The 57,671-nt window shown below is 32.9% G+C and carries 67 protein-coding genes and 4 pseudogenes (1 of these 71 running past the window's edge); 6 read left to right on the plus strand and 65 right to left on the minus strand.

Annotated elements, in window-relative coordinates; all coding sequences use genetic code 11:
• Nucleotides 1-472: 472 nt before the first annotated feature.
• The 7 genes from SBL15_RS08510 to SBL15_RS08540 form a co-directional block, all read right to left on the minus strand.
• Nucleotides 473-1,540: a P-loop NTPase gene (locus tag SBL15_RS08510; RefSeq protein ID WP_317955756.1), complete on the minus strand. Its 1,068-nt coding sequence runs from the start codon at nt 1,538-1,540 to the stop codon at nt 473-475.
• Nucleotides 1,541-1,684: 144 nt separating this feature from the next.
• A complete protein-coding gene (locus tag SBL15_RS08515; protein ID WP_053016683.1) occupies nt 1,685-3,136 on the minus strand; it encodes an MDR family MFS transporter in 1,452 nt (483 codons plus the stop codon).
• A 75-nt stretch (nt 3,137-3,211) separates the two neighbouring features.
• Nucleotides 3,212-3,679, minus strand: a complete 468-nt coding sequence (locus SBL15_RS08520) for a SepA family multidrug efflux transporter (RefSeq protein ID WP_016931351.1) — start codon at nt 3,677-3,679, stop codon at nt 3,212-3,214.
• Nucleotides 3,680-3,803: 124 nt separating this feature from the next.
• Nucleotides 3,804-5,132 (minus strand): multidrug efflux MFS transporter SdrM, encoded by a 1,329-nt coding sequence (gene sdrM, locus SBL15_RS08525; RefSeq protein WP_107612329.1) that lies wholly within the window; start codon nt 5,130-5,132, stop codon nt 3,804-3,806.
• A 138-nt stretch (nt 5,133-5,270) separates the two neighbouring features.
• Nucleotides 5,271-5,954, minus strand: coding sequence for a PAQR family membrane homeostasis protein TrhA (gene trhA / locus SBL15_RS08530; protein ID WP_053019130.1), 684 nt, complete (start codon nt 5,952-5,954; stop codon nt 5,271-5,273).
• 16 nt (nt 5,955-5,970) lie between these two features.
• Complete coding sequence (locus SBL15_RS08535) at nt 5,971-7,158, minus strand: UTP--glucose-1-phosphate uridylyltransferase (RefSeq protein ID WP_107613840.1); 1,188 nt, start codon at nt 7,156-7,158, stop codon at nt 5,971-5,973.
• A gap of 55 nt (nt 7,159-7,213) precedes the next feature.
• On the minus strand, nt 7,214-7,732 hold the full coding sequence (locus tag SBL15_RS08540) for a metal-dependent hydrolase (RefSeq protein WP_107612327.1): 519 nt from the start codon (nt 7,730-7,732) through the stop codon (nt 7,214-7,216).
• A 176-nt stretch (nt 7,733-7,908) separates the two neighbouring features.
• Between SBL15_RS08540 and SBL15_RS08545 the strand changes: the two genes are divergently transcribed.
• On the plus strand, nt 7,909-8,169 hold the full coding sequence (locus SBL15_RS08545) for a hypothetical protein (RefSeq protein WP_011275180.1): 261 nt from the start codon (nt 7,909-7,911) through the stop codon (nt 8,167-8,169).
• Between the two features lie 153 nt (nt 8,170-8,322).
• Entirely contained in the window at nt 8,323-8,637 is a 315-nt protein-coding gene (locus SBL15_RS08550; RefSeq protein ID WP_037536087.1) for a heme oxygenase, read from the plus strand.
• A gap of 75 nt (nt 8,638-8,712) precedes the next feature.
• On the opposite strand, the gene SBL15_RS08555 is transcribed toward SBL15_RS08550, so the two are convergent.
• The 7 genes from SBL15_RS08555 to SBL15_RS08585 all read right to left on the minus strand — a co-directional run bounded on the left by SBL15_RS08555 (nt 8,713) and on the right by SBL15_RS08585 (nt 17,544).
• Nucleotides 8,713-10,029, minus strand: coding sequence for a YjiH family protein (locus SBL15_RS08555; RefSeq protein WP_202112048.1), 1,317 nt, complete (start codon nt 10,027-10,029; stop codon nt 8,713-8,715).
• Between the two features lie 269 nt (nt 10,030-10,298).
• On the minus strand, nt 10,299-11,264 hold the full coding sequence (locus SBL15_RS08560; protein WP_053016679.1) for a FecCD family ABC transporter permease: 966 nt from the start codon (nt 11,262-11,264) through the stop codon (nt 10,299-10,301).
• Nucleotides 11,261-12,292 (minus strand): FecCD family ABC transporter permease, encoded by a 1,032-nt coding sequence (locus SBL15_RS08565; RefSeq protein WP_107613800.1) that lies wholly within the window; start codon nt 12,290-12,292, stop codon nt 11,261-11,263. Before SBL15_RS08565 ends, SBL15_RS08560 begins: the two co-directional genes overlap by 4 nt.
• Before the next feature lie 11 nt (nt 12,293-12,303).
• On the minus strand, nt 12,304-13,302 hold the full coding sequence (locus tag SBL15_RS08570) for an ABC transporter substrate-binding protein (protein ID WP_053022053.1): 999 nt from the start codon (nt 13,300-13,302) through the stop codon (nt 12,304-12,306).
• Nucleotides 13,303-13,542: 240 nt separating this feature from the next.
• Nucleotides 13,543-14,610, minus strand: a complete 1,068-nt coding sequence (locus tag SBL15_RS08575; protein WP_053022052.1) for an alanine/ornithine racemase family PLP-dependent enzyme — start codon at nt 14,608-14,610, stop codon at nt 13,543-13,545.
• Nucleotides 14,611-16,371 (minus strand): IucA/IucC family protein, encoded by a 1,761-nt coding sequence (locus tag SBL15_RS08580; RefSeq protein ID WP_107612324.1) that lies wholly within the window; start codon nt 16,369-16,371, stop codon nt 14,611-14,613.
• Between the two features lie 3 nt (nt 16,372-16,374).
• The gene (locus SBL15_RS08585; RefSeq protein ID WP_107612323.1) at nt 16,375-17,544 is read right to left on the minus strand and encodes an MFS transporter; all 1,170 of its coding nucleotides are present in this window, start codon (nt 17,542-17,544) and stop codon (nt 16,375-16,377) included.
• 114 nt (nt 17,545-17,658) lie between these two features.
• Here SBL15_RS08585 and SBL15_RS08590 point away from each other — a divergent pair, with 114 nt between their 5' ends.
• Nucleotides 17,659-19,608 (plus strand): IucA/IucC family protein, encoded by a 1,950-nt coding sequence (locus SBL15_RS08590; RefSeq protein ID WP_317955760.1) that lies wholly within the window; start codon nt 17,659-17,661, stop codon nt 19,606-19,608.
• 78 nt (nt 19,609-19,686) lie between these two features.
• Here the strand turns inward: SBL15_RS08590 and SBL15_RS08595 are convergent, their stop codons facing one another.
• The 5 genes from SBL15_RS08595 to SBL15_RS08615 all read right to left on the minus strand — a co-directional run bounded on the left by SBL15_RS08595 (nt 19,687) and on the right by SBL15_RS08615 (nt 23,923).
• A complete protein-coding gene (locus SBL15_RS08595) occupies nt 19,687-20,217 on the minus strand; it encodes an Asp23/Gls24 family envelope stress response protein (RefSeq protein ID WP_053022048.1) in 531 nt (176 codons plus the stop codon).
• A gap of 60 nt (nt 20,218-20,277) precedes the next feature.
• Nucleotides 20,278-20,517 carry a DUF2273 domain-containing protein gene (locus SBL15_RS08600; protein ID WP_011275167.1) on the minus strand — a complete coding sequence of 80 codons (240 nt, stop codon included), beginning with the start codon at nt 20,515-20,517 and terminating at the stop codon, nt 20,278-20,280.
• 12 nt (nt 20,518-20,529) lie between these two features.
• Complete coding sequence (amaP, locus tag SBL15_RS08605) at nt 20,530-21,066, minus strand: alkaline shock response membrane anchor protein AmaP (protein WP_037536063.1); 537 nt, start codon at nt 21,064-21,066, stop codon at nt 20,530-20,532.
• A gap of 176 nt (nt 21,067-21,242) precedes the next feature.
• Nucleotides 21,243-22,793: a BCCT family transporter gene (locus SBL15_RS08610; protein WP_317955762.1), complete on the minus strand. Its 1,551-nt coding sequence runs from the start codon at nt 22,791-22,793 to the stop codon at nt 21,243-21,245.
• A gap of 119 nt (nt 22,794-22,912) precedes the next feature.
• Nucleotides 22,913-23,923 carry a zinc-binding alcohol dehydrogenase family protein gene (locus tag SBL15_RS08615; protein ID WP_317955764.1) on the minus strand — a complete coding sequence of 337 codons (1,011 nt, stop codon included), beginning with the start codon at nt 23,921-23,923 and terminating at the stop codon, nt 22,913-22,915.
• A gap of 143 nt (nt 23,924-24,066) precedes the next feature.
• Here SBL15_RS08615 and SBL15_RS08620 point away from each other — a divergent pair, with 143 nt between their 5' ends.
• Complete coding sequence (locus tag SBL15_RS08620; RefSeq protein ID WP_107612319.1) at nt 24,067-25,068, plus strand: LLM class flavin-dependent oxidoreductase; 1,002 nt, start codon at nt 24,067-24,069, stop codon at nt 25,066-25,068.
• Nucleotides 25,069-25,107: 39 nt separating this feature from the next.
• Here the strand turns inward: SBL15_RS08620 and SBL15_RS08625 are convergent.
• The 9 genes and pseudogenes from SBL15_RS08625 to SBL15_RS08665 all read right to left on the minus strand — a co-directional run bounded on the left by SBL15_RS08625 (nt 25,108) and on the right by SBL15_RS08665 (nt 33,612).
• Nucleotides 25,108-25,958 (minus strand): annotated as a pseudogene (locus SBL15_RS08625) (alpha/beta hydrolase).
• A 242-nt stretch (nt 25,959-26,200) separates the two neighbouring features.
• A pseudogene (lacG, locus tag SBL15_RS08630) lies at nt 26,201-27,613 on the minus strand (6-phospho-beta-galactosidase).
• 15 nt (nt 27,614-27,628) lie between these two features.
• Nucleotides 27,629-29,381 (minus strand): annotated as a pseudogene (locus tag SBL15_RS08635) (lactose-specific PTS transporter subunit EIIC).
• Nucleotides 29,382-29,386: 5 nt separating this feature from the next.
• Nucleotides 29,387-29,701 (minus strand): PTS lactose/cellobiose transporter subunit IIA, encoded by a 315-nt coding sequence (locus tag SBL15_RS08640; protein ID WP_037536047.1) that lies wholly within the window; start codon nt 29,699-29,701, stop codon nt 29,387-29,389.
• Between the two features lie 19 nt (nt 29,702-29,720).
• Nucleotides 29,721-30,698 carry a tagatose-bisphosphate aldolase gene (lacD, locus tag SBL15_RS08645; protein ID WP_107611810.1) on the minus strand — a complete coding sequence of 326 codons (978 nt, stop codon included), beginning with the start codon at nt 30,696-30,698 and terminating at the stop codon, nt 29,721-29,723.
• Between the two features lie 3 nt (nt 30,699-30,701).
• Nucleotides 30,702-31,634, minus strand: a pseudogene (locus tag SBL15_RS08650) (tagatose-6-phosphate kinase).
• A gap of 12 nt (nt 31,635-31,646) precedes the next feature.
• On the minus strand, nt 31,647-32,162 hold the full coding sequence (gene lacB, locus SBL15_RS08655) for a galactose-6-phosphate isomerase subunit LacB (protein ID WP_317955766.1): 516 nt from the start codon (nt 32,160-32,162) through the stop codon (nt 31,647-31,649).
• Between the two features lie 16 nt (nt 32,163-32,178).
• Nucleotides 32,179-32,607: a galactose-6-phosphate isomerase subunit LacA gene (gene lacA / locus SBL15_RS08660; RefSeq protein ID WP_037536038.1), complete on the minus strand. Its 429-nt coding sequence runs from the start codon at nt 32,605-32,607 to the stop codon at nt 32,179-32,181.
• A gap of 249 nt (nt 32,608-32,856) precedes the next feature.
• Nucleotides 32,857-33,612, minus strand: coding sequence for a DeoR/GlpR family DNA-binding transcription regulator (locus SBL15_RS08665; protein ID WP_317955769.1), 756 nt, complete (start codon nt 33,610-33,612; stop codon nt 32,857-32,859).
• Between the two features lie 269 nt (nt 33,613-33,881).
• Here SBL15_RS08665 and SBL15_RS08670 point away from each other — a divergent pair, with 269 nt between their 5' ends.
• Nucleotides 33,882-34,613: an NAD-dependent protein deacylase gene (locus tag SBL15_RS08670; RefSeq protein ID WP_317955771.1), complete on the plus strand. Its 732-nt coding sequence runs from the start codon at nt 33,882-33,884 to the stop codon at nt 34,611-34,613.
• A gap of 168 nt (nt 34,614-34,781) precedes the next feature.
• Here the strand turns inward: SBL15_RS08670 and rpsI are convergent, their stop codons facing one another.
• From rpsI to rpsJ, 35 genes are all read right to left on the minus strand, one after another.
• Nucleotides 34,782-35,174, minus strand: a complete 393-nt coding sequence (gene rpsI / locus SBL15_RS08675) for a 30S ribosomal protein S9 (RefSeq protein ID WP_011275150.1) — start codon at nt 35,172-35,174, stop codon at nt 34,782-34,784.
• Between the two features lie 19 nt (nt 35,175-35,193).
• Nucleotides 35,194-35,631, minus strand: a complete 438-nt coding sequence (gene rplM, locus SBL15_RS08680; protein ID WP_011275149.1) for a 50S ribosomal protein L13 — start codon at nt 35,629-35,631, stop codon at nt 35,194-35,196.
• A gap of 252 nt (nt 35,632-35,883) precedes the next feature.
• Entirely contained in the window at nt 35,884-36,687 is an 804-nt protein-coding gene (gene truA / locus SBL15_RS08685; protein WP_107611813.1) for a tRNA pseudouridine(38-40) synthase TruA, read from the minus strand.
• 4 nt (nt 36,688-36,691) lie between these two features.
• A complete protein-coding gene (locus SBL15_RS08690; RefSeq protein ID WP_317955773.1) occupies nt 36,692-37,498 on the minus strand; it encodes an energy-coupling factor transporter transmembrane component T in 807 nt (268 codons plus the stop codon).
• Entirely contained in the window at nt 37,488-38,351 is an 864-nt protein-coding gene (locus tag SBL15_RS08695) for an energy-coupling factor transporter ATPase (RefSeq protein WP_107611814.1), read from the minus strand. The genes SBL15_RS08690 and SBL15_RS08695 overlap by 11 nt, the downstream gene beginning before the upstream one ends.
• Nucleotides 38,348-39,160 carry an energy-coupling factor transporter ATPase gene (locus SBL15_RS08700; protein WP_053032319.1) on the minus strand — a complete coding sequence of 271 codons (813 nt, stop codon included), beginning with the start codon at nt 39,158-39,160 and terminating at the stop codon, nt 38,348-38,350. The genes SBL15_RS08695 and SBL15_RS08700 overlap by 4 nt, the downstream gene beginning before the upstream one ends.
• Nucleotides 39,161-39,605: 445 nt before the next feature.
• On the minus strand, nt 39,606-39,977 hold the full coding sequence (gene rplQ / locus SBL15_RS08705) for a 50S ribosomal protein L17 (RefSeq protein WP_011275144.1): 372 nt from the start codon (nt 39,975-39,977) through the stop codon (nt 39,606-39,608).
• A 21-nt stretch (nt 39,978-39,998) separates the two neighbouring features.
• Nucleotides 39,999-40,943 carry a DNA-directed RNA polymerase subunit alpha gene (locus SBL15_RS08710; RefSeq protein ID WP_317955778.1) on the minus strand — a complete coding sequence of 315 codons (945 nt, stop codon included), beginning with the start codon at nt 40,941-40,943 and terminating at the stop codon, nt 39,999-40,001.
• Between the two features lie 83 nt (nt 40,944-41,026).
• Nucleotides 41,027-41,416, minus strand: a complete 390-nt coding sequence (gene rpsK / locus SBL15_RS08715) for a 30S ribosomal protein S11 (protein WP_000101625.1) — start codon at nt 41,414-41,416, stop codon at nt 41,027-41,029.
• A gap of 22 nt (nt 41,417-41,438) precedes the next feature.
• Nucleotides 41,439-41,804: a 30S ribosomal protein S13 gene (rpsM, locus tag SBL15_RS08720; protein WP_011275142.1), complete on the minus strand. Its 366-nt coding sequence runs from the start codon at nt 41,802-41,804 to the stop codon at nt 41,439-41,441.
• 22 nt (nt 41,805-41,826) lie between these two features.
• The gene (gene rpmJ / locus SBL15_RS08725) at nt 41,827-41,940 is read right to left on the minus strand and encodes a 50S ribosomal protein L36 (RefSeq protein WP_001829709.1); all 114 of its coding nucleotides are present in this window, start codon (nt 41,938-41,940) and stop codon (nt 41,827-41,829) included.
• Between the two features lie 31 nt (nt 41,941-41,971).
• Nucleotides 41,972-42,190 (minus strand): translation initiation factor IF-1, encoded by a 219-nt coding sequence (gene infA, locus SBL15_RS08730; RefSeq protein ID WP_001829792.1) that lies wholly within the window; start codon nt 42,188-42,190, stop codon nt 41,972-41,974.
• 198 nt (nt 42,191-42,388) lie between these two features.
• Nucleotides 42,389-43,039 carry an adenylate kinase gene (locus SBL15_RS08735; protein ID WP_037536020.1) on the minus strand — a complete coding sequence of 217 codons (651 nt, stop codon included), beginning with the start codon at nt 43,037-43,039 and terminating at the stop codon, nt 42,389-42,391.
• Between the two features lie 18 nt (nt 43,040-43,057).
• Nucleotides 43,058-44,350: a preprotein translocase subunit SecY gene (gene secY, locus SBL15_RS08740; RefSeq protein WP_011275140.1), complete on the minus strand. Its 1,293-nt coding sequence runs from the start codon at nt 44,348-44,350 to the stop codon at nt 43,058-43,060.
• Complete coding sequence (gene rplO, locus SBL15_RS08745) at nt 44,350-44,790, minus strand: 50S ribosomal protein L15 (RefSeq protein WP_107613245.1); 441 nt, start codon at nt 44,788-44,790, stop codon at nt 44,350-44,352. The genes secY and rplO overlap by 1 nt, the downstream gene beginning before the upstream one ends.
• Nucleotides 44,791-44,809: 19 nt before the next feature.
• Nucleotides 44,810-44,989 (minus strand): 50S ribosomal protein L30, encoded by a 180-nt coding sequence (gene rpmD / locus SBL15_RS08750; protein ID WP_011275138.1) that lies wholly within the window; start codon nt 44,987-44,989, stop codon nt 44,810-44,812.
• 16 nt (nt 44,990-45,005) lie between these two features.
• A complete protein-coding gene (gene rpsE / locus SBL15_RS08755; RefSeq protein WP_011275137.1) occupies nt 45,006-45,506 on the minus strand; it encodes a 30S ribosomal protein S5 in 501 nt (166 codons plus the stop codon).
• A gap of 20 nt (nt 45,507-45,526) precedes the next feature.
• Nucleotides 45,527-45,889: a 50S ribosomal protein L18 gene (gene rplR, locus SBL15_RS08760; RefSeq protein WP_011275136.1), complete on the minus strand. Its 363-nt coding sequence runs from the start codon at nt 45,887-45,889 to the stop codon at nt 45,527-45,529.
• A gap of 31 nt (nt 45,890-45,920) precedes the next feature.
• Nucleotides 45,921-46,457 (minus strand): 50S ribosomal protein L6, encoded by a 537-nt coding sequence (gene rplF / locus SBL15_RS08765; RefSeq protein ID WP_011275135.1) that lies wholly within the window; start codon nt 46,455-46,457, stop codon nt 45,921-45,923.
• 24 nt (nt 46,458-46,481) lie between these two features.
• Nucleotides 46,482-46,880, minus strand: coding sequence for a 30S ribosomal protein S8 (rpsH, locus tag SBL15_RS08770; RefSeq protein WP_011275134.1), 399 nt, complete (start codon nt 46,878-46,880; stop codon nt 46,482-46,484).
• Between the two features lie 31 nt (nt 46,881-46,911).
• Nucleotides 46,912-47,097, minus strand: coding sequence for a type Z 30S ribosomal protein S14 (locus SBL15_RS08775; RefSeq protein ID WP_001140799.1), 186 nt, complete (start codon nt 47,095-47,097; stop codon nt 46,912-46,914).
• A gap of 22 nt (nt 47,098-47,119) precedes the next feature.
• Entirely contained in the window at nt 47,120-47,659 is a 540-nt protein-coding gene (gene rplE, locus SBL15_RS08780; RefSeq protein ID WP_011275133.1) for a 50S ribosomal protein L5, read from the minus strand.
• 25 nt (nt 47,660-47,684) lie between these two features.
• Nucleotides 47,685-48,002 carry a 50S ribosomal protein L24 gene (gene rplX, locus SBL15_RS08785; protein ID WP_033079619.1) on the minus strand — a complete coding sequence of 106 codons (318 nt, stop codon included), beginning with the start codon at nt 48,000-48,002 and terminating at the stop codon, nt 47,685-47,687.
• Between the two features lie 35 nt (nt 48,003-48,037).
• Nucleotides 48,038-48,406 (minus strand): 50S ribosomal protein L14, encoded by a 369-nt coding sequence (rplN, locus tag SBL15_RS08790; RefSeq protein ID WP_002466492.1) that lies wholly within the window; start codon nt 48,404-48,406, stop codon nt 48,038-48,040.
• A gap of 31 nt (nt 48,407-48,437) precedes the next feature.
• On the minus strand, nt 48,438-48,701 hold the full coding sequence (gene rpsQ / locus SBL15_RS08795; RefSeq protein ID WP_011275131.1) for a 30S ribosomal protein S17: 264 nt from the start codon (nt 48,699-48,701) through the stop codon (nt 48,438-48,440).
• A 26-nt stretch (nt 48,702-48,727) separates the two neighbouring features.
• Nucleotides 48,728-48,937, minus strand: a complete 210-nt coding sequence (gene rpmC, locus SBL15_RS08800; RefSeq protein ID WP_011275130.1) for a 50S ribosomal protein L29 — start codon at nt 48,935-48,937, stop codon at nt 48,728-48,730.
• Nucleotides 48,927-49,361 carry a 50S ribosomal protein L16 gene (gene rplP, locus SBL15_RS08805; RefSeq protein WP_002432945.1) on the minus strand — a complete coding sequence of 145 codons (435 nt, stop codon included), beginning with the start codon at nt 49,359-49,361 and terminating at the stop codon, nt 48,927-48,929. The genes rpmC and rplP overlap by 11 nt, the downstream gene beginning before the upstream one ends.
• Nucleotides 49,362-49,363: 2 nt before the next feature.
• Entirely contained in the window at nt 49,364-50,017 is a 654-nt protein-coding gene (gene rpsC / locus SBL15_RS08810; protein ID WP_011275129.1) for a 30S ribosomal protein S3, read from the minus strand.
• A gap of 23 nt (nt 50,018-50,040) precedes the next feature.
• Nucleotides 50,041-50,394, minus strand: a complete 354-nt coding sequence (rplV, locus tag SBL15_RS08815; protein ID WP_001829734.1) for a 50S ribosomal protein L22 — start codon at nt 50,392-50,394, stop codon at nt 50,041-50,043.
• Nucleotides 50,395-50,421: 27 nt separating this feature from the next.
• Nucleotides 50,422-50,700: a 30S ribosomal protein S19 gene (gene rpsS, locus SBL15_RS08820; protein WP_001829710.1), complete on the minus strand. Its 279-nt coding sequence runs from the start codon at nt 50,698-50,700 to the stop codon at nt 50,422-50,424.
• A gap of 64 nt (nt 50,701-50,764) precedes the next feature.
• On the minus strand, nt 50,765-51,598 hold the full coding sequence (gene rplB, locus SBL15_RS08825; RefSeq protein WP_011275128.1) for a 50S ribosomal protein L2: 834 nt from the start codon (nt 51,596-51,598) through the stop codon (nt 50,765-50,767).
• Nucleotides 51,599-51,637: 39 nt separating this feature from the next.
• Nucleotides 51,638-51,913: a 50S ribosomal protein L23 gene (gene rplW, locus SBL15_RS08830; protein ID WP_011275127.1), complete on the minus strand. Its 276-nt coding sequence runs from the start codon at nt 51,911-51,913 to the stop codon at nt 51,638-51,640.
• Complete coding sequence (gene rplD, locus SBL15_RS08835) at nt 51,913-52,536, minus strand: 50S ribosomal protein L4 (protein WP_011275126.1); 624 nt, start codon at nt 52,534-52,536, stop codon at nt 51,913-51,915. The genes rplW and rplD overlap by 1 nt, the downstream gene beginning before the upstream one ends.
• A 26-nt stretch (nt 52,537-52,562) precedes the next feature.
• Nucleotides 52,563-53,225: a 50S ribosomal protein L3 gene (gene rplC / locus SBL15_RS08840; protein ID WP_037536010.1), complete on the minus strand. Its 663-nt coding sequence runs from the start codon at nt 53,223-53,225 to the stop codon at nt 52,563-52,565.
• 27 nt (nt 53,226-53,252) lie between these two features.
• Nucleotides 53,253-53,561 (minus strand): 30S ribosomal protein S10, encoded by a 309-nt coding sequence (gene rpsJ / locus SBL15_RS08845; RefSeq protein WP_015900978.1) that lies wholly within the window; start codon nt 53,559-53,561, stop codon nt 53,253-53,255.
• 377 nt (nt 53,562-53,938) lie between these two features.
• Here rpsJ and SBL15_RS08850 point away from each other — a divergent pair, with 377 nt between their 5' ends.
• Nucleotides 53,939-54,334 (plus strand): hypothetical protein, encoded by a 396-nt coding sequence (locus SBL15_RS08850; protein ID WP_037536006.1) that lies wholly within the window; start codon nt 53,939-53,941, stop codon nt 54,332-54,334.
• Nucleotides 54,335-54,377: 43 nt separating this feature from the next.
• Here SBL15_RS08850 and SBL15_RS08855 read toward each other — a convergent pair whose 3' ends face one another.
• Entirely contained in the window at nt 54,378-55,712 is a 1,335-nt protein-coding gene (locus tag SBL15_RS08855) for an NCS2 family permease (RefSeq protein WP_016931146.1), read from the minus strand.
• A 113-nt stretch (nt 55,713-55,825) separates the two neighbouring features.
• Nucleotides 55,826-57,671, minus strand: partial view of a DNA topoisomerase III gene (locus SBL15_RS08860; protein ID WP_107614074.1) — the 3' portion only. Its footprint extends 290 nt past the window's final position; only the last 1,846 of its 2,136 coding nucleotides appear in the window; its start codon lies off the right edge, out of view; it ends in the stop codon at nt 55,826-55,828.

Here is a 57,671-nt window from a genome sequence, read left to right on the forward strand (position 1 = left end):
GATCAAACTCTCCATAAAAATTTATGATGTTTGATTAGCTCATAATACTAAATAGTGTTTGTAACATTTAAGTTACTGTTTTGGAATTAACGTTGACATATTGTCATTCAGTTTTCAATGTTCATTTTTTAAAATCAACTTCTTAATTATATAACTTTCATTTAAAAAAGTCAATAACTTTTGTTGATTACTTTTAATATTTTAAGTCATCTTAATTTGTTTTGCAATGGTAACTTTTACACCATCGAAACAAACTTTATAAAGAATTAACATTCCGTTTTTGACGACTTTTATATAATATCAAGATAAAAGTATTACGTCAACACTTTTTTGAACTAAATTATAAATTATTTATTATTCAAATGGATATGTTACTCACAAGAAATTATTCTATCAGATTCAAGATATTTTGCAATAGAAAAAACGCATGAAATTTAAAATTCCATGCGTCAATTTTACACTAAATCTATCTTTATTTTTTAATTGTAGATGCAATCACTTTTTGAGCGATAGATGTGTAGATTTTTCCTAAACGATCATCTGCTTGATAAATAGAGGGTGAGAAATCTTTAGGATTCCAAGTAGGTTGTTCTAATGGTAGTTCTCCTAATAACTGAGTATTTAATTCATCTGCTAGTTTACGTCCTCCGCCTTTACCAAAGATATATTCTTTATTACCTGTTTCTTTACTTTCGAAATAACTCATATTTTCGATAACACCGAGAATAGAGTGCTCGGTATGTTTTGCCATTGCCCCTGCTCTAGCCGCAACAAATGCTGCAGTAGGATGCGGTGTCGTTACAATTATCTCTTTACTACTTGGTAGCATTGAATGTACATCTAAAGCTACATCACCTGTTCCTGGAGGTAAGTCTAATAGTAAGTAATCAAGTTCTCCCCATTTCACTTCTACAAAGAAATTGGTTAACATTTTCCCTAACATAGGGCCACGCCATATTACTGGTGCATTCTCTTCTACGAAAAAGGCCATTGATATAACTTTCACTCCATGACGTTCTACTGGAATAATCTCTTTTCCTTGAACTCCTGGTTTCTCATCAATACCCATCATATCTGGAACACTAAAACCATAAATATCCGCATCAACTAAACCAACACGTTTACCTTCGCGGGCTAATGCTACTGCTAAATTTACTGCTACTGTAGATTTACCTACACCGCCTTTTCCTGAAGCAATCGCTATAAATTCTACAGGGTTGTCTTTAGATAAAAGCCCCTCAATGGTCTTAGGTTGTTCTTCTTTCTTACCAGTATATTGCTCAACCGTTTCGGCAGGTAATTCTTCAAATCTTATGCCAACAGTATTAGCACCATTATCTTTAAGTGCTTTAACTATTGCCATTTGTAAATCTAATTGCGGTTGTCCGCCTAATTGTGCCATTGCCACTTTGACACTAACATGCTCTATTTCTTCTTTAATAGTTACTTCTACAATACCGTCTGTCTCTTTAAGTGGTACATCTATAATTGGATCTTTTAATGCTCCAACTATTTCTTTCACTTGATCTACCGTTAACAATGAAAATCCCCCTTAGTATTCTTTATACCTCTATAATATCAAATATTAATATGTATTGACTTTCTAAATTAGTATATATTTTTTAAATGTATAAAAAAAGAAGTTAGCTCACTATCTGTTCGCTAACTTCTATCAATATGAGAATTACATATCCCGTGTATTTGTTGAATTTTTATTATAGTGTCTTTCCTCTTTGATGAATAAAGAGAAAATAAAACCAATAATTACAAGACCAGTTACTATTGCAAACGATAAATCTACACCAGCTGCAACACTCTGTCTTTGTAATATTTCATGGTTCGAACTTGCTGATGAACCAGTGCTTAGTATTTTTGCACCAATACTCATGAAAGTGACCATTAAAGCTGTTCCTAGAGAGCCGGCCATAACACGACCGAAGTTCATGATGGCAGTACCATGTGATATATCTTCATTTCTAAGTGCATTGATGCCTGCAGTATTGATAGGCATCATTAGTAGTGAAACTGCAAACATTCTTATAGCATAAACAACAACTAACATAGTGTATGATGAATCATATTTCAAGAAACTTAGAGATGCCGTTGTTGCGATAAGAATAATGAAACCAATTAAAATTAAAAGTCTAGGCCCATACTTATCATATATTTTACCTGTATAAACAGACATTATACCGTTTAAAATGGCTCCGGGCATAATGACCAATCCAGACATAAATGCGCTCAACCCAAGTCCATTTTGAACAAATAAAGGAATTAAGAGGGCTGGACCTACCATTGACATCATTACAATCATTGAAGTTATAGTACTGAAAGTGAATATTTTGCTTTTAAAAACTCTGAGGTTTAACAAAGGATTAGTGATACTTAACTGTCTTCTAATAAATGTGATAACTATTAGAATACCAATAATGGCCGAGATTATAACAATTGGATTAGTGAACCCCAAATTACCTGCGCTACTGAACGCATAAAGCATTAATCCGAATCCTAACGTTGAATAAACAACTGATCTTTTATCTAACGCTGTCTTTTTAGTCTCGTTATAACTAGATAGCGTGATAGCACCAAATATATATCCTACGAGCGCAATGCCTACAACTATAATGAAAGGCACTCTCCAACTTGTATTATCAATAATTAACCCTGAAAACGTAGGACCTATTGCTGGAGCAAATTGTATGACCAAACCAGCCAATCCCATTGCAAATCCACGTTTTTCTTTTGAAAATAAAGTAAACAATGTGAACTGCATGAGTGGCATAATAATTCCGGCACCAATAGCTTGAATCACTCTGGCAAACATTAGGACACCAAAGCTAGGTGCAATGGCAGCTATAATTGAACCAACTAAGAAAATTCCCATTGAAACTAAATATAATGGTTTTGTTTTTATTCGATCCATCAGATAAGCAGTTAAAGGAATCATCGTCCCATTTACAAGCATAAAGCCTGTTACTAACCATTGAGCAGTATTTTCAGATGTATTTAATTCTCTCATAATGTGTGGCAAAGCCGTATTTAGTAAAGTTTGATTTAAAATAGCGATAAATGCACTTAATAGCATTACCGCTACGATAAGGTTCCGTTTTTTTGTGGATACTTCTATATTCGCCATATAAAAACTCCTTTTATTTCATACATATTTTTATATTCAATCAAACTTTAGTATGCCAAGCAAACTAAATGCTTGCTATTTCTTATTATTAAGGTTCTCACTATCTGGATAAAATATAATTTTAAATATATATAACAATCCTATGATGACTGAAATAACCCAAAAATCAATCTCGATATAAACATAATGTATGTGAATAATAAAATAGAAGAGTATCGTAGTAACAACATATGAAATCAAGTGGTACAAACTGCCATTAAAATATGGATTATTGGGCAATTGTTTTCTAAAATAATCCATTAAATGTTCAATGGCAAATAAAATGAAGTAACCAAAAACAATATAGCTACCATAATAAACTAAATTATCTACTAAATTTTTATTATAGGTAAAATAACCTAGCTTAAAAAAAATTAGAATTCGACTTAATCCAAATAAACCAAATCCTAAAAACATTAAAAAAATAGCACCTGAAATGATAAAGATAGTGAGGACAAGTAAAGTTGATAAAATATTTTTATAATTATTTTTAAAAAACTTCATCTTTCTGTCCTCCTTTTTATACACGGTAATTTTATCATTAATAAATCACGATATAAAATTTAAAGTACGTTAGTCTAAAACTTTATTATTCTCCAATTATATTACATTTGAGTGATTAAACACTCTATACATCGGATCTATAAAGCGTTGACCACATAATAATAAGAAGAATAGCGACTAATGAAACTGCAAATAATATATTGTAAAAATGCCCATCCATGATTCCAACTGACATAGCATAGAAATATCCCATTACAGTTGAACCTATTGATGAACCTAAATTTTTAGTTAATGCATAGAAAGACATCATTTTTTTCATATGTCTAGGATCTGTTTCTTCTTGAACGATGACACTGTCCTTTGTATAAACAAATCCAAAACTTAACCCAGCAAGAATTACTGTTGCTGCTATTAATAATGGTAATTTGAGACCAAACATGAGTATGATACTGCTAATCAATAATAATGTAAAAGCACTAATATATAATGCTTTTCGAGTTAAGTTCTCTTCTACCTTTGCTAAGTTAAAATTTAAAACTAACCAAGCTACTGATAGTGGGAATATTACCAAACCACTTTGAAGTGGTGAAAGATGTAAGTGATCTTGTAAGTAGATTGGAATGTATAAATTGTATCCCATTAAAGACATAGCTATTAATAAATCCGTTACAAACACTAGTGAAACTGAACGATTAAACTCTGAAATTGGGATAAATGGATTTTTTATTTTGCTCTCAAATTTAAATAAAATAAAGATAAAAATGAAAGCTAACATCAATGAAATAATATTTAATACTATTGATGACTTATTCAATAAACCAAACATAAATAATCCTATAAATATGTAAAAGAAAGAAAGTCCTTTAACATCGAAGCTTGAGGATTTAACTTCTGCTTCTTCTGGAAAATGAAAAGTAATAAATGCAAGTATAATTGCAATAACTGCTATTGGAATGTTTATAAAAAATAACCAATGCCATGTTGCAAACTCTAAAATTGCCCCACCTAATAATGGTCCAATAATACTTGAAATTCCCCAGACACTTCCTACTATTCCCATAATTTTGTATCTAAATGGTATTTCAAATGCTAATTTTGGAACAATTTGAGTCAGCGACATCATAACTCCTGCTCCCAATCCTTGAACGATTCTAGAGATAATAAGCATTATAAATGTGCCACTCATTCCTGACATTAAACTACCAATACCAAATAAAAACACGCCTACCATCGCAATATATAATATTTTAAATCTTGTTAATAATTCACCAACAATAGGATTCGCAACTACAAGCGCTATGAAATAAACAGTAAATACTAATGATATAGATGCACCAGCGTTTAAATCAGTTCTTATAGTGGGCATCGCTAATGAGATAATTGAGCTTTCTATTGCAGCCATAAACATAGTTAAAACTAAAGTTACGACGATACCTATTGATTTAAAGTTCATGAACATTATTCCTCCTAAATAAATTTCAGATTCTTTAATAGGATAATCAACATTTTATTTTACATGCAATAGAATGATTACTTTTAATAAAAAATAAGACTGATGACCGATAAAATCATCAACCTTATTTTGAATTCTCTATATAAAATAAAGTATTGCTATTAAATGAAACATTGAAGCGATTACGATAAAAATATGCCAAATCATATGAAAGTATGGACGGTTTTTTTGGGCATAAAACCAAGCACCAATAGTGTAAGATAAGCCTCCTAGTACAATGAATAAGATAAATAACCAAGATGTACGCATAATGATAATAGGTAGAAAAATAATACCAACCCATCCCATTACTAAATAGACAATCAAACTTAATTTAGGATTCACATTAACAGAAATGGACTTATACAAAATTCCCCAAATTGTAGTACCCCAAAGTAATATGAATACAAACCAACCAATCCATCCTCCTACGACAGTTAATAAAACTGGCGTATAAGTTCCTGAAATAGCAACATAAATCATACTATGATCAATAATTCTTAAAATATATTTGTGAGCAGTATTATTTTTCATTGCATGATATATAGTTGAAGAGATAAACATCATAAAAATACTAATTACAAATATAGAAATACTAACTGAGCTTAACGTTCCATGTGCTATATAACTATGAACTGCAGCATATGGTAGTAAAAAAAGTGTAAGTAACGCAGCTACACCATGTGAAACTGAGTTACCAATTTCTTCACCGAAAGATAGAGGAATGATGTCTTTAAATGATTCGACAACAGTACCTTTTACATTCTTAGTTGAGTTAGACATCTGGCTCCACCACCTTTTAAATTAAATTCAAACGTTCTAAATCTGATGTAGCAGTTTCAACACTATCTTTGCCTTCTTTATTTTTAAGTGGAGAAAATTCATCTTCTCTATTAACTTGCAACGTTACAAAACTTGTTGCATATCTAAAAATATCAAAATAAAACAATTCAAATTTCAATGTTGGTTTTTCAACAACTCCAAAATCTTCATCTAATTGCTTTAATTTTTTCACTGCTAAGTGATATGGTAAATCATTATTTACTGCTTGTTTAATAAATGCAACTTTAAAGGCATGAATTCCAATGTTTGCATTATCAAACGTATTAGCGACCGCTTCATCCAATTCAGAATACTCAAGAACCGTGTCCTTACTATTTTGATTTACTAATCGTCCGACACTTTCACCATCCCTAGGTTGAATTGATTTAGAAGTTACGTCGCAATCGTTTACCACTGTAAACCCAGCAAATAATGGATCTAATACTTTAACTAATACGTTATCAATGTTATTTAAGAAAATAAATTTCACACCATCAGATGCCATTTTATCCAAGTAACCATTTTTTTCTAATGATTTAAATACACCACCATTTCCGTTTGGCGTCTCCATTATATATCCCTGTTCATTAAGTACCAATTGCCCAGTTTCACTTAATGCGACCATGTTTTCTTGTTTAAAGAAATGTACATTATCAGGGTTATAACCAAAATAATCATGTTGTTCAAAGTACGATAACGTTTCTTCATGATTGATATCACTAGTCATGATATACCAATTGATTAAATGACCAGTTTCCTTTTTAAGTTTAAGTAATTGTCGTGCTTGTAATTCAAACAAACTAACTCCTTTTATTTCAAATGAACCTTTAGGGCCTTTATAACCTAAACGCGTACCTTGACCACCGGCCATTAATAAAACTGCAAATTCACCGTTTCGTATTGCTTCTATTCCTTTTTGTTCATATTTAGCACTTTCTTGATTAGTCAATTCAGTCTTGCGTAGATATTTTACTTCTGAAACAGATGACACATCAGAAATTGATTGACGGTTAACATATAAATCTTGAAATAATTGTTGAATACTTTCTAAATCTAATTCATTCACTTTCGATTCTAATTTTTCTTTTTCATTGCTGCTCATTAACTTTTCATATTCACTCAAATGTTCTTGATTATATTTCTTTAATTGATTTTGATCTAACATTTTAACTCTCCTTGTGATTAATTCAATATGTATTCATACTCTCATTATTTGATAGTTACCCTAAAATGGACTGACTTATATATTTTAATAAATGACTAATAGAAGTTTGAAATAATATGTATAATGCGCCAATACTTAATGCAGTAGCCAGTGATACATCGACTAAGCCACCAGTTTTAAAGGTAAACGGGAACTTAATAGTAAAAGGAATAGGATAAAGTAACTTTACTCCCCTTGGCGTTAACATATCTAGTATAACATGAGAGGCCATACCACCGATAATAGAAACCAAATAGTAAGTAGGAGTTTGAATCAAATTAAGGAGAAATACAATGATACCTATAAATAATAAGGAGTGAGTGAATGTCCTATGACCGAATAACAGCCTTATAATTAAACTAAGCAATTTTAATTTTCTACCAATTTTACTTCCAGTGTGACAAATGTCTGGTAATAAACTTGAAACTACAGATAAACATATTACTGTAACAGTTGAGAACAAATCTGTTTGAAAGTGTTCGGTTGTTAATGCACCTACTAGTAATCCAGCAGATACGTGAGTTTTGCCTGTCATAAACCTTCTCCTTTATAGAGAACATTTTAACATAAACCACTCTAAAATACGAACATATTTTCGGTGTTAACTAAATAGTGTATCACAAAATTTAAAAAGTATATCATTAATACTTGAAAACGATTACACACTGATATATGATATAGACATAAATAACATAAAGGATGTGTTCTTTAATGGCAATGACTGTTAAGAAAGATAATAATGAAGTTAGAATTCAATGGAGAGTAGCTGATATCAAAATCCCTACTAGTGAAATTAAAAATATTTCACAAGACCAAGAAATTCATGCCGTTCCAGATTTAGATTCTAAAAATATTTCACGTATTGGTTCTACCTTTGGTAAAACTAATAGAGTGATTATTGATACAGATGATCATGAATACATTATTTATACGCATAACGACCAAAAGGTTTATAACGAATTAACTAAGTAATAACAATATACATTTTTCATTCGCAAAGTTATAAAAAAACTGTCAACTTCCGCTATGTAGTTGACAGTTTTTTAATCTAAAATAATAAATACTGTATTACTTTTTATTTTTCTTAATATTAATTAAACTACACTTAGATAAGGAGGTTAAATTATGTTTGTTGTTACAAATAGAATTACCGTAAAAAAAGGATTTGCAGAAAAAATGGCGCCAAGATTCACTAAAGGTGGAAAAATTGAAGCATTGCAAGGTTTTCATAAAATTGAAGTTTGGAAAGTGGCACGAGATCATGAAAGTGAAGACATGTACGTAAATACATGGTGGGAGACTGAAAAAGACTTTGAAGCTTGGACTAAAAGCGATGCATTTAAAGAAGCACATCAAAACAGAGACAAAACATCGTCTGAATCTTCACCGGTGATTAGCAGTGAAATTGTTAAAGCTACGGTATTATCTACATTAAATTAAAAAAAGGCAATGAAGTATACATAGGAATTGTTTATTTCAACATTTCTAACCTATGACTTCATTGCCTTTACTATTTTATAATAATAAATGAGCCATTAACGCTATAATTGGTAAAGTGATTGCAGTTCTAATTAGGAAAATCATAAATAATTTACCTAAACTTACTGGTATTTTAGAACCTAATATTACACCACCAACTTCTGATAAATATATTAATTGAGAAATACTTAAAGCACCAATTACAAATCTTGTAATCTCACTGTGCGCATCAGCAATTAATATAGATGGTAAGAACATATCTGCAAAACCAATCAATAATGTTTCAGAGGCTTTAGCCGCTTCTGGTATTTGCAATAATTCAAGTATTGGAATAAAAGGTTGACCAATAATTGAAAATACCGGCGTATAATTAGCTATCATAGTCGCAAGCGTTCCGATGCTCATAACGACTGGAAGGATAACAAACCACATATCTATTACAGTTTTTAAACCGGATTTCCAAAACTCTTTAAACCCTGGTGCTTTCAAACCAACAATAGTCGCCTCTTCAAAACCATATCCCAGTGCCGTTTTACCTTCAGGTAGTTTTTCTAATCTAGTATTCTCAGAAACTTCTTTAGTAAATTCATCAGGTATTTTGTTTAATGGCCAAATACGTGGCATGATCATTGCAGCAACAAAACATGAAATAATTACAGTTAAATAAAACGCAAAAAATTTATGTTGTAATCCCACAGTTTCTGCAATAACGATAGCAAAAGTAATAGAAACGACACTGAACGTAGTAGAAATCACTATGGATTCCCTTCTAGAGTAAATGCCTCTTTCATACTGACGACTTGTTATTAGGACACCTACAGTTCCATCACCAATAAACGATGCTAAATTATCTACTGTAGAGCGCCCTGGCAATGTGAATAATGGTCTCATAATTGGTCTAAATAAGGGGCCTAAAAATTCTAATAAACCATATTCCATTAAAAAAGGTAAGAATAGTGCAGCAAATAAAAATACTGCAACCAATGTAGGTAAAAGATCATAAAACACTAAACCACCAGTATCCTCTGAATAAATAACCTTTGAACCAAGTTTAAAATAGGTCATCCATACAAAGACGACGGCTAATAATCTTAATGTCATCCAGACTGGACCAACTTTAAATGCACTATCTAATAATCCGCCTGGTTTAACTTTATTTTTAAAAATTGTCGAATAAAGTACTGTTAATATTGCAGACAATGTAATAATAAAAATTATAATAATTGGCATTGCATCACCAAGTAGACCTTTTAGCCAATTTGCTAAAAAGGCTACAGGTAATGTAGTTTGTTTCTCACCATCTTGTGTAACTGGTACTGGAATTAAGAAAAGTATAATTCCAATAATAGACATAGTTATGAATTTCGCTCTACCTTTGGCAATCTGTTGCTTTGAGTAACCTTCCACCACTAATAACCTCTTTCTTTCTCATTATTGATGCTTTTATATTCATTGATTATGTAAATATATTAAGTAAAACAGCAAACTTTTATATAAATATAAGAATATATGCATTTTTATAAATAGCATATTAAATACTATATATCATTTTTAATTGATATGCAATATAAAAAGAGCTAATTTTCATCATAAATATGAGAATAATTAGCTCTTAAATTTCATTAAATTCGTCTTAATAAAAATAAGAAATACGGCACCCCAATGATAGCAATTATTACACCCACAGGTATATCTAATGGTGGATGAATTCCTCTCGCTAACCCATCACTGAACAAGATTAAAATTGAACCTATACAACCAGACATAATTACAACATGGAAGTAACGCTGACCTACAATAGATCTGGCGATATGTGGTGCAATTAGGCCTAGAAAACTTATACCGCCTACTACTGAAATGGAGGCACCAGCCAGCATAACCGACAAAATAAGTAAGATCATTTTGAGTCTTTGTACTCTTGCACCAAGCGCCGTAGCAATATTTTCTCCTAAATTTAAAATATCTAATTGATAACTTAAACATAATACGAGTGGTAAGGTTATAACAAACCAGGGTATGATTGAATAGAAATTTTCAATAGTATGACCATATAAACTTCCTGTCAACCAAACTAATGCATTATTTGCATCCATAGGGTTTCTAATAAGTAAAAATTGAACTACAGCGGTACATATAGCACCGATAGCTAACCCTATTAAAGCTAAAGTTGAGCCTTTAATATTATATTTAGAAATTAAAAATGACAAAATCAAACTAATAAATAATGCACCTATGAAGGAACCAATAGGTAGTACTAATAGCGGCGCTGAAGGAAATAGCATAATTACTATAATAGCTGCCAAACTTGCGCCTTTAGTTATACCTATAACATCTGGAGATGCTAGTGGATTTCTAACTACCCCTTGAATCACCGCGCCAGAAATGGCCAAACTACTTCCTACAACTAATCCTAGTAACGTTCTTGGAATTCGGTACTCGTTTAAAATGAAATCATCAAATTTTAGAATTCCGTGAATTGCTTTCAAAGGACTGTACATTGTTGAACCAACACATAAACTTACAAATATGCTTACAATTAAGCAGATGATTACAACAGTGTAACGAATAGATAATTGTCGTTTTGTCATATTCGTTTCACCCCTTTTAAAGTTATTAATAGGAAATAAATTGCCCCAACAAATGAAGTGACAATACCAACTGGAGATTCGTAAGGAAATGTAATAAGTCTACTTAACATATCTGATAGTAATAATAAATCGGCACCTATCAAAAAAGTTAAAGGCACCATTAAGAAGTAATCTTTACTTATATAACGTTTAACTATATGAGGGACGATTAAACCAATGAATCCAATCGGACCAGCTATTGAAACAGATGCACCTGCTAATACAATTACAAGTATACCTATTACAATTCTAATCAATTGTGTCTTTTGTCCTAACCCTTTCGCTATGTCGTCCCCTAATTCCATAATGGTTAATTGACGTCCTAATAACATAGTTATAATTAGTGATAAAATTAACCAAGGCATAACCGACAATACTGCAGTCCATTTCAATCCATTAAGAGATCCTACCAACCAGAACATAACAGTAGTATTAGAATCTTCATTTAGTATTATGATACCTTGCGTTAAACTACTGAAAAATAAATGAATTGCCATTCCAGCAAGAGCTAATTTAATTGGCGTTATTTTTTTCGTTGAACCAGATAGTATATATACAGTTAGTCCGCCAATAAATGCCCCTAAGAATGCCAGATATGTTGCATAGTTACCTAGTGAAGGTATTAATATCGTCACTAATACTATTACAAATGATGCACCTGAATTAACACCAAATATTTGTGGAGACGCTAATGGATTCCTAGTAATCGCTTGCATTAAGAGGCCAGCTAAGGCTAACGCACCGCCAATTAATAACCCACCAATCATTCTTGGCATTCTCACATTATGAATTAGAAATGTTTGCTTATTATTTATACATGTAAAAAAGTATTCAAAAATATGTTTAGCATGAATTTCAGACGAGCCAATCGCTAAATTAAAATAAGCAAAAATAAAAAGAAAGCACCCACTCACAATAAATGTGAGTGCAGTGCGTCTCTTATTTGCTTTGTCTAAAGCAGATTGACTATCAGTAGATCTAATAGTCATATTTTGCCACCTTACTTTTCTTTATCTTTCTTTGAAATTTCTACAAGTTCTTTAGCCATTTCTTCAGAAGATATTAACCCTCGAGCTCTTGCCCAAGTATCACGACTAACGATACTTACACGATTATGTTTAACCGCATCTAATGTGTCCCAAACCGGATCTTTTTTCATTTCTTGATATGATGGTTCTTTAGGACTTGCGCCATCAGTCATTATAAACATACGTTCAGGATTGACGTCTTTTAATGTTTCTGCATTAAGTTGTAAATAAGGTCCTTGTAAATATTTGCTTAACCCTTTAGTGACGTCTTTATTTAATGCTTCTTTAAAACCAAGTTGACTTAAGAATTGACCTACATAAGATTCACTTGGATGAGCTAATAATCCAGATTTAGACGCTACAGCTGGTAATACTTTTTCATTTTTATCAAATTGAATTTCATCTTTATATTTTGCAAGTTTTTCTTTATGCTCTTCTAAACGTTTCTTACCTTCATCTTCTTTATTTAAAGCTTTGGCAATTGTTTTAAAAGCATCTATATTATCATTATAATCTCCATCAAAACTTTTTAATTCAATTGTTGGAGCAATTTTACTTAATTCTTTGTAAATACCTTTGTGTCTGTTACTATCTGCAATAATTAAATCTGGTTTTAATTTACTGATTTCTTCTAGGTTGGGTTGTTTACGAGCACCAACAGATTTATAATCTCCAATTTTTTCTTTTAATGGTTTAATAATACGATTTGGTTTGTTGTCATCAGCAACCCCAACAGGTTTAACATTTAGTGCCGCTAAAGCATCTACAAATGAAAATTCCAACGCTACGACACGTTTAGCATCTTTAGGAACTTTAGTTGTGCCTAATTCGTGTTTAATTTTAATAGAATCTTTCGATGACGATTTATTACCTGAATCACCTGATCCATTATTGCTAACATTACCACAAGCAGTAACTAAAACTAATGCAAATAATAATGCGACTATACCTGCAAACTTAAAGCCTTTCATGAATTCCACTCCTTAATATGTATAGGTTTACAATACATAGTTTATTGATAACGATTATCAATGTCAATATAATTTAGTATATTTTTTAAATTTTTTATAAAAGTAGATTAGAATTTTAATTATTAATGGATTTTACCTATAATTGACAAAATAAAAAGCCATTAATCAGAATAAATTCAAAATTAAAGGCTAATTCATTTATTAAAGTTTATATGATTAATAATACCTACAAAGAATTGATTAACATTTTTTATTAATCAATAATGGAGAATTGACCATCTTACTATTCAAAGAGTGAATATAATTATCCTTAAAATAGTGCTTTGTCATATGGTTATGATACATTACTTGAGAAAGCGCCTCATACTCCATAGCAAATTCTATAATATCACCAATTTTATAGTAATCTTGATTATTTAAATTAATCATTAGATGATCACTTGATGCACCAACAATGCTAACATCATTCTTAATAGGTTTAATTTTATTTACGTCTGTGTCAACATATCCAATATCTACAATCGCTTGTAAATAGCATTGGTTATTGTCAGATAGTCGTGGTTTAATCTCTAAAATTTCCGCTTCTACTGTAATTGCATTTTGAAAAAGCATGGGTATAGACTGATTTGTTGTAGTATCTATCCCTCTAAATAATGCCTCACCTATTCGTAACTCATTAATCCTACCCAAATCATTGTACATTAATTGGGGTATCATACTTGAGTTTCCACCTGATACAACTTTTAGTCTAAACCCTAAATTATATTCAATAGCATCAACGAATTGATTTATCTTTAATATATCTTCTTCAGTCGGAGCCGAAGACTTGAAACACATAAAGTTAAATGCAATACCTATTAATTGAATATGAGTCATTTTGATGATTTCTTCAATATAATTTAGTACATCATAAGTTATAACCCCTTCACGTCTATCCTTCCAATCTATCATTAACATAATTTGATGTTTTTGATTTAACTGTTTAGCAATCTCATTAATCTCTCTAATTGACTCAATTTCAGTTTGCATACTCATTTTCACTGATTTAATCAGTTGAGTATAATGTTTTTTAGATGTTGGTCTTAGTAAAAGATAATCGCATTGCCCTTTGAAATCTTCATTTATATTTTCAAGTCTTGATTCTGCAAAATGGGTGAACCCTGATTGAATTAATGTTTCGATAATTCGACTATCACCAGCTACACATTTAATTACTGGGGTTAAATGTATATCATTATTTTCTAATAACGTTCTTAGTGCATCTGCATTATATTCAATTTTAGATAAGTTTATATTGATTTGAGCCAATTATCTCACCTCATCTTTAATTGGATTATCAAGTTCGATATTTAAATATTTTTTCACTCTATTGCTCATACGCATGCGTAATAATGCCTTAACAGTAATCTTTGAACCAAAGAGTACATCTTTTAAAGCTTGAGCATGTGGTTTATTATCACTTATTGCTAATTTAACTTCATTTTGAACTAGAGCGAACAATTCTTCTTCAGTTACAAATTCCGTTTTTGAAAAGTGATGAATTAATTCAGCTAACTGATTCTGAATAACAGCATGCTGAAATTTCGCAATAACTTCTTCAATTGAATTTGCCAATAAACTTTGATTGGACACGTTGATATTTTTCAGTTTATGCGTAAGTGTATTTAAATCGATACGAGACCCACCTAAATCACGCACAATAAAATTCATTTGATAATTAGGTCCTAAATTAACTATAGTATTTTGCATATGCGCTTCTAAAGCTATGCCATACTCTTGAATTAAATTGATTAAAGGCGTAATAAGTTGTCGACTATAATTTTGAATAAAGGTTAATATACCTCTATTATTTAACTCACCATTAACCCATTCGATATAACTATCAACTGTAATATGTCGATCAATTGGATTAGGATTAACCAATGCACCAGTAACAATAGTCACCCCATTGTTTGCAATATAAGGTGTTTCTCTGACAATGCATGCTAGCTGTCTAGCATCCTCGTCATTTGTTTTCGCACTTAAACCATAAGGTTCTAATGCAACATTTAGTTGTGGATATTGATTTAATACATTTTGTAAAGCGCTACTTAATTTAGGTCCGTCTACCGTTGTAACACTTGAAACTGTTCTGACAGCACTCGTTGCTTGTACATTGACAGGTAATTTTATATGATATGGCTTATTGATGAGTGCCATCGTCCTAAATGATAGTGTTGCTTTCGAATCGACATCAAATGGTGTTGTTAATAAAAACTTATTTTCAATCCAATTCGCAAACTTATCATAGATAGTATGGTTGTATTGCCATGGATGTACTAATATCACAAAATAGTCTTCTAACGAAATATGAATAGACTGTGCATATTTTCTAATTCTTGTTTGATATTCAGGTATTACTTTCTTCAATATGTAATCTTCATCATTATCTATACACGTAGCTTGTGCACAGTCTTTATGGATTAACATAATTTTTAACGGTATTACTTTTTCAAACTCAGGTGAATACATTTTAACTTCATCCATAGTTAATGGCAGTTTCGTTTTAGTAAGTGGATGTGTAGGATGACCTTCTAATACTAAGCTTTCTGAATATAACAAATCATTGATTTCATTCGCGTCACTCAAATGTTGTAACCATGCAAAAAAATTTAAAGTTGTTGGCATACCAGAAAATTGCATACTAGATTGCACATTATGTTGACGTTGATAAAATTGTTTATAAATTTCAACAAAACTATCTCTACTATGTATTATTTCATCTATTAATTGCTGATGTATATTAATGTCAAAATGATTACTTAATATTTCTAATAAAGCTTCTACTGTTGATACTTCCATTATATTAGCACCACATTGATATGTAATTGGTCCTACAAATTCATACCTTGACATTACACTGTTATGATTAAAGTGAGTAGAAAGTATACATCCATGATATTGTATATCTAATTGATCATCTTTAGTTGTAATAATAGTTTGTTCTTGCCAAATGCCTTCTTTTATTAAAGCATTTAAAATACGATATTGTATATTAGTATCCGCATTTTGCCATGCGTTTAAATTCATACTTTACTCCTCCAATTTAATTGGTCTTTGAATTATATATGCAATAAATGCAATTACAAAAGTAAATGTTCCCATTGTGATAAATGTATTAATAGGTCCCATTATTTCTGATAATGTTGTTAATATTAAACTACCTAAAGGAATCATCCCTCTATCCATCATGACGATACTTAATATTTTTCCTCGGTGCTCTGATGCTATATCCTCTTGAAAATATATACGATTTGATGTTCTAGCTAATTGACCAAATAAACCTACAAGTGACATGCAGATAAACATGAATATAATGTTATGCATAATGACACCTACAAGCGCTAATCCAAATAGACAAGAACTTAAATAATACATTTGAACAGTGGTGAACTTTTTCAAAATTATGGGTAGTATAAGTGTTGCAATCATACCACCTACAGCACAAAAGGTCATTGACACACCAAAGATTTCTGAGCGACCAGGAAAGAGATCATGTACTAATACTGGCACTAGTGTAGTATACGAAAACCCAGTAGCCATGATAATCAATGACGTAATAAATATTCTTGAGGCCTGCATATTATTCTTAAAGTATTCCCACACAACCGTAAATGAAAACCCTTTGTTAGCTTTATTTACCTCACCAACTGTCTTGAAGCTTAATGGTAAACACAATAGTACAGCAATGAAGTAACACATTGATTGGGCTAGGAAAGTAAACGGTGCATGGTAAATTGAGAGTATCAATCCTGCGATTGCCGGACCTATTGAGCGACATATGTTTATGATAAAAGAATGATATGAAACGGCTTGGCTTGTATTTAAATGTACAGATAAATCGGGCAATACAGCTTGCCTTATTGGTGTTTCCGTCGCATTGATCATACCTCGAAGTGTGGCATAAATAAGGATGATAATAATCGGCACTTGTTCTAATAAAAAGGTACAAACACATAGTGTGCTTGTCACTAAAAATGAAGATGAAATGGTAAGTTTCAATAATTTTCCTCTATCAAATTTATCAGCTATAGCGCCAGCCCAGACACTTAGTAACAAAATTGGTACGAGTCGGCAAAAATTAACCAATCCCAAATAGACTGCGTTATGATAACTAGTAAGTACATACCAATTCAAGCCAATTTGTCCTATCCAATTCCCTAGAAATAATAAAAAGGAACTAGAGAAGAAAAATTTCGCCACAGTATTCCACCTACTTATTTATAATAAATTTTATAATTGATAATGAATATCATTATCGATATTATGGATTATACAAATGATTTAGATTTTTGTAAAATGAATTTGAGGTGCAATATGGATAATTTAATTTCAATAGACAATATAGATTTACATTTAACTGATGAAGAATTAGGAGCTTTATCGTTTTTAAAGCAAGAAATGCCCCATTTAGTAAACTACTTTAAAAATGAATTGCTCGTTGCACGAGATAAAATTTCTCAACGCTTAATTACATCCCTTTACAGAGAAAATTTAGCCAACGCTAAATCAAATAGTACCTTTGTCTCGTCATGTGATATTAAAAACTTTCCAATAAGTGGAGAACACCAAATTATGCGTGTGCATTTTCCCGAAAGCAATAAATATTTATTCGCAAAAGTTTCCGGAACACATGCATTTGGTCGTGTAGATGTTGAAGGTCCATTTTATTATTGTGATAGTGATGGTAGCCAATGTGTTCGTACAATTCATCCTAATGAAGTATTATCTGATATCTTAAACGAAAATCCAGAGCTAGATAATGAGGCAAGTTCTCAATTCAAAGACGATATGGAAAACAGTGTTGCAAATATGGCGTTAGCACTTGCATATCAAGCATATGAGATGCAACATTCAAATGAACCTTTATTGGAAATAATTCTTAATGAACAAGATAGTTATTTGCGTTCAGAGCAGGCAGTTATAGAGGGACATCCACTTCATCCTGGAGCTAAATTGCGCAAAGGCCTTAATGCTAATGAGAATATTAAATATAGTTCAGAATATAATAAAGAAATTCATTTAAAGAGTGTGCTTATTCACCAAAGTATCGCTAGAACACAATCTTTATCGTTTACTTATAATGCTGAATTAGAAGCACAATTTCCAGAACTATATAGCCAAATTAAAACTGAGTGTGATAACTTGAGTAATCTGAGTGAATATCATTTAATGATTGTTCATCCTTGGCAGTTAGATAATGTATTATTAAGTCAATACGAAGAGGAAATAAATAATAATTTAATGATTCCACTAAAGATAGAAATACCTTATTACGCTGGTTTATCTTTTAGAACTTTAATGCCAAAATTCCCAAGCATGGCACCACATATTAAGTTATCTACCAATGTGCATATTACTGGTGAAATTAGAACTTTATCTGAACAAACAACTTACAATGGTCCTTTAGTTACTCAAATCTTAAATGACATTTTAAAGCAAGATAAAGATTTCACTCATTATAGAGTTGGTATTTTAAATGAATTTGCTGGTATTCACTTTTATAATTTAAATGACGAGGAAGCTATTCAAACAGATCGAAGTGAACAATTAGGAACGCTCTTTAGGGACAATGTGTACAATCTAACTGAAAAAGATAGTATTCCTATGATTCCTTCAAGTTTAGTGGTTAATTATAAATATAATGAAGAACCACCAATTATTAGTTTAATTCAACGTTATAAACATCATTATGACAAATCTAATCTTGATATCGCAGCTCAAGAATGGTTGTCAGATTACATTTCTCAATTGTTAGGCATAGTGATTCCTTTATATGCTAAATATGGCATTGCACTTGAAGCACATTTACAAAATTCAATTGCAACATTTAACGCTGATGGACGATTAAATACTATTTATATTCGCGATTTTGAAGGCTTACGTATTGATGAACAACTTTTAAATGAAGCTGGATATACGACAAATGAATTTCACGAAAAATCTAGAATCTTGACCGATTCTAAAACAACAGTATTTAATAAAGTCTTTTACTCGACAGTTCAAAATCACATAGGTGAACTTATATTAACTGTTTCAAAATTCATTGAAGATGAGGAATTTGAATCTAAACTGTGGGATAGCGTAAGCAAAATTATTCATAACATTTTAAATAGCTTAACGGATATTAACACAAGCCGCATTTCAGAAATTAAACAAATTATGTTTGATAGAGACATTGATTATAAATGCGTGACAACGATGCGTTTAGAAGATGAAGCACATCACTATACTTATATTAAAGTAAGTAATCCGCTACATGGTTAAATGATATTAGAAATCAAAACTTAATTCTAAAATAAAAAACCCTTTAGGTTATATAAACCTAAAGGGTTAAATCTATTATTATTGTAATCCTGATCTTTCAGAATTGTTGTTGTTATTATTATTGTTGTTTTTTTCGTTTTTTTGTTGCCATTCTTTTTTAGTCATAACATCATCAACTTGCATGTTAACTTCTACAACTTGTAAGCCAGTGATGTATTTAACTTGCTCTTTTACTAATTCAGTAACTTTACGGAAGATTTTTGGTGCTGATTCACCGTATTCTAAGATTACTTTTAAGTCGATTGCTGCTTGTTTTTCGCCAACTTCAACAGAAACACCAGTAGTTACATTGTTACCACTAGAGAATGCGTTAGTAAAGTTATCAGCGAAACCGCCTTTCATATCTAAGATACCTTTAACTTCACGAGCTGCGATTCCAGCAATTTTTTCTACAACTTCATCTGAGAAAGTTAATTTGTTTTCAAATTGTTGTTGTTCATTTTGTTCTCTGTATTGTTCAGCTTGTTTTTGTTGTTCTTCTCTTTCTTTTTCATTAACTCCAGTTTGATTATTGTAAGCTTGTTTAGCTTTGTTATTATCTACTGACATATTACATTCTCCTTTATAATTGAATTTTTTCTTTTATTATTTAGTTCTTAAATAAATTATTTAACTCCATCTATTTAAGAAATTCATGAAATCCTGTGTACGGTCTTTAATATACCCAACACCAATTCCGATTAAACATAAAACGATAACCAAAATTGTTTTCCAAAATCCTAAAGTTAGGAATAAGATTGCTATAATTAAAAATGCAAAGAAACCAATGATACGCCATTTATATGATTTAATGAAGTCAATGATTTGTTGACTTGCATCTTGTCCATTTTGATTATTATTATCAGCCATGTTATCCCTCCCTTACAGAACGCGTTGTCCAGCAGTTTTTTGATCTCTGACATTTACTTCAAGTTTTCTCACTGGTAATTCAGTAAAATGTTCTACATTATGCTTAATGTCTGAACGAATACTTTCAGTTAGTGACTTAACTTGTACATCATTTGGTACTAAGAAGTCAGCCTTGATATCAATGTAAGATTTGCTTTTCTTATTATAAAGCTTCGCTACAACATTAGGTTGTCTTACTTGATCGTATTTAGTAAGTGTATCGTAAGCTGATTTTTCAACTGCTTTACGAGATACATAAATATGACCATCATCATAATCTTTGTATAATCCTGGTTTTCTATATGTTGGTTTAAAGATGCTGAATACTAATATTAAACCTATCAATATAAGTAGAGCAGCTAAACCAATTAATAGTGGTTGGAACCAATTGAATTGTAAGAAGAAGTCTTGATACTTAGATATACGACTATCTTTTATGTACATAAACAATAGGAATCCAACAATAGCAACTATTAATAGGCCGAGGATAAAGTTTTTTAGCCTTTTCACCTCGTATGCACCTCCTAAATTATTGTTGAATTATTATATAGAAAATAATACCCTTTAAATATTTTTCAAAACATTAATGAAAAACTATTAATTTAATTATATAAATATTTATTAAAGTTTTACTTTCTAGATAGAATATTCCCAAATTTAGCACAATAAAAACATATATTTTATTATTATTTTTTCAATTCGTTTTGCTTTGAACTTTTATACTGTAGTATGTTTGGAAACTTATTAGAAGTTCTTGGATGATCGATACTTAATGATTTAAACAATGACCAAATCATTAAAATAATAACTATTGAAAATGGTAAAGCGGCAATGATTAATAAGTTTTGAATCGCTTGTGTACCACCTGTATAAATCATAATCATTGCAAATAATGCTAGAATAATACCCCAACTGACTTTAACAAATGATGCAGGATTGATGTCACCTTTTGAACTAAGCATACCCAATACGTATGTTGCTGAATCGGCTGAAGTCACGAAGAAGATCATAATAACTATGAGAGTGATTATGCTAAGAATAAATCCTAGTGGATAATGTTCCAACGTAGCAAATGTTGCAGTTTCAGTAGCTTCTTTTGCAATGTTAGCAATGCCTTTATCTTGTAAATAAACGGCAGATGCTCCAAATACAGTAAAGAAGAAGAAACATACAAGTGCAGGTACAAATAGAACACCAAGTATAAATTCTTTAATTGTACGACCTCTAGATACCCTAGCAATAAAGATACCCACGAATGGTGCCCATGATACCCACCAAGCCCAATAGAATATTGTCCAGTTTTGGAGCCATTGGAATTTTTCTCCTCCATTCATTGGAATGCGTAAACTCATACTAAAGAAATTAAAGATATAATTACCTAAACCATTTGTAAATGTATTTAGAATATAAAGTGTTGGGCCAACAATAAATAAGCCAATTAGTACAATAAAGGCTAACAACATATTGACGTTACTAAGCGTTTTAATCCCTTTATCAATACCTGACCAAGCAGACCATGTAAACAATATAGTCGCAATAATAATTAATATTACCTGTGTACCGAAATTGCTTGGTACATTAAATAGGAAATTTAGGCCTTCATTTATTTGAAGTGCACCAAATCCGAGAGTTGCTGCGACGCCTGTAACAGTGGCGATAACAGCTAATACATCAATTGCACCACCTATAGGGCCTTTCATTGATTTTTCACCAAATATAGGAACTAAGGTTGCACTTACTAATCCAGGGTAGCCTTTATGGAAACTAAAATATGCAAAGACTAATGCTACAATTCCATATACTGCCCATGCATGTAATCCCCAATGAAAGAACGAAAATTGAAATGCATCATTGATTGCAGATTGAGTACCTGCTTTATGTATAGGGGTTAACGTAAATGCGTGGCTTATTGGTTCTGCAGTAGTCCAAAATACTAGTCCAATACCCATACCAGCACTAAATAACATGGCAAACCAAGATGGTAGTGAGAATTCAGGATCTTCCCCTTCTTCACCAAGTGTTATCGATGCATATCTTGAAAACAATAAATATACACAAACAAAGAATATGAGTAAAACCAGTAACAAATAATACCAAGAGAAATTCTTTGCTATAAATGAAGTAATGTTTTGTGTTCCTGTTTCCAATTGTTTAGGCATAAACGCGCCGTATAAAACGAATAGTGTACAAATAGCTAATGCTGTCCAAAACACAAAACTAATTGATTTCTTTCGCATCATAATACTCCTTTCAATAAAATGGTTAATTAAACATTTAAGTCAAAATAAAATGACGTTTATCTTATTGCCTTTTTTTATAGGAATAAACGCCATTTATAAAGAAATATAATAGTTTGTTAATTTAAATTAATGACCAATTTGCCAATCATTGTATTGGATTCTAATATTTGGTGTGCTTGATAGATGTTTTCAGAGGTTAATCCTTCTATAACTTTAGTTGTTGTAGGTTGATAAATATTTTGTTCAACCTTATTTGTTATGTCTTCTAAATATTCATGATGTTTTATCATATCATCAGTTTGATTTAATGGTCTAGCAAACATAAATTCATGTGAGAAACTTAAGCTTTTTGGTTTCAAAGCATTTAAATCTTGGTCATTTTCAAAAGTTACAATAGTAGCAATATGCCCTCTAGGTTTCACTAATTGAATCATGTCGTCATAGTACATATCCGTATTAAATGTACAGAATACGTAATCAACCAGTTCAATACCTTGTGTCTTAAATTGATTTAGTAAACTCTCTTTGTGATTGAGTACAATATCAGCACCCATTTTTTTAGTCCACTCAATCGTTTCATTACGCGATGCTGTAGTAATAACCCTTAAACCATAGGCCTTAGCAATTTGAGTAGCAATACTTCCTACGCCACCTGCACCATTTATAATTAACAACGTTTTACCTTCATTTTCATTACGGTTGCGTGAAATACCAAACACATCAAACAATGTTTCATATGCTGTTATACCGGTTAATGGTAAGCTTACTGCCTGCTCAGCGCTAATATTTTTAGGTGCCTTAGCTACTAATCTCTCATCAATCAATTGGTATTCTGCATTTGAACCGTTTTGATCAGGTGAACCAGAGTAATATACAACGTCACCCTGATTAAACATAGTAACTTCACTTCCAACAGATTCAACCACACCAATCGCATCAAATCCTAGTATTCGAGGTGCTTTTGATACATCCATTAATCGCTGTTTTGTATCAACGGGATTGACACTAATAGACTGAATTTTAACTAATAATTCATGTGCTTTTGGTTCTGGTATATCTAAATTATAAGTTTTAAATAAATTTCCATCTGATAATTTAAACGATTGTTCAAATCCAATTGCTTTCACTATTCATCCGCCACCTTTTTCAAAGCTAATATTACACTAAGTATAATATTTCAAACAAATATATAGCAATATAGAAGCCTTCAATTTAAAATACAACTAAATCTAATTTATCCTATAAAATCATTGAAAGGAGCATATAAAAATTGAAATTAAGTATTTTAGATTATGTTCCAATTTTTGAAGGTAGAAACGCCCATGATGCATTTAATCATAGCATTACATTAGCCCAAACTGCTGAACAATTAGGTTATACAAGATATTGGGTTGCTGAACATCATAATGTAATCTCTGTTGCGTCAAGTGCACCTGAGATCGTAATGATGATGTTATTAGAGCAAACACAAACTATTAAAATAGGAAGCGGAGGTGTCATGTTACCGCACTACAGTGCCTACAAAGTGGCAGAACAATTTAGAATAATGGAAGCTCGCCATCCTAATAGAGTAGATATGGGTTTAGGTCGTTCTCCGAGTTTCAAGCAAGTAAATGAAGCACTTAATGAGTTTAAATCAACAAAACCAAATTTAGACAATCAAATAGAGGACTTACTACACTACTTTAGCAACAAATATGAAGCCCCACATCGATTCATGTCTATTATAGCAACACCTGAAATTGATACTTCTCCACAAATGTTTATTCTAGGTCTGAGTGAGAGAAGCGCGGAATTAGCTGCTCAAAAAGGGCTACCATTCGTCATTGCATTTATGGGACAATCTCAAACCAAGATTAATAGCCTAATAGAATATTATCGACAACGATACAAACAATTGAATGATATTTCAAAATCTAATGAGCCATATGTAATTATGTCGACATTTGTAGTTACTGCAAACACGCTTAATAAAGTTGATGATTTATTAGATGCATTACATTTATGGCTTTTACGCATTAATTATCTTAACCAACCTAAATCATATCCTTCTATTAATACTGCTCAAAAACGTAAGTATAGCACTCGTGAACGTAATAAAATTGAGCAAAATAAAAGCCGTGTCATAAGTGGATTGCCTAAAGATATTCATCTAAAATTAACTTATTTATTAAATACGTATCAAGTGGATGAAATCATGATAATGCCTCATGTATATGGGGAACAAGCAAGATTGGAATTGATTCAATTAGTCGCCAATAATTCACTTTAAACTTTGATTATTTCAATGTTCAAGTTATGTTATAACTTACTATTGCCATAAAAAATTTATGATTTCATATGACACTTCTTTATTATGATGTAGCGCACTATGTTGCGCTTTCTCCCCTTTATATTCAGATTCTTTATATGTTTTAGGACTATTGCCCAACAAGTATTTTAAAGAGCGAGACGAACTATTAGAAACCCTTCCATCAGAGTGTGTTCCGTCTTTCAAATCCCCATAAATATTTAACACTTCTATGTTTTTATTTTTATAGACATCTTTTAGACCTAATAATTTTTCATAATCAGCATTCATTTTACTAGGCTTACCATCTTTATCGACAGTAATTTCATTTACTTTTTCATTTAAATTTAAGACACCGTTATATGTACCAGCTATATTTACTTCTTTTTGAAGTTGAGGTAATTGTTTATCATTTCCATAATATTTCATAAAATAAGCAAAAGATAAGTTTCCCATTGAATGCGCTACAAAATTATAATTATCTATATTGTATTTTGATTTCATTTTTGTAAGTACATTTTTTATGTTTTGAGCATTTTGCATTATGTCACCATTTTTATTATCCTCAAATAATATTTTTATAATTGGATTTTTAGACTTCTTTGAAATTTTGCCACTAAACTGTACTTCTCCGCTTGATAAAACATATGCTGTAACTACATCCTTGGTGACACCTTTTTTACAGCTTGATTGACCATATATTTTTCAGAATTATTGGTTCCACCATATCCATGCATAAATAAAGTTGCAACTTGCTTTTTATCATTACTTTGATAATGAGATGAATTGTTACTCTTTGATTGACATCCTACTAATGTAAAAATCATTAGGCTAATAATTAAACTAAATATTATCTTTTTAAAAGTTCTCATAATAATACTCCAATTTGTTTTCTTTAAGTATAAATGATGTAGTTACAAAAATGAAAATTAAGTTAAATAGAACGTTTAAGCATATGTGGTAATAAGTTGAATATATATTTTTTAATTTTTTTCATGTGATCAAGCCAAGAAAAAATAAATAGGACTGAGAAAAGCTAAATTTAGCATTTCCCAATCCTACCTTACAATTGTATCTATCATTGCTTTTTGTTACAAAGTTATATTAAATGCAATTATTTTATTTCCTTACTTTCCGCTAGTTCTTTGTACCAATATGCGCTCTTCTTAGGATAACGTTCTTGCGTTTCAAAATCGACATAAAATAGACCGTATCGTTTTTCATAACCATTTGACCAAGAAAATACATCCATCAGTGACCAAATGAAGTACCCTTTCACATTCGCACCATCACGAATAGCATCAGAAATGACTTCTAAATGTTTTTTCACATAATCTATACGTGCATCATCATCTACAGTTTTACGTTCCTCATCAAATTGGTCTTTATAACCAAGTCCGTTCTCAGTAATATAAATTTTATGGTAATTAGGATAATCTTTAACTACTCGCATGATTTGATCATATAAGCCTTTAGGATAAATCATCCAGTCCCAATCAGTACGTGGTACATCAACATCAAATTCACGTTGACCTACACCTTTAAGTTGATATTTAGAACCACCTTTATCACCAGTAGCATTATGTGTAATTTCAGATTCGCCATCATAACCTCTCATCCAATCACTCATGTAGTAATTGATACCAAGGAAGTCATTTAAATCTTTAGCCGCTTCTAGTACTTTATAATCCTCTTCTGGTATATCTAATTTACCACCATTTACAGATTAAATGTGTTGGACGCCTTCCATAGTTTCACGAGAATATTTACCAAGATAAGTTGCATCTAAAATGAATTTATTATGAATAATATCTTCTAATTCAGCCGCTCTAACATCTTCAGGATTAGTTGGATCATAAGGATATTTAGTTGGTAACGCATGAACGACACCTACTTCACCACTATAGCCATTATCTTTAAACAATTTAACTGCTTTCGCATGTGCAACCATCATGTTGTGATGTGATTGAAACACTTTAGCAAAGTCGTATTTAATTCCAGGAGGGAATTTACCTACTAAATATTGGCCATCACCGATAGGCCCAATCTCATTAAATGTAGTCCAATAATTTACTTCTTCAAATTCTTCGAAACAGAATTTTGCATACTCAACAAAGTACTCAATTGTCTTACGATTTAAGAAATCGCCATCACTATGTAGTGTCTCTGGTGTATCAAAGTGATGTAATGTTACAAATGGTTCTACATGTCTTCTATGACATTCTTTAAATAAATTATGATAGTATTCAACACCTTTAGGATTAACCTCACCATATCCTTTAGGGAATATGCGTGACCATACAATCGAAATACGAATGCCATTCACACCAAATTTTTCACTTAATTCTAAATCTATAGGATATTTATTATAAAAATCACTTGCTGGTTCAGCTGTATACCAATAGTTTTCTTCAAGATAAGTGTCCCAAGCTACACGACCTTTTCCATCTGTTTGGGTCGCACCTTCTGCTTGATAGGCTGCTGTCGCACCACCGAATATAAAATCTTCTGGTAATTTTTTCATTATACTTTCATCTCCTAATTATTTTTCAAATTGTTGTTGAACGAAGTCTAATGCTGCTTTGCCATCTCGAGTTAAATTAATGTATTCAACACCTTGTGTTTTAGCTAATTTAATACCTAGTCGATCTGTATCTTGTTTAATGTCTTCATAATTTGAAGCCACTTGTGGTGCTAATATAATTAAATGATAATCTTTCATTATATCCATGTGAGCACCATAACCACCTGCTGCTGCCTTAACTGGAACATTATAGTCTTCAGCTGCTTTATTTAATGCGTTAGCTAATAATCCACTAGTTCCTCCACCAGCACATAATACAAGTACATTTGTTTGTTCTGTTATATTACTTTGTTTCGCTTTATTTTCTTCTGAATCATTACTTTGGTTAGACTGTGCATGACTAGCTTCAGTTGCTCCAGCTGATGCTAGGATGGCATCTGCTTTTTTAGTATCAAAGTTTGCTGCCACTTTGTCTTGTAATTCATTATTAGCTTCTTTGTTTCCTAATTCTTCTTCTAAAATTTGTTCATCATAAACTTTTACAAATGGGTAGTAAATGATAACATCTACCACGATTAAGACGATTGCTAATACGAATGACCAGAATGCAAAACCAGTACCCATCACGATACCTAAAGGACCTGGCGTAGTCCATGGTAAGAAGATACTAAAACTATTCATTCCTAATACATCGACGAAGAATTTAAATATCCATACGTTTGCAATTGGTGCAAAGATAAATGGAATAAAGAATACTGGGTTTAATACCAATGGTGCACCGAATAAAATCGGTTCATTTACACCAAAGAAGGTAGGTACTACAGATGCTCTACCAATCGCTTTATTACGTTTCGATTTCGTTAACCACATGAACATAAATGGCACGACTAAAGTTGCACCAGTACCCCCCCATCGTAACTACGAACATTTGAGTACCTGGTGTAATAACGTTATTAGCATGTTCTCCAGCTTGAATTAAATGTAAGTTTGCTTCTAAGTTAGCATAAGTAATTGCTGCAATTGCTGGTTCTACAATTGATGGACCATGGATACCCACGAACCAGAAGAATGCAAAGGCACCAAAGATAATTGTTACACCGACCCATCCATCTGCTGCTGTAAATAATGGTTCGAATAATTTTAATATGCCGTTTGCTACATTCGTATGAGCAGTAGCTCTAACAATTAAATCTAATGCATATAAAATAATAATTACTGCTGATAACGGGAAGATATCCTTAAATACTTGCGAAATATTAGGTGGAACTTCTTTAGGCATTTTGATTGTAATATTACGTTTGATAAAGAAGTTATATACAATTACAGTGATAAAAGCTGAAAGGAAGGCTGTTAATAAACCTTTAGTTCCCATAAATGCACTTAAAAATCCACCATCTTTAGCAGGATCAGCTGCTAGGAATAAGAACCCACACATTGCTGCCATCATCGTAGATATAAAGTTAATTTGATTTGTTTTATCAAGCTTCCGGTTAAATGAATCAGTTAACGATTTGGCAGTAGTACCTGCTACAATAAAACCAACAATACCCATCGTATAGTTATATGGTTTCATTAGGATACCTTCCATTGTTTTACTCCATGTGAAACCAAATACGTTAGGAACATACGTAATTAAAATAAAGATACTAGAGAATAAGATAATTGGGATTGCTGCTATAAATCCATCACGAATTGCTCTTAAATAAATATTACGTGATATTTTTTCAAAGAATGGCTTTCCTTTCTCAATCCAGGCAATTAATTTGTTCATAGTACTCAACTCTCTCTTCTATATAATTCTAATAGATGTTTCATCAAATCTTTTAATAATAATGTCGTCATCAAATGATCTTGACCATGCATCATTGTGACACTATAGGCAATATCTTCTCCTTGTGCTTCTTTTGCTAATAAACTTGTTTGAGCTTTATGAGCATTTGCAATACATTCATTGGCTTCTTCAGTTAATTGTTCAGCTTTATCTAACTCCCCATTTTTAGCTGCTGTTAGTGCTTCTAACAACTTAGAACGAGCGTCGCCAGCATATGCTACAATTTCAAACCCAAGTAATTGCACTTCTTCTCTATTCATCATTAACGCCTCCTTTAAATTATTTTGATTTCCATGATGTTGCAGTTGTTTCTAGTACTTTATTTAAATCATCAATATTTTTGAAACCAGTTGTACGTAACCATTCACGTGCAGCCTCTTCACCTTGTTCGATATATACTTTCACTGCACCTGACCACGTTGCACGACTACAAAGTACGCCGTTAAATTTAGCACCAGCTTCGTGTGCAAATTTTAATGTTTCTTGGAATAATTCTGCAGATACACCAGCACTTAAATAGATATAAGGTAATTGTGTTGAAGCCTCTTGATCACGGAAATATTGAGCCGCTTCTTCTTTTGTATAAACGACTTCACCTTCAGCAAATCCTTCTACATAATTCATATTTACAGGTACTTCAACTTTTAGAACATCCACATTAAATCGTTCTTCAGAGAATAATTTCATTGCCTCATTTACTTTACGTGGTTTTACTTTTGCAAACGCAGCACTCTTATTATCTGGAATATTATCATCGTATGTTAGTACTTCTAAGAAGAATGGTATATCTTCTGCTACACACTCTGATCCAATTCTTTCAATATATGCTTTCTTTTGAATATTAATTTCTTCAGCATCATCAACATCGTAGTAAAGTAAAAATTTAACAGCATTAGCTCCTTGCTCTTTTAAGCGCTTTGCTGACCATTCAACTAAACAGTCAGGTAAGCGACCTTTAGCGTTTACGTCATAACCTGTTTTTTCGTAGGCTAATAATAAACCACAGTCTTTATTACGAGCATCAGATGCTGGAAGTCCATATTCAGGGTCTAATAAAATTGATGACGCATATTTAGTTAATTCTTCTGAAACTAGAACTTTTAATTGTTCAATTTGTTCAACAGTTGGTTCTTCTGTTTGATGTTCTGCCATCATTCTTTTCAAAGCACCACGTTGGTCAAATGCTAAAGCTGAGATAACCCCCTCTTTAGTACTTAATTGTTCTATTGATGCTAATTTTTGTTGTGATTTTGTCATTAGTTACACCTCTATAACTTCAATTTGTTGGAATATTTCGTCAAATTTATTTACATTAATATGTCCTGTTTGGCTTTCCATTGCATTCAACATTCCAAATGCATTGGCTTTTTTTAATAACACATCATCCTCATCATCATGAATTAATCCTGAGGCTATGCCTGCTACAGTAGAATCACCTGATCCTACAGGATTTACTACTTTTATGTGAGGAATATTTACTTTATAAAACTTATTATGATGTTTAGCGAACGCGCCTTGGCTGCCTAGTGAAACGATAATCCACTATATACCATCAAATATGGGTTGATTCACTGCATCTTTAAGACACTCTACTTCAGTGGTTACTTTAGTTTGTAATAATTGTGCTAACTCATCGATATTTGGTTTGATTACCGTTGGTTTATAGTCACTAAGTAGGACATCTAGTAAAGATTGACCCGAACTATCGAGCACAGTCGATATTTGATGTTGATCAGCTAATTGAATTAAATCAGCATAGTAATCCGACTTTAAGCCCTTTGGTAAACTACCAGAAATAGCAATAACTTCAACTCTTCTTAATAAATGTGAAAGATGTGTTTTAAATTCCGTAGCTTCTTCTTTGGTAATTGAAGGACCTTGCTCAAGAATCTCTGTCTGTTGACCCTCATGTAGAATGGCAATACAATTTCGAGTTTCTTCTTTAATCTTAAAAAAATTATGGTTAATTTGAGCGTTGTTCAATTGTTGCTCAATGAACTCTCCCAACTTACCTCCTAAGAAACCACTCGCTTCAACATCTTCTCCATATTCTGATAAAACTCGAGTTACATTTAATCCTTTGCCTCCTGCAGTTTTAATCGGTTTATTAACGCGATTCACTGTATCAAGATTAAATTGATCTAAAGAATATGAAATATCAATCGAAGGATTTAGTGTTAATGTTAGAATCATAGATTGTCACCCTTAATCGTGATATTCACCTTTGTCCCATTTTTCTAAAAATTCATCGAAGAAATGAGGATCAGCTTGTTTTTCGTTATGTGCTTCTAAATGTTCAATTTTAGCTATTAATTTTTTATTTTCTTCTGTCGGCTTATATTCAGCTTTTATGAAAGCATCTACAATATCGAAGATGAAAAGTTCACCTACAATTTTTCCACCAAAACTTACGACATTTGCGTTTAATTCTTCTTTAGAATATAGTGCTGTAGTCATATCACGAACTAAAGCAGTACGTACGCCAGGCACCTTATTAACAGAGTTACTTATTCCAACTCCTGTTCCACAAATACATACGCCTAAATCCGCTTCTCCACTTGTTACAGCTTCACCAACTTTCTTACCGAAAATTGGATAGTGTGTTCTTGTGAAATCGTAAGTTCCTACATCAATTACTTCGTGTCCTTGTTCTTTTAAATGTTTTGAAACTGCCATTTTTGTGTCTGTTACAATATGATCGCAACCAATAGCTATTTTCATATTAAAGTCCTCCTATTTAGCACATTTTATTTAACATATCTACACGGATTTGATGACGACCACCGTCATAGTGTCCATTTACAAATTCTTTAGCGACATGCTTAGCAAGTGTATCTCCAACTATTTCTGAACCCATCGTAATCATACGTGCATTATTGTGACCACGTGTCATGTAAGCAGATCTTTCGTCTGAAACTTCTGCTGCAATCATCCCTTTAACTTTCGTAGCTACCATGAAACTTCCTGCGCCAAATGCATCAATTGCTATGCCTAAATTTTCATCATTCTTTTGTACTTCTTGAGCAACGGCTAATGTTGAATCAACAAAGTCTACATCCTTGCCTTCTGTCACATCTACTACTTCATGATTATTTTCTTTTAAAAATGCTTTTACTACTTCTTTGAGTCGTTTACCGTCTACATCTGAACCAATAATAACTGTCATAATCATTCTCCTTTAATAAATTGATTCACATATATGTGTCTATTTTTATATTGTGAAAAAGCGCTTTCAACTCTTTATGTTTAAATTATAAACATAAATAAACAATTAATCAACATTAAATGTTTGAATATTGTTTGATAATTAGTTGTTTTAAACAAATAAGTTTTATTTATGTTTGTTTAATCTTTTAGAAAGACAAAAAAGCCTAATATTGTTCAATTTCAAACAATATCAGGCTTATAGTGTGATTTAATCAATCACTTCAGTATGTAATTTTAATTTCTCTATGTTATCAATATCACCCTTATCAATGATGACGGCAGTTAAATCATCTAACTTGCATAATTGAGTGAAGTCTTCTTTTCCTAATTTTGATGAGTCTACTAGTAAGTACTTTTCAACTGAACGCTCCAAAGCCAATTGTTGAGTATATGCTTCATCAATAGTCGAAGTGAGTACATCGATATCTTTTATGCCATTACAACTAAAAAACATTTTACTAAATCGCATTGTTTTCAGTAGTGTATTAGCCATTTCTCCTACAAAGGATTCAGTTAAATCTCTCATTTCGCCACCTAGTAAATAGACTTTGAAATTAATCGATCTTTTTTCGAATAATATTTTAAATACAGGAAAACAATTGGTAATAACTGTTAATGATTTCAACTCCATTATTTCTGCTAAGCACTCAATAGTAGTACCTGGTCCCAGAAAAATCGTATCATTTTCTTCAATTATTTGAATTGCTTTACGTGCAACACTACGTTTTTCTTCTATATTGTGTGTGTGTTTCTCTTGATGTGATTTCTCTTTAAATTGAAAGATGGAATTACTTCTTGCGCCACCATGAATTTTAGTGAGCAAACTTTTTTCTTCGAGTTCTGCTAAATCACGTCGTACCGTCATATCTGATACATTTAATTCTTCTACAATTTCATTTGTTCTAACGGTACCCTTTTGATTTACGAGTTTAGTAATTTCATCTAAACGATCGTATTTATTCATTCAATTCTTCACTTCCCACATCACATTTTCAAGTATTATTATAATAAATGAATACTTGAATTTATAAAGTTTATTTGCGCATATTAATTTTATACTATTAATCTAGTTAACTCTAATACTTTTCGTCAATAATCTAACTTTCTGCATTTATAAATTAAGACATTATTTCTAGAAAGTGTATTTAATTGTATGTTGTAATAGATATATAAGTAATATTAAAATTATTTTACCAAAAGTAAGCATTAAATTCTGTATATGGAGTGTTTTCAATGAGCAACAAGATAGAAAAATTAAAAGAAATTGTAGATAGATCAAATAGCATTGTATTCTTTACAGGTGCAGGTGTTTCTGTCGCAAGTGGTATTCCTGATTTCCGATCAATGGGTGGACTATTTGATGAAATATCTAAAGATGGCTATTCTCCTGAATATTTATTGAGTGTTGACCATCTTAATGATAATAAAGAAAGCTTTATTGATTTTTATCATAAACGTTTACTTGAAGCGGATAAAAAACCAAATATTGTTCATGAATGGATCGCTGAGTTAGAGAGAGAAGGTAAATCTTTAGGTGTCATCACACAAAATATCGATGGCTTACATGAAGATGCTGGAAGTCAGAATATCGATGAAATTCATGGTACACTCAATCGGTTCTATTGCATTAAATGTGGTAAAGAATATACAAAATCATATGTCATGGAACATGAATTAAGATATTGTGAATCATGTGGTGAAGTTATTCGACCTGACATTGTCTTATATGGCGAGATGTTAGATCAACCAACAGTTTTCCGTGCGCTTGATAAAATCCAAAAGGCAGACACTGTTATTGTGTTAGGTTCATCACTTGTAGTGCAACCTGCTGCTGGCTTCATTTCAAACTTCACAGGAGATAATTTAGTCATTATTAATCGAGATAAAACACCGTATGATAGAAAAGCAGATTTAGTCATTCATAACGATATGACAGAAGTTGTTGAGGAAGTATTTAAAAAATAAATATAAACTTCAAAAGCTAGAGGTTTTATGGATCTCTAGCTTTTATTGCATACAAAAAAAGCACTTCTCAAAGTTGAGAAGTGCTTTGAACGTTCCAATGGAACACAAATTGCTGATGCAATTTGCGTACTGGACTTGTAAGCAAACAAGTTTGCAACAATTCCAGCATTAACGTTTTGAGAATTGTGGAGAACGACGTGCTTTTTTAAGACCTGGTTTTTTACGTTCTTTCATACGTGGGTCACGAGTTAATAGACCTGCGCGTTTTAAAGAACCTCTGTATTCAGGATCTGCTTCTAATAATGCACGTGCGATTCCGTGACGGATAGCTTGTGCTTGTCCAGTGAAACCACCACCGTGTACGTTAACTAATACATCATAGTTACCTTTAGTTTCTGTAACATCAAATGGTTGGTTTAAGTCTAAGATTAATGATTCGAATGGTAAGTACTCACGTACGTCACGTTCGTTAACTGTGATATTACCTTCACCTGGTACTAAACGTACACGTGCTACTGAGTTTTTACGACGGCCTGTGCCTCTATATTCAACTTGTGCCAATGTAATTTCCTCCTTCTAATTAACCACGTAACTCGTAGTTTTCTGGTTGTTGTGCAGCGTGTGGATGTTCAGCGCCACCATATACAAATAATTTTTTACCTTGTTTTTCACCTAAACGTGAACTTGGTAACATACCTTTGATTGAAGTTTCAAGTAAACGTTCTGGATTATTACGTTTTAACTCACCAGCTGTAACTGATTTGATACCGCCTGGGTGGTTTGAGTGACGATAATAAATTTTATCTGATTCTTTTTTACCAGTTAATTCGATTTTAGCAGCGTTAATGATGATTACATAATCACCAGTGTCAACGTGTGGTGTATAAGTTACTTTATTTTTACCGCGTAAGATAGATGCTACTTCAGATGATAAACGACCTAATGTTTGGCCTTCAGCATCAATAACATACCATTTGCGCTCAATGTTTGATTCATTTGCCATAAATGTTTGACGCATAATAATTGTCCTCCTAAAAATAAATGCTTCGTTTTAGATTACAGGTACGTATCGCAGTCGAACCTACGAACGAGGCCTGCAATCTATTCATTCTGTTACGATTTTCAAAGCGTAAATGTTCATTTATTTTATTCCTGTATAATTTGCTTATATATCTTGTAACACAATAAGTTTCCGGGGCTTATCATGGGGTGGATATAAAACAATACCGTTAACTATGTTATATTTTATAGCTCCGTTTGTCAATGCAATTTAGTCATTTTGTAATGATTTTTTACGATGAATTTTAATATTGTCTCCAAAGTCTGTTGTTAAGTCTTTTTCTGTTAAATATATCTTCTCTAAATAGAGACCTTCTGCAGGTGCTGTAAATGGTACACTATCTCTATTTTTTTCATTTAATAGCGTTGGCACTTCACTTGGATGACGTTTACCTTTTCCTACTTCAATTAGAAACGCTACTAACACGCGAACCATATTATATAAAAAGCCTGACCCTGTCACAACATAGTCAAACCCTTCATCTGTTTGAATGATTTCACTTTGATATAACGTACGTATTTTGCTTTCGACTTCAGTCTTTTGAGAGCAGAATCCTGTAAAATCATGTGTTCCAATGAAATGTTTTGCAGCTTCGTTCATTTTTGAATAATTTAAATCTTCTTTAATAAATGTCTTTAAGCCACTTTCAAAAGGATTACGATGCGTTGCTTGATATACTTTATAGCGATATCGCTTGCCTAGACAGTCATAACGACAATGAAAATGATCATCGACTTGTTGAACTTCTTTGACGTATATATCATCAGGTAAAGCACTATTCATCGCATACTTCCATTGCTGTGGTTCAATATTTAAGTCTGTATCAAAATGAAAAAATTGTTCATACGCATGTACACCTCTGTCCGTACGACTTGAAGGATGAATGCGAACATGTCGCCGATGCATACGCTTTAATATCTTTTCAAATTGTTGTTGCACAGTTCTTCCTTGCTGTTGAATTTGAAACCCTAGAAATTGACTTCCTTGATAAGAAATATTAACAAGTATACGCACTGTATTACACTCCAATATATTTTAATACTAATAATACTATGGCTATTGGGATGATACTTATTAAGCACATCGTGTCCCCAATATGCCATTGTAGCTTTCTGTAACTTGTTCGTTTTACATTAGCATCATAACCACGTACTTCCATAGCGATTGCTAATTCCTCTGCTCTTTGAAAAGCTGAGATAAATAATGGAATCATTAAAGGAATAAATGCTTTTATACGTGTCATTATGCTACCTGAACTTAGTTCAGAACCTCGTGATTTTTGAGCTAGTATGATTTTATCTAATTCATCCATTAAAGTTGGAATGAATCTTAAAGCGATTGACATAATCATGCTTAATTGATGCACAGGCAATTTAAACCATTTTAATGGCGTTAGCAATTTTTCAAAAGCATCTGTTAAATCGATTGGGCTCGTTGATAGCGTCATTATTGTTGCAACCATAACAATTGTGATGAGACGTAATGAAATAAAGATACCTTCTAAAATACCAGCACTATCAATTTTAATAATTCCAAAATCAACTAATCTTGTTCCACCATGTGTGAAGAAGATATGCATGAAGAATGTGAATATAGTAAAAATAAATATTGGTGTTAATCCTTTAATTAAAAACCATAATTTAATCTTCGCTAAAAACATAAACATTAGAATTAATAAGATAATCCACCCAAACGTTGCAAAAGAATGAGCAAAAAATATTAAAATAATAAACATAAATACAAATAAAACTTTAGCTCGTGGATCTAGCTGATGAATTACAGAGTTATTAGGTAAATATCTACCTATAATTAATTTATTCTTCATGATGTTGCCACTCCTGGTACATACTTACAAATTCCTTCTCAGTAAGTGCGATTGTCTTAAATTTGATACCATGTTTAATTTCAATATCACGTTGTAACTGAACAATATCTGGTAAGGCTATATGCCACTCTTCAAGTTTACTACCTTGTCTAAACAACTCTTTTGGTGTGACTTGCTCGATAATATTTCCATCATTCATCACGATAATTTCTTCAGCATATTTCGCAACTTCATTCATATCATGAGATACAAGTATGATTGTTTTATTTTGTTTTAGTTGTATTTCTTTAAATAGCTCCATTACTTGTTGACGGCTCTTTGGGTCTAATCCAGCAGTAGGTTCATCTAAAACAATGACATCCGGGTTCATAGCTAAGATTGAAACAATTGCAATTTTACGCATTTGGCCGCCAGACATTTGGAATGGTGATAAAGACATAACATTTCTTGGAAAACCTAACTCTAACAATAAATCAAAAGCTCTTTCTTTCACTTCTTTAACATTCATTCCAAAATTCTTAGGTCCAAACTCAATTTCTCTTTCAATATTATCTTCAAATAATTGTGATTCAGGAAATTGAAAAACTAGCCCAACTTTTTGTCTGATTGGTCTAATAAATTTATCTTTAGTTTTAGAATGAATCGTAAGTTCATCATGCTCAATATTGCCATAAGTAGGTTTTAATAACCCATTGAAATGCTGAATTAAAGTTGATTTTCCACTTCCAGTTTGTCCAACAATTGCATAGTATTTACCCTGCTCAATAGTTAAATTAATGTGGTCTAACGCTTTATACTCATATGGTGTACCCTGTTGATAGGTGTAGGTAACATCATTAAACTTAATTTTCATAGCTTTTCGACCAACCCTTCGTAAGTAATAAAGTGGTCATCAAATCCTAAAAGTTGATTGATTTTCATTGAGAAAGGTAAATCTAGTCCAATTTCTTGTAACATTTTTATATCTTTAAATATTGTTTGTGGATTTCCTTCTTTATAAACTGTTCCTTGATTCATCACTATGACATGATCACCTTCAAGCGCCTCAGTTAAGTCATGCGTAATCGAAATAATTGTTACATCTTTAGTTGCTTTAACTTCTTGTATTAAACTCATCAATGATTTCTTTGCTTGAGGGTCTAACATAGATGTCGCTTCATCTAAAATAATGACTGAAGGACTTAATGCTAATACACCTGCAATAGCTACTCGTTGCTTCTGTCCTCCTGATAATGAATGTGGTTCACTATCTGCATAATCCGTCATTCCAACGTCACTAATAGATTGTGCTACTATTTCTTTCATTTTTTCAGTTGGAACAGCGTGGTTCTCTAAACCAAACGCAACATCGTATTTAACAATCGAACCTACAAATTGATTTTCTGGATTTTGGAAGACAATTCCAACGTGTTCTCGTATATCTTTGAAATCATTATTAGAGATAGGTGATTGATTGAAAAAAATCGTACCATTGGTTGCAATTTCAATACCAACTATTAATTTAGCTATTGTTGATTTTCCTGACCCATTATGTCCAACAATTGAAGTCCATTGATTTTTAGGAATCTTAAAGGATACATTATTTAATGTGAAGGCTGCATCGCCTTGATATTGAAAGTCAACTTGCTTAAGTTCAATAATATTAGTGTTATTCGCCTCCACTAGAATCCCTCCTAAAACTTTGTACTAGTATAGTTTACATGAATATGATTTGCATGTATATTATTGTTTTATTTCATTTTTTCAAAATAAAAAGGGACCGGACAGAATTCATTTCGAATCCATTGTCCCGCCCCTATTAAGGATGACTAAAACTGAAAAACTAAATAAAAGCTTTCATTTTGGTCAACTAATGCGATTTTTTCAATATAAACTATGACCATTTGAGTTCTTAGTATTATATATAATAATTTATTGGTTGAATAGAAGCTAATTGCTTCTTTGAAAATAAAAAAGCGCGCACCCCATCATATTTTAGTTGAGTTCACGCTTTGAAATATATTTAATTGATGGGGCACTCTGAGCTAGACAATATTTGTATGTGGCAAACATTATCGTTGCACTCATTTGCTTTACATATAAGTAGTTAGTGTATTTATATCTTGAATTAATCTACTAATTCGATGATAACTGATTCAGCACCGTCTCCGCGACGAGGACCTACTTTAAGAATACGAGTGTAACCACCTTGACGTTCTGTATAACGTTCAGCAATTTCACCGAATAATTTTTGAAGTGCAGTTTGTGTAGTTTCATCTTCATTTAAGATTTCAACATTACGTAATGTTTTTGCAGCATTACGACGAGAAGCTAAATCTCCTTTTTTACCTAAAGTGATTAATTTCTCAACAACACTACGAACTTCTTTTGCACGAGCTTCTGTAGTTTCAATGCGCTCACTAACGATAAGTGAAGTAGCTAAGTCACGTAACATAGCTTTACGTTGATCAGAAGTACGACCTAATTTTCTGTAACCCATGATTTGACCTCCTTTAACTTATTAATCTTCTTTTCTTAATCCTAATCCTAAATCTTCTAATTTATATTTAACTTCTTCTAGAGATTTACGACCTAAATTACGAACTTTCATCATATCAGCTTCAGATTTATCAGCTAACTCTTGAACTGAATTGATTCCTGCACGTTTTAAACAGTTGTATGAACGTACTGATAAGTCTAATTCTTCAATAGACATTTCAAGTACTTTTTCTTTTTGATCTTCTTCTTTTTCAATCATGATTTCAGCATTTTGAGCTTCATCTGTAAGACCTACAAAAATATTTAAATGTTCAGTCAAAATCTTAGCAGCTAATGATACTGACTCTTGTGGAGTGATTGAACCATTAGTCCAAACATCTAAAGTTAATTTATCAAAATCACTACTTTGACCGACACGTGTGTTTTCAACTGTATAGTTAACACGTTCAACTGGTGAGTATAGTGAATCAACAGGAATTACACCGATTGGTAAATCACTAGTATTATTTTTTTCTGCTAATGCGTAACCTCTACCCTTGTTAGCAACTAGACGAATTTTTAAATGTCCACCTTTAGACACTGTTGCGATTTTAAGTTCTGGATTTAGAACTTCTACATCACTATCGTGAGTAATGTCACTTGCAGTAACTTCGCCTTCATCTCGAACATCGATTTCTAATGTTTTATCTTCTTCAGAATAGATTTTGAGTGCTAATTTTTTGATGTTCATAATAATAGTAGAAACATCTTCAACAACATTATCTATAGCTGAGAATTCGTGTAAAACACCTTCGATTTCAATGTACTTAACGGCTGCACCTGGTAATGAAGATAGTAGGATACGACGTAAGGAGTTTCCTAGTGTAGTACCGTAGCCACGTTCTAGTGGTTCAACAACGAACTTACCGAATTTAGCATCTTCACTAATTTCAATTGTCTCAATTCTAGGTTTTTCAATTTCTATCATTTACAAAAATCCTCCTTAATTACGTCGACTTAATTTTAAACTGTTTCGCTCAGTGACCTGTAACAATAACAATCTATTATAAATTAGACGCGACGACGTTTTGGTGGACGACAACCGTTATGAGGTACTGGAGTAACGTCTCTGATTGCAGTTACTTCTAAACCAGCTGATTGTAATGCACGGATAGCTGATTCACGACCTGGTCCAGGTCCTTTTACTGTTACTTCAACAGTTTTTAAACCATGTTCCATTGCAGATTTTGAAGCAGTTTCAGAAGCCATTTGAGCTGCGAATGGTGTTGATTTTTTAGATCCTTTGAAACCTAATGCACCAGCTGATGACCAAGATAAAGCATTACCAAATTCATCAGTGATAGTTACGATTGTATTGTTGAATGTTGAACGGATGTGAGCCACACCATTTTCAATATTCTTTTTAACTCTACGTTTACGAGATACTTGTTTACGTGCCATTTATATTTGCCTCCTTTACCTATTATTTTTTCTTGTTAGCTACAGTTTTAACTGGGCCTTTACGAGTACGTGCGTTGTTTTTAGTTTTTTGACCGCGAACTGGTAAACCACGACGGTGACGGATACCACGGTATGAAGAAATTTCCATTAAACGTTTAATGTTTAAGTTTTGTTCACGACGTAAGTCACCTTCAACTTTATAACTGTCAACAACTTCACGAATACGACCTAATTCGTCATCTGTTAAATCTTTTACACGTGTGTCTGCTGATACGTTAGCTTCTTCAACGATTTTTTTAGCTGTTGAAGTACCAATACCATATACATATGTTAATGAGATAACAATGCGTTTTTCACGTGGGATATCTACTCCTGCAATACGTGCCATATATATTTACACCTCTCTTTTATTAACCTTGTCTTTGTTTGTGCTTAGGATTGTCACAAATTACCATTACTTTACCTTTACGTTTAATGACTTTACATTTTTCGCAAATTGGTTTAACTGATGGTCTTACTTTCATTTTTATACCTCCCTATATTATGGAGTGACGATTATTTATAACGATAAGTAATTCTACCGCGTGATAAATCATACGGAGACATTTCTACAGTTACTTTGTCGCCAGGTAGAATACGAATATAATTCATTCTAATTTTACCACTTACGTGAGCTAAAATCTCATGACCATTTTCTAATTCTACTTTAAACATAGCATTTGGTAAAGTATCTAATACTGTACCTTCTAATTCAATTACATCTTGTTTCGCCATTGATTAACTTCCTCCCTTTTTACAATAGTAAGGTAATCGTCAATAGACAACTTCAACGATACGAATCTAATATAGTGACTAGTTAAAATAAGTTTAACAAAATGCGGGAATTATTATCGTCATTCGACACTCAGAAAATTAATTCTTGCCAGAGAAACCTAATCAAATTCACATAAATCTAGACCGTATTAAGTTGATCTATTTTAATTGATCTAAGATATCAATGACATCTTTGGTTACATCGTCAATATCTTTCGCACCATCAATGTTTTTTAGCACACCTTTTTCATTATAGTACTCTAAAATAGGTTTTGACTGTTTAACATTAACGTTTAAGCGATTAGATACTGTTTCAGGATTATCATCTTCGCGTTGATAAAGCTTTCCACCATCGATATCACAAATACCATCAACCTTTGGAGGATTAAATACAAGATGATAAGTCGTACCACATTTTTCACAGATACGACGACCTGTAAGACGATTCATCAATTCTTCCTCAGGAACTTCGATGTTAATGACAGCATCGATGTTTCTATCAAGCTCAGACATAATATCATTTAACGCCTCAGCTTGATCGATTGTTCTTGGGAAGCCATCTAATAAGAATCCTTTTTTTGCATCGTCTTCAGATATTCTTTCTTTAACGATACCTACAGTAACTTCATCAGGGACTAATTCTCCACGATCCATGTAAGATTTAGCTTCTTTTCCTAAATCTGTTTCATCTTTAATCGCTTTTCTGAACATGTCACCAGTAGATATATGTGGTATTGGGAATTTCTTAACAATTTCACTCGCTTGAGTTCCTTTACCTGCGCCAGGTAAACCCATTAAAATGATATTCATAAATTGCCCTCCTACAAATTATCTACCACCAAAGCCTTTATATTCTTTTTGACTCACTTGAGCTTCAAGTGATTTCATAGTTTCAATTGCAACACCAATTACGATTAATAAACTTGTACCACCAATTTGTATTGATTGAGGTAAACTCATGAACTTAGTCGCTAATATTGGTAATATCGCAATGACTGCTAAGAAAATAGAGCCGACAAAAGTTAAGCGATAAAGTACTTTAGTAATATATTTTTTAGTTTGTTCACCAGGTCTTATACCTGGAACGTAACTACCTTGTTTCTTCAAGTTATCAGCCATTTTTTCAGGATTAACTTGAACAAAGGCATAGAAATACGTAAATGCAATAATTAATACTACATAAACAATCATGCCGTAAGTGTTTGAAGGGTTAGCATATTCAGATATAGTTTGCGCCCAATCAGCTTTTGGGAAGAACAATGTTAATGTTCTTGGCAATAGGAAAAATGCCATCGCAAAGATTACTGGAATTACCCCTGCAGAGTTAACTTTTAAAGGTAGATAAGTTGCTTGTGATCCTAATCTTTGAGCAGACTGTTTTTTAGCATATTGGATAGGAATTTTACGTTTCGCTTCTAGTACATAAATAGCACCAATTGTTAGTAAAACTAATCCTACAATTAAACCAATAACTTTTAACCATGCCAATGTAGTATCATCATTACCAACGAATGCTTGTTGCACGAATTGAATAATTGATGAAGGCAAAGTTGATAAAATACCTGCAAAGATAATGATAGAAATACCATTACCAACTCCGAATTGAGTGATTTGATCACCAAGCCAAATTAGAAATGCAGTTCCTGCTGTTAAAACAACGGCAATCAATAAATAACTCATAATAGATTGGTGAATAATTAATTTACCACCTAAATAGTTATTAAATTGGAATGCCATACCAATTGACTGTATAAAAGCCAAAATGATAGCGAAATAACGTGTTACATTGCTAAGCTTTCTTTTACCTACTTCACCTTGTTTCGCCCATTCAGAGAATTTCGGAACAATATCCATTTGTAGTAATTGCATTACGATAGATGCGGTGATGTAGGGCATGATGCCCATAGCAAATATTGAAAAGTTCTTTAAGGCTCCGCCACCAAACGTATTAAGAAGAGCGGCGACTCCTTGATCAGAACCTTGTTGTTCAAAAGGCTCAGGGTTAACTCCTGGAGCCGGAATGTAAGTTCCTATTTTGAATATAACTAACATTGCTAAGGTAAAGAAAATCTTGTTTCGAACTTCTTTAGTTTTAAAGAAGCTCACAAGCGTTTGAAACATTAGATCACCTCGTGTGCTCCACCTTTTGCATCAATTGCTTCTACTGCTGAAGCTGAGAATTTATGAGCTTTCACTGTCAATTTTTTATCAAGTGAGCCATTACCTAGTATTTTGATACCAGATTTTTCATTCTTAACTACACCAGTTTCAACTAATAAAGCTGGAGTTACTTCAGTACCATCTTCAAATTTATTAAGTTGGTCTAAGTTAACAATAGCATATTCTTTACGATTAATGTTAGTGAAACCACGTTTTGGTAAACGACGGAATAAAGGTAATTGTCCACCTTCAAATCCAGGTCTTACGCCACCACCTGAACGTGCTTTTTGACCTTTTTGTCCGCGACCACTAGTTTTACCGTTACCAGAACCAGCACCACGGCCAACGCGGTTACGTACACGACGTGAACCTTCAGCTGCTTTTAACTCATTTAATTTCATTATATAGGCACCTCCTTAATTATTTTTCTTCTACTGTCAATAAGTGTCTAACTTTGTTGATTTGCCCACGGATAGCAGGGTTATCTTCAACTACTACTGAACTATTAGTCTTTTTAAGACCTAATGCTTCAACAGTTTTACGTTGTGTTTCAGGACGACCAATAACACTACGAGTGAGGGTAATTTGTAATTTAGCCATTATCTATTTTCCCTCCTTAATTATATAATTCTTCTACTGATTTGCCGCGTAATTTAGCAACATCTTCAGCATTTTTAAGGTTTTGTAAACCATTGATTGTAGCACGAACCATATTAATTGGTGTGTTAGATCCTAATGATTTACTTAAGATATCAGTGATACCTGCTAATTCTAATACGGCACGAACTGGACCACCAGCGATAACTCCTGTACCAGGTGCAGCTGGTTTCATGAATACGCTACCTGAACCATAACGGCCAGTGATAGTGTGAGGAGTAGTTCCTTCAACACGTGGAACAACTACTAAATCTTTTTTAGCTGCTTCAACAGCTTTTTTGATAGCTTCAGGTACCTCTTGAGCTTTACCAGTACCGAAACCTACACGACCATTTTTGTCTCCAACTACTACTAATGCAGTGAAACGGAAACGACGACCACCTTTAACAACTTTAGCAACACGGTTGATTGTTACAACGCGTTCTTCAAATTCTTTCGTTTCTTCTTCTCTACGAGCCATGTATTTGTCCCTCCTTTAAATTAAAATTCTAATCCGCTTTCTCTAGCAGCTTCTGCTAAAGCTTTTACACGACCATGGTATAAGTAACCGCCACGATCAAATACGATTTCTTTAATACCTTTGTCTGATGCTTTTTTAGCAATTGCTTCTCCTACTTTAGTAGATAAATCTACTTTAGAAGTTGAATCACTTGCGATATCTTTATCTTTTGATGAAGCTTGAACTAAAGTTTCGCCTTTAACATCATCGATAATTTGTGCATAAATGTGTTTGTTTGAACGATATACATTTAAACGTGGTTTTTCAGCTGTACCTGATAATTTAGTACGCACACGAGCATGTCTTTTCAAACGCACTTTGTTTTTATCAATTTTACTGATCATTGTATTACTCCTTTCTTAAGAGAGTTATCTATTATTTACCTGTTTTACCTTCTTTACGGCGAACATATTCACCTTGGTAACGGATACCTTTTCCTTTGTAAGGTTCTGGAGGTCTTACTGAACGGATGTTAGAAGCAATTGCTCCAACTTGTTCTTTAGATACACCAGATACTCTAACAGTTGTGTTTTTCTCTACTGCGAAAGTAATGCCATCTTCAGCTTTAATTTCAACAGGGTGAGAGTAACCAACGTTTAATACTAAGTCACTACCTTGCATTTGAGCACGGTAACCTACACCAACAAGCTCAAGTGTTTTTTCGAAACCTTGAGAAACACCTTGTACCATATTATTTAATAAAGCACGAGTTGTACCATGAACTGTTCTATCTTCTTTAGACTCAGTAGGTCTTACAACTTCGATAGTGTTTTCTTCTTGTTTGAAAGTCATTCTTTCGTTAAATGTTCTAGTTAATTCACCTTTAGGACCTTTTACAGTAGCAGTATGACCATCAAAAGTTACTGTAACGTCGCTAGGGATGTCAATAATTTTCTTACCAACACGACTCATGTTATGGCACCTCCTTATTTATTATTACCAAACGTATGCGATAATTTCTCCGCCAACGTTACGTTTTCTAGCTTCTTTGTCAGTGATAACACCTTCAGAAGTTGAAACTAATGCAATACCTAAACCATTTAATACTTTAGGTACTTCGTTTGCTTTAGCATATACACGTAAACCTGGTTTAGAGATACGTTTTAATCCTGTGATAACACGTTCATTGTTTTGACCATATTTTAAGAATAAACGAATAACACCTTGTTTATCATCTTCAACGTATTCTACGTTTTTAATGAAACCTTCACTTTTTAAGATTTCAGCAATTTGTTTTTTAATGTTAGACGCAGGTAATTCTAATTTCTCGTGACGCACCATGTTTGCGTTTCTAACACGAGTAAGCATATCTGCGATTGGATCTGTCATTGTCATTGATTGTTGCCTCCTTTCAGACTCTTATATATTACCAGCTAGCTTTACGTACGCCAGGGATTTGCCCTTTGTAAGCTAATTCACGGAAACAAATACGGCATAATTTGAATTTACGATATACAGAATGTGGACGACCACAACGTTCACAACGAGTATATTCACGTACTGCATATTTTTGTTTTTTCTGTTGCTTAGCAACCATAGAAGTTTTAGCCACTTAATTAGCCTCCTTTTAGAGATTATTTACGAAATGGCATACCGAAGTTTGTTAACAATTCACGAGCTTCCTCGTCAGTGTTAGCAGTTGTTACGATAACAATATCCATTCCTCTTACTTTACTTACTTTATCATAGTCGATTTCTGGGAAAATTAATTGTTCTTTAATTCCTAAAGTGTAGTTACCACGACCATCGAATGCTGTTTTAGAAACACCTTGGAAGTCACGTACACGAGGTAATGAAACTGCGATTAATTTATCTAAGAATTCATACATTCTTTCTCCGCGAAGTGTAACTTTCGCACCGATTGGCATACCTTCACGTAAACGGAATGTTGCAACTGATTTTTTTGCTTTTGTTACTAATGGTTTTTGACCAGTGATTAATTCTAATTCTTCTACAGCGTTATCTAACACTTTAGAGTTTTGAACTGCATCACCTACACCCATATTTACAACGATTTTTTCGATTTTTGGTACTTCCATTACAGAACTATAGTTGAATTTTTTCACTAAGTTTTCAGTAACTTCAGTATTGTATCTTTCTTTTAAACGGTTCAAAGTGGATCCTCCTTTCAACTAGTTATTAATTATTAGTTTTGATTTCTTCGCCAGATTTTTTAGCGATACGAACTTTTTTACCATCAACAAATTTGTAACCAACACGGGTAGGTTCGTTTGTTTTAGGATCTAATAATTGTACGTTAGAAACATGGATTGCTGCCTCTGTTTCTAAGATTCCACCTTCAGGATTTAATTGAGTTGGTTTTTGGTGTTTTTTAATAACATTAACACCTTCCACAACGACACGGTCTTTTTTAGGTTCAGTAGCGATTACTTTACCTTCTTTACCTTTGTCTTTACCTGCGATAACTTTTACGTTGTCACCTTTTTTGATATGCATGTGGGCACCTCCTTAAATGATTTGGTTTTTATAAATTAAAGTACTTCTGGTGCTAATGAAACGATTTTCATGAAGTTACCTTCACGTAATTCACGAGCAACAGGACCAAAGATACGAGTACCACGTGGGCCTTTGTCATCACGAATAATGACACATGCATTTTCATCAAACTTGATATAAGAACCATCATTACGACGAACGCCTGATTTAGTTCTAACGACAACAGCTTTGACTACGTCACCTTTTTTAACAACGCCACCTGGTGTTGCATTTTTAACAGTACATACGATAACATCGCCGATGTTCGCTGTTTTGCGACCAGATCCACCTAATACTTTAATTGTAAGAACTTCACGAGCACCAGAGTTGTCTGCTACTTTTAAACGAGTTTCTTGTTGGATCATTAGTTAAACCTCCCTTATCTCTAATCTTGTATTAAATAATTACTGACTCTTCAACAATTTCTACTAAACGAAAACGTTTTGATGCTGATAAAGGACGAGTTTCTTGAATTTTAACAATGTCTCCTAATTTAGCTGAATTGTTTTCATCATGAGTTTTGTATTTTTTAGAGTATTTTACACGTTTACCGTATAATTTGTGTGTTTTGTAAGTTTCAACTAATACAGTGATAGTTTTGTCCATTTTGTCTGAAACAACTTTACCTACATAAACTTTACGATCGTTTCTTTCACTCACTTTTGTAACCTCCTCTTTCGAATATATTATTGATTAGCTTTGCTTTCTTCGATTTCTCTTTCACGAGCAACAGTTTTTAGACGTGCAATTGTTTTTCTAACTGTACGAATACGTGCAGTTTCCTCTAATTGACCTGTAGCTAACTGAAAGCGTAGGTTAAAAAGCTCTTCTTTTGAAGATTTGATTTGTTCTTCGATTTCTGAAGTGGTTAAGTCTCTAATTTCCTTAGCTTTCATTTGTTTCACCACCCAATTCTTCACGTTTTACAAACTTAGTTTTCACTGGAAGTTTGTGACTTGCTAAACGTAATGCTTCACGAGCAACTTCTTCTGATACGCCTGCAACCTCGAATAAAATTCTACCTGGTTTTACAACAGCGATCCAGCCTTCAACGGCACCTTTACCAGCACCCATACGTACTTCTAAAGGTTTTTTAGTATATGGTGTATGAGGGAAGATTTTAATCCAAACTTTCCCGCCACGTTTCATGTAACGTGTCATAGCAATACGAGCAGATTCGATTTGACGAGATGTGATCCAAGATGTTGTAGTAGCTTGTAATCCATACTCACCAAATGTTACATAATTACCGCCTTTTGAACGACCAGTTGTTTTAGGACGATGTTGACGACGATATTTAACACGTTTTGGTAGTAACATTATTATTTTCCTCCTTCACTAGTATTCTTAGTAGGAAGAACTTCACCACGATAAATCCATACTTTAACACCTAATTTACCGTAAGTAGTGTCTGCTTCAGCATGTGCATAATCGATGTCAGCACGTAAAGTATGAAGTGGAACAGTTCCTTCTGAATATTGTTCAGCACGAGCAATGTCAGCTCCGCCTAAACGACCTGATACTTGAGTTTTGATACCTTTAGCACCAAGTTTCATAGCTCTTGAAATGGCTTGTTTTTGTACACGACGGAATGAAGCACGGTTTTCTAATTGACGTGCAATATTCTCAGCAACTAAACGAGCATCGATATCAATTTTTTTGATTTCGATAACGTTGATGTGTACTTTTTTATCAGTTAAGTTGTTTAATTTATTACGAAGTTTTTCAATTTCTGATCCGCCTTTACCAATTACCATACCTGGTTTACCAGTGTGAATAGCAATGTTAATACGGTTAGCAGCACGTTCGATTTCAACGTGAGAAACTGATGCTTCTTTTAATTCGTTATCAATGAATTTACGGATTCTTAAATCTTCGTGTAAAAGTGAAGCGAAATCTTTTTCAGCATACCATTTAGCTTCCCAGTCACGGATGATTCCGACACGAAGTCCGATAGGATTAATTTTTTGACCCACAGTGTTCCCTCCTTAAATAGTTATTAAGCTTCTTTAGCTTCTTCTTTACCGTCACTTACGACGATTGTAATGTGGCTTGTACGTTTATTGATAGCACTTGCACGACCTTGTGCACGTGGACGGAAACGTTTTAAAGTTGGTCCTTCATTTGCATATGCTTCTTTAACAACTAATTCATCAGTGTTCATGTCATAGTTATGTTCAGCATTTGCTAAAGCGGACATTAATACTTTTTCAATTACTGGTGATGAAGCTTTGTTAGTTAATTTTAAAATAGCAATAGCTTCTCCAGCATTTTTACCTCTAATTAAGTCAAGAACTAATCTTACTTTACGAGGTGCGATTCTGATTGTTCTAGCAACCGCTTTTGCTTCCATTAGGATTTCCTCCTCTACTTCTATTTATTATCTTCTAGTTTTTTTATCGTCTGCAGCATGTCCTTTAAATGTACGAGTTGGAGCAAATTCACCTAATTTGTGACCTACCATATCTTCAGTTACATAAACAGGTACATGTTTACGACCATCGTATACTGCAAAAGTATGACCGATGAAATTTGGGAAAATTGTAGAACGACGAGACCATGTTTTGATTACTTGTTTCTTTTCACTTCCGTCTTGAGCTTCTACTTTTTTCATTAAATGATCATCGACGAAAGGTCCTTTTTTAATACTACGAGCCATTTGGGCGCCTCCCTTCTTATTTTGTGCGTGCAGCAATTAAGCCGCACACCCAAATAAGTTGTTATTATTTTTTCTTACGTCCACGAACGATAAGTTTGTCTGATGATTTTTTACCACGACGAGTTTTCTTACCAAGCGTTGGTTTACCCCATGGTGACATTGGAGATGGTCTACCGATAGGTGCACGACCTTCACCACCACCGTGTGGGTGATCGTTAGGGTTCATTACTGAACCACGAACTGTAGGACGGATGCCTTTCCATCTAGAACGTCCTGCTTTACCAACATTAACTAATTCATGTTGTAAGTTACCAACTTGACCAATTGTAGCACGGCAAGTTGATAAGATCATACGAACTTCACCAGAACGTAATCTGATTAGTACGTATTTACCTTCTTTACCAAGTACTTGTGAACTTGCACCCGCTGAACGAGCTAATTGTCCACCTTTACCAGGTTTTAATTCGATATTATGAATTACAGTACCAACTGGAATGTTTTGTAATGGTAATGCGTTACCAACTTTAATGTCAGCATCTGCACCACTCTCAACTACTTGGCCTACTTGTAATCCTTTTGGAGCAATAATATATCGTTTTTCACCATCAGCATATACTAATAAAGCAATGTTAGCTGAACGGTTTGGATCATATTGGATTGAATCAACTTTTGCAGTGATTCCATCTTTATTACGTTTGAAATCGATAACGCGGTATTGACGTTTATGTCCTCCACCATGATGACGAACTGTCAATTTACCTTGGTTGTTACGACCCGCTTTTTTCGGTAGCGGTTGTAATAATGACTTTTCAGGAGTAGATTTCGTGATTTCAGCGAAATCTAAACTAGTCATATTACGACGACCATTTGTTATTGGCTTATATTTTTTAAGAGCCATTGTCGCTTACCTCCTTAATGGTAACTTTTATTTTATTGTTTAGTTGAATAAGTCAATTGAACCTTCTTTTAAAGTAACAATTGCTTTTCTTCTTTTGTTTGTATAGCCTTGGTAACGGCCCATACGTTTTTTCTTAGGTTTGTAGTTGATGATGTTTACATTTGCAACTTTAACGTCGAAAATTTCTTCAACTGCAATTTTAACTTGTGTTTTATTAGCACGAGTATCTACGTCAAAAGTATATTTATCTTCAGCCATTGCTTCAGAAGATTTTTCAGTGATTACGGGGCGCTTAAGAACATCTCTTGCTTCCATTATCCGAGCACCTCCTCAACTTTTTTCGCAGCTGATTCAGTAATAATAACACTGTCAGCGCTAGTAATATCTAAAACGTTTAATCCTTGAGCTGTACTTACTTGTACACCAGGAATGTTACGTGCAGATAATTCAACGTTTACGTCTTCGCTATCAGTAACTACTAACACTTTTTTAGGTTGTTCAAGTGTAGTTAATACATTTTTGAATTCTTTTGTTTTTGGAGCTTCAAAACCAAAATTATCAACGATAGTGAAGTTGTTTTCTTTAACTTTGAAAGATAATGCAGAACGTAATGCTAAACGACGCATTTTCTTAGGCATTTTGTATGCATAGCTTCTTGGTGTTGGTCCGAATACGATACCACCACCACGCCATTGTGGAGCACGGATTGTACCTTGACGCGCACGTCCTGTACCTTTTTGTCTCCATGGTTTACGTCCGCCACCACGTACAGCTGAACGATTTTTAACTGCGTGAGTTCCTTGACGTAATGAAGCACGTTGTAAGTTAATTGCTTCGAAAAGAACACTGTTGTTTGGTTCAATAGCGAATACTGAATCGCTTAATTCAACAGAACCTGATTTAGATCCGTCTACTTTTAATACATCATAATTAGCCATTATGCTTTTCCTCCTTTCGCTACTTATTATTTATTACCTTTTTTAATTGAAGTTTGGATTTCTACGAAACCTTTTTTAGGTCCAGGTACGTTACCTTTTACTAAAATTACATTGTTTTCTGTATCAACTTGAACTACTTCTAAGTTTTGAACAGTAACTGTATTTCCACCCATACGTCCAGGCATTTTTTGGCCTTTGAATACTCTTGAAGCATCTGAAGCCATACCTACTGAACCTGGCGCTCTATGGAAATGAGAACCGTGAGCCATTGGTCCACGAGCTTGGCCATGACGTTTAATAGCACCTTGGAAACCTTTACCTTTTGAAGTTCCTGTTACATCAATAATGTCTCCAGCTTCAAAAGTATCAACTGTGACTTCTTGACCTACTTCGTATTCATCAACATTAACGTTTCTGAATTCACGAATGAAGCGCTTAGGTGCTGTGCCCGCTTTCTTAGCGTGACCTTCAGCTGGTTTATTAGCATATTTATTAGATTTAGCATCTTTTTTGTATGCTTTTTTGTCTTCAAAACCTACTTGGATAGCGTTATAACCATCTACTTCTTCAGTTTTCTTTTGTAATACTACGTTTTGACTTGCTTCTACTACTGTAACTGGGATTAATTCACCGTTTTCTCCGAATACTTGTGTCATCCCAATTTTTCTTCCTAAGATTCCTTTGGTCATCGAAAGTCCACCTCCTAAAATTTTCTATTATAATTTAATTTCGATGTCTACACCAGATGGTAAGTTTAATCCCATTAGGGCATCAACTGTTTTTGGTGTTGGGTTAACAATGTCGATTAAACGTTTATGAGTACGTTGTTCGAATTGTTCACGTGAATCTTTGTACTTATGCACCGCACGGATAATTGTATAAACTGATTTTTCAGTTGGTAACGGAATTGGTCCAGAAACTTCTGCACCAGAACGTTTTGCAGTTTCAACAATTTTCTCTGCTGATTGATCAATCACACGGTGATCGTAAGCTTTTAATCTGATTCTGATTTTTTGTTTTGCCATAATTTTCCCTCCTTATTCGTCTACTTTAAAAGTGATAGACTTCTCCACGAAAACTATCTCACACAACGCCATGGCAAAGCGGCCGGGTGTGTCAGTAACCTTTCGCTTCATCGCTTTCATCAAGTCCAACATTAGATATGTTACAGGAAAAACGGTGATAAATCAAGGTTTTTCTGTAACTTTTTGTACTTTGTCTAACACATACCTAAGTATTGTACTTTAAATAGTTTTGTACATCAACCATTTTAAGTAAATTTTTTCCCTTTTTTTATTTTTACTTTATAATGTATATAAGTTAAGTCTTAAATTAAGCTTCTACTATTATAATAGTAGGAATTTAAAATTTGGTTTAATAAATAGTTGGAGGCGTAGTTATATTGAAAAGAAATACTAAAGTAGCTCTTGCTCTGATAAGTTTCTTCTTATTAGTATGTGAATTTTTCTATGGCATTCCATTTCTAGGTGGAAGCTTTATATTAGGTTTTGGTTGGCAACCATTGTTAATTAATGCTTTTTTATATCTCATACTAGCAATTATTCTTTTAGTTGATAATCAAAATGCAATCAAGCCTATGTCAATTATTCCAATAATTGGTATTGTGGGATCTTTTGTTGCATTTATTCCCATTGTAGGAATGTTTGTTCATTGGGTGCTATTTTTCTTACTGGTCTTCTTTATTTTTATAGTATTGAGCGCACCTACCTATATTCGTAATAAAGATGCAAAAGTCATTTATACTCAGTACAAAGATGATCATTCAAATAAATGGTAAAAAAAGGACGATGTCTCTTAATAGAGCATCGTCCTTTTCCTTATTAACCGTGTACAAATACAAAATATAAAATAAATAGTACCATTAAGAAATACATAATTGGATGTACTTCTTTGTGTTTTTTTGTGATAAGCATAGTTATTGGATAAAATATAAATCCGCAAGCGATACCAGTCGCAATTGAATATGATAGTGGCATCATAATAATTGTTATAAATGCTGGAACTGCAACTTCAAATTTCTTCCAATTTATTTCTGCAAAGTTAGCTGCCATTAAAATCCCAACTACTACTAATGCAGGTGTTGTTACTGCACTTGTAACAATTTCAATTAACGGACTAAAGAATAATGCTAATAGGAAACAAATCCCTGTCACGATACTAGCAAAACCTGTTCTCGCACCCACAGCTACACCAGAAGTAGATTCAATATAAGATGTAGTTGTTGTTGTACCAAAAATGGCACCAACAATAGTAGCTAAAGAGTCAGCAAATAAAGCTCTACCTGCTCTAGGAAGCTTGTTATCTTTCATAATACCTGCTTGAGTAGCTACTGCCACTAATGTTCCAGCAGTATCAAAGAAATCTATAAAGAAGAAAGTTAAAATTACAATTAAAAATTGAATCGTAAATAATTGACTTGGATCCTTAAAGGCTTCAAATGCTGCACCGAATGTTGGTGTTATACTAGGGATTTTACCAACTACGCCAGAAGGTGTATGTATTAATCCAGTTATCATTCCAACTATAGCAGTTATAATCATACCTATAAAAATTGAACCTGGTACTTTTCTAGCATATAAAATAATTGTAATCGCAATTCCAAAGATTGCTAATAAAACTGGACCTTTTGTTAAATGTCCTAATGTAACTAATGTTGAGTCATTTTTCACAATGATACCAGCACTTTGTAAACCAACAAAGGTAATAAATAATCCTATACCAGCAGATACAGCCATTTTCATTTGATATGGAATAGCATTGATTATTATCTCTCGAAGACCGGTTGCTGTAAGTATAGCAAAGAATATACCTGAACAAAGTACGCCAGTTAAACCTATTTGCCAAGGAATTCCCATCGTTAAAACTACTGTAAAAGCAAAGAACGCATTTAGTCCCATTCCTGGCGCAAGTGCTATTGGATATTTTGCAATAAGTCCCATAAATAAAGAACCAACAAACGCTGCTAAAGCAGTTGCCACGAAAATAGCTCCTTGATCCATTTTCATGTCACCTGATACACCTTTAACACCTGCTAAACTTAATACTTGAGGATTTACAGCTAAAATGTATGCCATTGATAAGAAAGTTGTGATACCACCGATTATCTCTTTCTTATAATTAGTATCATACTCGTCAAATTGAAAGTATTTTTTCACGGTTTTAAACTCCTTTTATTAAAATACTTTAATATTTTAATATTACTTTTCGAAAAACACAATACTAAAAACGAACTTTTTTACCAACAAATATGATTAAGTTCGATTTTAAACTATAATTTCAAGTTTTTTAATGCATCTTTAAACGGATTATTCTCAAGTGAATCTTCATTATTCATATACTTTTTCATTTCTTTTTTAGATACTTTGCCACTGGATTTATTTTTAAATCGTTTATCCATCTGTTCTTGTGTTTCAGTATGACCACAGACACATCGATAAACTGCATCTTTTCCACGTCCAAACAATGTCATTTTCTTCTTACAATTTGGACAACGTGCATTTGTCTTACGTTGGACATTCTTTTTAGTTTTACATGTAGGATCTTGACATACTAACATTTGTCCATTTTTAGTTTTAACTTTAATCATGAATTTTCCACATGTCGGACATTCAGTAGTAGTTAAATTATCATGCTTATACTTTTGCTCGCTACTTTTAATAGTATTTACAATCGATTGAGTAAATGCCTTCATTTCGTCAATAAAGTGTCGAGAATTATATCTTCCTTTTTCTATTAATAATAGTTTCTCTTCCCACTCGGCAGTTAATAATGGAGATGTTAATTCTTGAGGCGCTAAATCCAGAATTTGCTTTCCTTTAGATGTTACTTTGATTTTGCCATCTCTAGATTCGATTGCATTAAGATTAAATAGTTTCTCAATTATATCCGCTCTTGTAGCAACTGTGCCAATCCCTCCAGTTTGTCTCAATGTGTTAGCATGTTTCTTATCTTTAAGTTGTATATAATTTTGAGGGTTCTCCATGGCTTTTAGCAATGAACCTTCGTTAAAGTAATCAGGTGGTGTCGTTTCATGTTCATTTACTTTTAAACTTTGAAGGTGATACTTTTCCCCTTTTTGAAAAGCAACTTTCTTTACCACATTATCATTGTTCGTTTTAAGTGCTTTATAACCTAGTTGACGTGTGACTTTTTCATTAAAAACGAAGATATGTTGGCCAACAGTAACATTAACTCTAACCGCTTCATATTCATGAGGTGCCATTAATGATTCTAGGAACCTTTCAGCTACCATCATATATATCTTACTTTCTCTGTTACTCAAACTTTGCATATCTGGACGTACTTCTGTTGGAATAATTGCGTGATGGTCTGATACTTTATGATTATTAAAGATCCGCATTTTACTTGAATAAGATTGCCCCAACAATGATTTGACTTGTGATTTATAGTCAGTTGCTAATAAAGCATAAAGTCGTTCTTTAATAGTATCCACCATATCATCTGTTAAATAATTAGAATCTGTACGTGGGTAAGTAAGAACTTTATGGCGTTCATATAAATTTTGAATGGTATTAAGTGTTTCCTTAGGCCCCATTTTGTATCGTTGGTATGCCTCTTGTTGCAAATCGGTTAAGTTATACAGAGGCTTAGGATGACTTTTTTTAACTTTCTTTTCAACATTATCAACAATACCTTCTACATGTTCTATTTCATTAGCAATTTGAGTTGCGTCTTCCTTAGTCATGTGCTGCTTCTTTGTACTTAATTGGAAAGTTAATCCACCTATTTCAGTAGATAGTGTATAATATTTCTTCGGTTTAAAATGATTGATTTCTTGTTGCCTAGCATTAACTAATTGGATTGTTGGTGTTTGAACTCGACCCAATGATAATTGAGCATCATATTTCGTCGTTAATGCACGTGTTGCATTGATACCCACAATCCAATCCGCTTCACTTCTAGCTAATGCCGCTTCATAAAGATGTTGAAATTCACGTCCGTCTTTAAGCTTTTTAAATCCCTCTTGAATTGCTTTTTTGGTAACGGAGCTAATCCACAAGCGCTTAATCGGTTTTTTATTATGAACTTTATCCAATATTAACCGTGCAACTAGTTCCCCTTCTCTTCCAGCATCAGTCGCTATAATAACTTCT

Origin of the sequence: Staphylococcus sp. NWU MKU2 (genome assembly GCF_033283605.1) — a bacterium.
GTDB classification, from domain to species: Bacteria; Bacillota; Bacilli; order Staphylococcales; family Staphylococcaceae; genus Staphylococcus; species Staphylococcus haemolyticus.

Bases quoted from the DNA above. Each gene is read 5' to 3' on its own strand.
- SBL15_RS08515 (WP_053016683.1), bottom strand. From the start codon at position 3,136: ATGGCGAATATAGAAGTATCCACAAAAAAACGGAACCTTATCGTAGCG.
- SBL15_RS08520 (WP_016931351.1), bottom strand. From the start codon at position 3,679: ATGAAGTTTTTTAAAAATAATTATAAAAATATTTTATCAACTTTACTT.
- sdrM (WP_107612329.1), bottom strand. From the start codon at position 5,132: ATGAACTTTAAATCAATAGGTATCGTCGTAACTTTAGTTTTAACTATG.
- trhA (WP_053019130.1), bottom strand. From the start codon at position 5,954: ATGTCTAACTCAACTAAGAATGTAAAAGGTACTGTTGTCGAATCATTT.
- SBL15_RS08535 (WP_107613840.1), bottom strand. From the start codon at position 7,158: ATGTTAGATCAAAATCAATTAAAGAAATATAATCAAGAACATTTGAGT.
- SBL15_RS08540 (WP_107612327.1), bottom strand. From the start codon at position 7,732: ATGACAGGCAAAACTCACGTATCTGCTGGATTACTAGTAGGTGCATTA.
- SBL15_RS08545 (WP_011275180.1), top strand. From the start codon at position 7,909: ATGGCAATGACTGTTAAGAAAGATAATAATGAAGTTAGAATTCAATGG.
- SBL15_RS08550 (WP_037536087.1), top strand. From the start codon at position 8,323: ATGTTTGTTGTTACAAATAGAATTACCGTAAAAAAAGGATTTGCAGAA.
- SBL15_RS08555 (WP_202112048.1), bottom strand. From the start codon at position 10,029: ATGTCTATTATTGGAATTATACTTTTCTTAATTCCAGTACCAGTTACA.
- SBL15_RS08560 (WP_053016679.1), bottom strand. From the start codon at position 11,264: ATGACAAAACGACAATTATCTATTCGTTACACTGTTGTAATCATCTGC.
- SBL15_RS08565 (WP_107613800.1), bottom strand. From the start codon at position 12,292: ATGACTATTAGATCTACTGATAGTCAATCTGCTTTAGACAAAGCAAAT.
- SBL15_RS08570 (WP_053022053.1), bottom strand. From the start codon at position 13,302: ATGAAAGGCTTTAAGTTTGCAGGTATAGTCGCATTATTATTTGCATTA.
- SBL15_RS08580 (WP_107612324.1), bottom strand. From the start codon at position 16,371: ATGAATTTAAACGCATGGCAAAATGCGGATACTAATATACAATATCGT.
- SBL15_RS08590 (WP_317955760.1), top strand. From the start codon at position 17,659: ATGGATAATTTAATTTCAATAGACAATATAGATTTACATTTAACTGAT.
- SBL15_RS08595 (WP_053022048.1), bottom strand. From the start codon at position 20,217: ATGTCAGTAGATAATAACAAAGCTAAACAAGCTTACAATAATCAAACT.
- SBL15_RS08600 (WP_011275167.1), bottom strand. From the start codon at position 20,517: ATGGCTGATAATAATAATCAAAATGGACAAGATGCAAGTCAACAAATC.
- SBL15_RS08610 (WP_317955762.1), bottom strand. From the start codon at position 22,793: ATGCGAAAGAAATCAATTAGTTTTGTGTTTTGGACAGCATTAGCTATT.
- SBL15_RS08640 (WP_037536047.1), bottom strand. From the start codon at position 29,701: ATGAATAGAGAAGAAGTGCAATTACTTGGGTTTGAAATTGTAGCATAT.
- lacD (WP_107611810.1), bottom strand. From the start codon at position 30,698: ATGACAAAATCACAACAAAAATTAGCATCAATAGAACAATTAAGTACT.
- lacB (WP_317955766.1), bottom strand. From the start codon at position 32,162: ATGAAAATAGCTATTGGTTGCGATCATATTGTAACAGACACAAAAATG.
- lacA (WP_037536038.1), bottom strand. From the start codon at position 32,607: ATGACAGTTATTATTGGTTCAGATGTAGACGGTAAACGACTCAAAGAA.
- SBL15_RS08665 (WP_317955769.1), bottom strand. From the start codon at position 33,612: ATGAATAAATACGATCGTTTAGATGAAATTACTAAACTCGTAAATCAA.
- SBL15_RS08670 (WP_317955771.1), top strand. From the start codon at position 33,882: ATGAGCAACAAGATAGAAAAATTAAAAGAAATTGTAGATAGATCAAAT.
- rplM (WP_011275149.1), bottom strand. From the start codon at position 35,631: ATGCGTCAAACATTTATGGCAAATGAATCAAACATTGAGCGCAAATGG.
- SBL15_RS08690 (WP_317955773.1), bottom strand. From the start codon at position 37,498: ATGAAGAATAAATTAATTATAGGTAGATATTTACCTAATAACTCTGTA.
- SBL15_RS08695 (WP_107611814.1), bottom strand. From the start codon at position 38,351: ATGAAAATTAAGTTTAATGATGTTACCTACACCTATCAACAGGGTACA.
- rplQ (WP_011275144.1), bottom strand. From the start codon at position 39,977: ATGGGTTACAGAAAATTAGGTCGTACTTCTGATCAACGTAAAGCTATG.
- SBL15_RS08710 (WP_317955778.1), bottom strand. From the start codon at position 40,943: ATGATAGAAATTGAAAAACCTAGAATTGAGACAATTGAAATTAGTGAA.
- rpsK (WP_000101625.1), bottom strand. From the start codon at position 41,416: ATGGCACGTAAACAAGTATCTCGTAAACGTAGAGTTAAAAAGAATATT.
- rpsM (WP_011275142.1), bottom strand. From the start codon at position 41,804: ATGGCACGTATTGCAGGAGTAGATATCCCACGTGAAAAACGCATTGTT.
- rpmJ (WP_001829709.1), bottom strand. From the start codon at position 41,940: ATGAAAGTAAGACCATCAGTTAAACCAATTTGCGAAAAATGTAAAGTC.
- infA (WP_001829792.1), bottom strand. From the start codon at position 42,190: ATGGCGAAACAAGATGTAATTGAATTAGAAGGTACAGTATTAGATACT.
- SBL15_RS08735 (WP_037536020.1), bottom strand. From the start codon at position 43,039: ATGAATATCATTTTAATGGGTTTACCTGGCGCAGGTAAAGGAACTCAA.
- secY (WP_011275140.1), bottom strand. From the start codon at position 44,350: ATGTTTCAAACGCTTGTGAGCTTCTTTAAAACTAAAGAAGTTCGAAAC.
- rplO (WP_107613245.1), bottom strand. From the start codon at position 44,790: ATGAAATTAAATGAGTTAAAAGCAGCTGAAGGTTCACGTCGTGTACGT.
- rpmD (WP_011275138.1), bottom strand. From the start codon at position 44,989: ATGGCTAAATTACAAATTACCCTCACTCGTAGTGTTATTGGTCGTCCT.
- rpsE (WP_011275137.1), bottom strand. From the start codon at position 45,506: ATGGCTCGTAGAGAAGAAGAAACGAAAGAATTTGAAGAACGCGTTGTA.
- rplR (WP_011275136.1), bottom strand. From the start codon at position 45,889: ATGATCAGTAAAATTGATAAAAACAAAGTGCGTTTGAAAAGACATGCT.
- rplF (WP_011275135.1), bottom strand. From the start codon at position 46,457: ATGAGTCGTGTTGGTAAGAAAATTATTGACATCCCTAGCGACGTTACA.
- rpsH (WP_011275134.1), bottom strand. From the start codon at position 46,880: ATGACAATGACAGATCCAATCGCAGATATGCTTACTCGTGTTAGAAAC.
- rplX (WP_033079619.1), bottom strand. From the start codon at position 48,002: ATGCATATCAAAAAAGGTGACAACGTAAAAGTTATCGCAGGTAAAGAC.
- rplN (WP_002466492.1), bottom strand. From the start codon at position 48,406: ATGATCCAACAAGAAACTCGTTTAAAAGTAGCAGACAACTCTGGTGCT.
- rpmC (WP_011275130.1), bottom strand. From the start codon at position 48,937: ATGAAAGCTAAGGAAATTAGAGACTTAACCACTTCAGAAATCGAAGAA.
- rplP (WP_002432945.1), bottom strand. From the start codon at position 49,361: ATGTTACTACCAAAACGTGTTAAATATCGTCGTCAACATCGTCCTAAA.
- rplV (WP_001829734.1), bottom strand. From the start codon at position 50,394: ATGGAAGCAAAAGCGGTTGCTAGAACAATCAGAATCGCACCTCGTAAA.
- rpsS (WP_001829710.1), bottom strand. From the start codon at position 50,700: ATGGCTCGTAGTATTAAAAAAGGACCTTTCGTCGATGATCATTTAATG.
- rplB (WP_011275128.1), bottom strand. From the start codon at position 51,598: ATGGCTCTTAAAAAATATAAGCCAATAACAAATGGTCGTCGTAATATG.
- rplW (WP_011275127.1), bottom strand. From the start codon at position 51,913: ATGGAAGCAAGAGATGTTCTTAAGCGCCCCGTAATCACTGAAAAATCT.
- rplD (WP_011275126.1), bottom strand. From the start codon at position 52,536: ATGGCTAATTATGATGTATTAAAAGTAGACGGATCTAAATCAGGTTCT.
- rplC (WP_037536010.1), bottom strand. From the start codon at position 53,225: ATGACCAAAGGAATCTTAGGAAGAAAAATTGGGATGACACAAGTATTC.
- rpsJ (WP_015900978.1), bottom strand. From the start codon at position 53,561: ATGGCAAAACAAAAAATCAGAATCAGATTAAAAGCTTACGATCACCGT.